Raw genomic sequence first — 55,690 nt, 5'->3', positions numbered from 1 at the left:
GGGCGTCGAGCAGGGCGCCCACGCGGCGCAGCGGGTTGTCGAGCGCGGTGTAGAGCCGCCCGCCGATCGTGGCCCTGCCGGCGGTGGGCCGGTCGAGGCCGAGAACGAGTCGCATGGTGGTGGACTTGCCCGCGCCGTTGGGGCCGAGGAAACCGGTGACGCGTCCGGGCTCCACGCTGAACGTGAGGCCGTCCACGGCGCGGTTCGCACCGTATTCCTTGGTGAGTTGCTGGACGTCGATGTTGGTCATGCCCTCAGCCTCGCGTTCGTGCCCCGGGCCCCGCCTCCCCCGCGAGTGGGGATGATCTCCCTCGCTCGGGGGAGCCGCCCGGCTGCGCGGGCTGACACGATGGCGGCATGTTCCGTCTTCTCCGCCCGCTCGCCTCGTCCGTGACCTACACCCGATGGCTCCACATCGTCATCCCGGGTGCGGTCTGCAGCGTGTGGATGTTCATCTCACCGGACACGCCGTGGGCGCCCATGCTCTTCGCCGTTCCGGTCGGGCTGCTGCCCGGGATGCGGCTCGCCGAGGGGGTCCAGGCACAGCTCTTGCTCACCCCCGGCGAGCGGGGCAAGCCCGATGCCTCGATATCGGCGAGCCCCGCGACCACATGGGCGGATCGCTGGAGAACCGTGGCATGGCTGGAAATACGGCTGGTGTTCGCCGCTGCCGTGGGGATGGCCAGCGTGTGGCTGCCGGCGACCGCGGTCGATCTCGCCATGGCCGCGTCCGGATCCCGCCTGAGCGGTGACTGGCTGGTCCGCGGGGTGGAGCCGCACTGGTGGTACGCCCTGATCGTTCCTGTTCCCCTGCTGGTTCTGCTCGCCCTCGTCGTGGTGAGCGGCCGGTTGATCACCGCAGCCGCCCGGTGGTCCTTCGGCCTCTCGCCGGTGCAGCGGCTGACCGCGCTGGAGGAGCGCACGGAACAGTTGTTGGAACGCAATCGCATCGCCCGTGAGCTGCACGACTCGATCGGGCACGCGTTGACGGTCGCGGTCGTGCAGGCGGGCGCGGCCCGGGCGGCGCAGAACCCGGAGTTCACCGAACGGGCGCTGACCGCGATCGAGGAGACCGGCCGCGACGCGCTCGACGATCTGGAGCGGGTCCTGCGGGTGCTGCGTGAATCGGGAGGACCGGTGGGACAACAGCCGACGTTGGTGGAAGCGGACAGGCTGCTGGACTCCGCGCGCAGTTCGGGCGCGGAAGTCGACGCGGATGTGTCCGGCCCGCTGGGGCAGTTGCCGGGGGCCGTCTCCCGCGAGGGGTACCGCATCCTTCAGGAGTCCCTCACCAACGTGCTGCGTCACTCGGGTGCGGTTCCCATCCGGGTGCGGATCAGCATCACGAACGGGCGGCTGGAGCTGGAGGTCACCAATCCGCTCACGGACACGGCACACAAACCGGGCGGGGGGAGCGGATTGCGGGGAATCCGAGAACGGGCCGCGTTGCTGGGCGGAAAGGCGAAGACGGGTCCGCACGGCGACGAGTGGCGGGTGCGGGCGAGCCTTCCGTTGAACGGGCTGAGGTGATCCGATGCCGATCCGTGTCCTTCTGGTGGACGACGAACCCCTTGTCCGGGCGGGGTTGCGCGCGGTTCTCGATGCCCAGCCCGACATCGAGGTGGTGGGCGAGGCGGGCGACGGTGCCGCCGTGATCCCGCTGCTGCGCCGGCTGAATCCCGACGTGGTGGCCATGGACGTCAGGATGCCGCTGATGGACGGCATCGAAGCCACCCGGGTGGTGCTGCGCACGGTGCCGGAACCGCCGAAGATCCTGGTGGTCACCACCTTCGAGAACGACGAGTACGTCTATGAGGCACTGCGTGCCGGCGCGGACGGTTTCCTCCTCAAGCGTTCCCGTCCCGCCGAGATAGTGCACGCGGTGCGGCTGGTCGCCGAGGGCGAGTCGTTGCTGTTCCCGGCGGCGGTCCGGCAGCTCGCCGCCGAGTACGGCACCAGCAAGGCGCGAGCGGTCATGGACCGGGCAGCGCTCACCGACCGGGAGTCCGCCGTCCTGCGTCTGATGGCCCGCGGCCTGTCGAACGCGGAGATCGCCGCCAAACTCGTGGTCGGGGTCGAGACGGTGAAGACCCATGTGAGTGCCGTGCTCACCAAGTTGGGGGCGCGGGACCGCACCCAGGCGGTGATCGCGGCCTACGAGTCCGGGTTCGTCGCTCCGGGGTGACGGCCCCGTCCCGGAAATCCATCGCGACCCGCGGTCGCCCCGCACCCGGCCAGCGAGTACCATCCGCCTGACATGCGCTCGAGCAGGGAGGACACCTCGTGGGCCGGCTGACCGGTGGAGATCCGTCACTGTTGCGGCGCATCAATTCCGCAGTGGTGCTGCACGCTCTCCGGGGTGCCGACTCCCCCACGCTCACGGATCTCACCCGTATCACGGGCCTGTCCCGGCCGACGGTCGAGGGCGTGATGGAGGGACTCTTCGAGGCCGGGCTGGTCGTCGAATCGGTGCCCGACGGGGCCGGGGCCCGGCGGCAGGGCCGGCCGGCCCGCCGGTTCAGGTTCCGGGCCGAGGCCGGGCATCTGCTCGGCATCGAGATCGGCCCGCACCGGGTGTCCGCCCTGCTGTCCGGGCTGGACGGCCGGATCATCGGCTCCGGCTCGCGCGAGGTGTCGGAGACCGCGAGTGCCGACGACCGGCTCGACAAGGTCAGGGCCGTGGTGGCCGACATCCTGCGGCGGACCGGGGTGGCCCGGAGCAGTCTGCGGGCGGTGGGGATCGGCAGTCCCGGCATCGTGGAGGCCGACGGGACGGTACGGCTCGGCACCGCGCTGCCGGGGTGGACGGGGCTGGCTCTGGGCGAGCGGCTGAGACGGTCCTTCCGCTGTCCCGTCCTCGTGGAGAACGACGCCAACGCGGCGGCGGTCGCGGAGCACTGGAAGGGCGCCGCCGTCGAGTCCGACGACATCGTCTTCGTCCTGGCGGGGCTGAGCCCCGGTGCCGGGTCCTTGATCGGCGGGCGTCTGCACCGCGGCTTCGGCGGTGCGGCGGGCGAGATCGGCGCACTGCATCTGCTGGGCCGCGAAGCCACTCCGGAGCGACTGCTGTCCACGACGGGCACGCCGCTGGACCCGTTGGACGAGCCCGCCGTGGCCGAGGTGTTCTCGAAGGCCCGCCAGGGCGACCTCCGGGCCCAGGCGGCGGTCGAGCGGTTCATCCAGCGCCTGGTGCACGATGTCGCGGCGCTGGTGCTGGCGCTGGATCCGGAGCTGGTGGTGGTGGGCGGCTGGGCCACCGGGCTGGACGACGTGCTGGAGCCGCTCCGTAGTGAGCTGGCCCGCTACTGCCTCCGGCCGCCCCGGGTCACACTGTCGCTGCTCGGTGAGGCGGCGGTGGCCACCGGTGCGCTGCGGCTGGCTCTCGACCATGTGGAGGAGCAGCTCTTCGCGGTGGAGGGAACGGTGACGGCCCGCCGCTGAGTGCGACGGGCCGCGCGTGTCGGCGTACCGGGCAGGCCGGCGTACCGGTGAGAGGCCCCGGGGTGYCCGGGGCCCGCAGTCGCCTCGGGGCGCCCGGGGTGGGCTGTCGTTTCCGGGACGGGGCCGTGGGACGTCCGGTGTTCCTGGGCGGGGGCCCGGATCGTCCGAAGCTCCCGGGCCCGGGAGTTCCCGGGCCCGAGCGGGGCCTCAGGACGCCTGGCGCGGCTGGGCGTGGTGGCTGATCTCCAGGTCTCCCGAGTCGCCGAAGGTGAGCCGGCAGGTGTCCGCCCGGTACGTGGCGACGGAGAGCGCGACGGTGCCGCCCGCAGCGAGGTAGCGGGTGGTGACGACGAGCACGGGGGCGCCGGGAAGCCGGTCGAGTTCCTTGGCGTCGTCCACCCGTGCGGATCCGAGCTCCACCGACCGGTCCTGGCCTTCGAGGCGGAGGCGGTGCAGTTCGCGCAGGACGCCGCGGGCCCGGACGGCGCCGGAGGGGGTGTCGATCGCGGAGAGTTCGGGCACGGACGACACCGGGACATAGAGGAGTTCCGCCGCGACCGCCTGGCCGTGGGTCACCCGGATCCGGCGCACGATGTGGACCGGCTCGTCGGCGTCCACGTCGAGCGCGGCCGACACCGATGCCGGTGCGACGGCCGTCGTGCAGTCCACCGGCTGCCACGCCTCGGCCGTACCGCCGCCGGACCAGTCCCGCTGCGCGGTGGAGACGGCGACCCCGACGCGCGGCGGGGCGACGGTGGTCCCGACACCGCGGCGGCGCTGGAGCCTTCCTTCGAGTTCGAGCTGTTCCAGAGCCTGCCGGAGCGTGGCTCGGGCGACTCCGAACCGGGCGGCGAGCTCACGCTCGTTGGGCAGGATCTCGCCCACCGCAAAGTCCGAGTCGAGTGCCTCACTGAGCACGGTCTTGAGGTGCCAGTACTTCGGCTCCTGCACCGATTCCAGCTGCGTGGTCCCCACCCTGTCCTCCGCAATCGCCCAGCGGCTTTTCCGCGACGTTATTTATTAAAGGTTCCTGTCTTAACGGTGAGACGATAGGACGGGATACCCCCTTGGTCAAGACCAATCCTCGGTCGGTCACACAGCGGAACGGGACTCTGCCGCAGAGCGTTCACAGGATGTTCGTGACCCCGTGCGCCGGGCACAGCACGAAGCCCCACGCCGGCCGGGGCATGGGGCTTCGTACAAAAGCGCCGGCGGGACAGCCCGTACCGGCCGGACGGGGCCGGAGAGGGCCGGGCCCGTTACTGCGTCGCGGCGTCGGAGAGGTGGGCGACCTTGTCGGGGTTGCGCACGATGTACACGCACTGGATGAGCCCGTCCCTGATGTCCACCTGGAGGACCGCGTCGGCCTTTCCGTCCAGGAGCACCAGCAGGCCCGGCCCGCCGTTGAGTTCCAGGAGCCTGGTGTCGAAGTCCGACACCGGGTCGTGGGCGATGCCGACGAGGAACCGGCCCACCTTGCCGGCGCTCTCGATGACCCGCAGCGGGGCCCTGGACTTCCCGCCGCTGTCGCCGACGAGCCGCACATCGGGTGCGAGCAGGGCCAGCAGCCCCTCGATGTCACCGCCCGCCGCCGCGGCGAGGAACCGTTCCGTGAGGTCGCGGCGGTGTGCCGGGTCGACGTCGTAGCGGGGTTTGCGCTCCTCCACGTGGTGCCGTGCGCGCCCCGCGAGCTGGCGCACCGCGGCCTCGCTCCGGTCCAGGGCGGCGGCGATCTCCGCGTACGGGAAGCCGAACGCCTCGCGGAGCACGAAGACGGCCCGTTCCAGCGGGGAGAGAGATTCCAGGACGACGAGCACGGCGATCGACACGGAGTCGGCCAGAACGGCCTGTTCCGCCGTGTCGGGCACGGCCGGTCCGAAGTCGGTGACCACGGGCTCCGGCAGCCACGGGCCGACGTACGCCTCGCGGCGCGACTGCACCTGCCGCAGTCGGTCGATGGCCAGGCGGGTGACGATCCTGACGAGGAAGGCACGTGGTTCGCGCACGTCCGCGCGGGACGCGGACGACCAGCGCAGCCACGCCTCCTGGACCACGTCCTCGGCGTCGGCGATCCTTCCCAGCATGCGGTAGGCGACCCCGGTGAGCACGGGGCGGTGGTCCTCGAAGACGTCGGTCGCGGTGTCGGCTGTCACCTCTCCATCCCAGCCGACCCGTCGCACCCTGTCCAGCACGAATCGCCCACCCCCCTTGAACCCCTGGCTACCGAACGGTAATTGTTGTTGACAAGACGTCTAAGTCGCCTTCAGGCATGGCCCCTTCATGCCGGATCACCCGGGGAGCACCGCATGGCCACCACGGTCTCGTTCAGCGTCGAATCACCACAAGGGCCCCGGACCGTGTCCGTGGCGTACGAACGGACCGGTACCGGCGAGCCGTTGCTCCTGCTCCACGGGATCGGTCACCATCATCAGGCCTGGGACCCGGTGCTGCCCGTCCTGGCCGTGGAACGGGACGTGATAGCCGTGGACCTGCCCGGCTTCGGCGTCTCCCCCGCGCTGCCCGACGGTCTGCCGTACGACCTTCCGACCGTGGTCGCGGTGCTCGGCGCGTTCTGCGCGGCGATCGGCGTGGACCGGCCGCACGTGGCGGGCAACTCGCTCGGGGGTCTGCTGGCGCTGGGGCTCGGCCGGGAGAAGCTCGTCCGGTCGGTGACCGCGCTGTCGCCCGCGGGTTTCTGGGCGCCGGGAGAGCGGCGCTACGCGTTCACGACGCTGCGGGCCATGCGGCGGGCAGCCCTGTCGATGCCGATGCCGCTGATCGAGCGGCTGTCGCGCAGCGCGGCCGGGCGCACGACGCTGACCAGCACCATCTACGCCCGGCCCGGCCGTCGTTCACCCGACGCCGTCGTCGCCGAGACCGTCGCCCTGCGCGAGGCGACCGGTTTTCACCAGACGCTCGCCGCCGGCCGGGACGCGCTGTTCACCGACGACGTGCCGGGGCTGCCCGTGACCGTCGCCTGGGGCGGCCGGGACCGGATCCTGCTGCGCCGGCAGGGCGTCAGGGCCAAGCACGTCATCCCCGACGCCCGGCTGGTCCGGCTTCCGGGATGCGGACACGTGCCGATGAACGACGATCCCGCGCTCGTGTCCCGGGTGATCCTCGACACCGGCCGCTGAGCCCGCCCCGGTGGCCCCGCCCGTCGCTCCCCGGGTCAGGACACCCGACCCGAGGGCGACCCCGAGCCCGACCAGGAGGCTGCCACCGGCCTGCGCGACGCCGTACGAACCGGCGCCGACCAGCGGTGCGGTGAGCGCGGCGGAGACCGGGATCAGGCCGGAGAAGAGGGTGGCGCGCTCGGCGCCGATGCGCTGCATGCCCATGTACCAGCAGACGAAGCCGACAACGGTGACCACCGCCGCCTGCCACACCAGCGCGACGGCCTCCGCCGCCGTGGGCATCCGCAGCACGCCGCCGCCGTCCAGGACGACGCCCAGCAGCACCGACTCGACGGCGGCGACGGCGCAGACCGTGGCGGACAGCAGCCGCGGCCCGAGCGGTCGCAGCACGGGGACGGCGAGGACCGCGAAGCCGACCTCGCCCGCCAGGGCCCCGGCCGAGCAGAGGACGCCCGCCAGGTCCGTGCGGCCCCAGCCCTGCACCGTGAAGGCCCCGGCGGCGACGAGCGCGGACGCGTACAGCACCGGGCGCGTCGGCCGGCGGCCGCCCAGCAGCGGCACGAGGACGGCGACCAGGATCGGGGCGCAGCCGACGAACACCCCCGGAACAGCGGGTTCCGCAGATCGTTCCGCGGCGAGGACGGCCAGGTTGAAGCCGACCATGCCGACGGCCGCCAGCAGGGCGAGCCTTCCCCACTGCCGCGGGGTGAGGGCGCGCAGCACGGTGGTCGTCCGGGCCCTTCCGTCGCGGGCCAGTACGGGTACGAGCAGCAGCGCCGCGAGGCCGTAGCGCAGCGCCTGGCCGCCCGCGTACGGATAGTCCCCCAGAACACTGTTGGCGGTGAAGGAGGCGCCCACCAGGACGCAGGCGAAGGCCGCGAGAAGCGAGCCGCGCAGAGAAGTGACGTTCATGGGACCGACGCTAGGCAGCCGGGCGGTCCCGTTTAAGGTCCACTTCCATGACGTCTTCGAGGACCAATCCGCCGTCGGACCGTGCGGCCGGTACGGATGTCGGCTCCCCCGCCTGGGAGTTGCTGCTCCCGGCCGTCGAGGAGCCCGCCCGTCGGCGCGGGCGCGCGCTGCAGTCGGCGTTGCGCGAGGCCGTGCGCTCGGGCCGGCTCGTCCCGGGGACGCGGCTGCCGTCCAGCCGCGCGCTCGCGGCCGATCTGCGGGTGTCGCGCGGTCTGGTCACCGAGGCGTACGAACAGCTCACCGCCGAGGGGTACCTGCGCAGCGGGCGCGGGGCGGGCACCTGGGTGGGCGAAGCGGTCCGGGCCGCCGCGCCGGAGGTCCGCGATCTCGCGGAGCGCGCCCCCGGCGTACGCGTGGACTTCCGGCCGGGCACGCCGGACCTGTCGCTGTTCCCGCGTGCCGCCTGGGCCGCCGCGCACCGCTCGGTGCTCGGCCGGCTGCCGCACGACGCGCTCGGCTATCCCGACCCTCGGGGGCTGCCCGTGCTGCGGGAGGCCCTGGCCGCCCTGCTGGCGCGCCGCCGCGGGGTGGTCGCCGATCCCGAGCGCCTGGTGGTGTGCTCCGGCGTGGCACAGGCGACGACGCTGCTGGGGTTCGTCCTGCACGGGCGCGGGCTGCGGACCGTCGGTGTCGAGGATCCCGGGAGCCACGAGCACTCCGCGCTGTTCACCTCCGCGGGGCTCGCCACCACCGATCTGCCGCTCGACGACGAGGGGCTGGCGATCGAGCCCCTCGTGCGCTCGGGCGTGCGCGCGGTCGTGACCACTCCCGCGCACCAGTTCCCCACCGGAATCGCCTACTCCGCCGCTCGGCGCAGCCGGCTGCTGGACTGGGCGCGCACCGTGGACGGGCTGATCGTGGAGGACGACTACGACGGCGACTTCCGTTACGACCGCGCGCCCGTCGGCGCGCTGCAGGGGCTCGACCCGCGGCGCGTCGCGTACACCGGTTCGGTGAGCAAGTCGCTGGCTCCCGGGCTGCGGCTGGGCTGGCTCCTGGCGCCGGCGGACATGACGGACGAGATCGTCGCCCGCAAGCGGACCATGGATCTGGGCAATCCCTCCGTCGACCAGGCGGTCCTGGCCGACTTCATCACCCGGGGCGGTTACGACCGGCAGTTGCGCCGCTGCCAGCGCGCCTACCGCGAGCGCCGTGACACGCTCACGTCGATGCTGGCGGAGTGCTTCCCCGGCACCGCGGTGAGCGGGATCGCCGCGGGGCTCCACATCATCGCCGGGCTGCCCGGACGCTACGGCCCCGAGCCGGTGCTCCTGGCGCGTGCGGCCCGCGCCGGAGTGGCCCTGCGGCCGCTCGCCGCCAAAACCGCCGCGTCCGGGGACCGCGCGGTGAACCTGGTCCTCGGTTACGCGCATCTGGCTCCTTCGGAGATCGAACGGGGGGTGCGGCTGCTCGCGGAGGCCCTGCGGGACCCGGCCGGGCCGGACCCCGGGGAGGGCCGGGGCCGGGTGTTCACCTGAGGTTGGTGTGCGCGCCGCCGGCGGGCACGAGGGTGGCACCGGCCGACCAGCCGCCCTCGGGGCCTCCTGTCCGGATCGTGCCGGTCGTGTGCCCGGCACCCGGTCCGGACCGGGTCCCGAGTCCCACCGACCAGTGCCCCGGAGGCGCCTCGATGTCGTACCGTCCCCGTGTTCCGTCCCCCGACCGCCGCAGTGTGCTGCGCGGTTCGCTCGCCGCGTCCGCCGCGCTCACGCTCCCCGTGGTGGGCGCGTCGGCCCCCGCGTTCGCGCTCTCCGGCCGGCCGAGCGCGGCGTGGGGTGTGCAGGTGGGCGACGTCACCTCGTCCTCCGCGCTGGTCTGGGTCCGCTCGGACCGCCCGGCGCGGATGGTCGTGGAGACCTCCGCGACCGAGTCCTTCCGGCGGGCGCGCACCTGGCACGGGCCGCTTCTCGGCCCCGGCAGCGACTTCACGGGGACGACCCCGCTGTACGGGCTGCCGCCGGGCGAGCAGGTGCACTACCGGGTGACGCTCCTCGATCCCCAGGACCCCCGCCGGAGCGGGAAGCCGGTGCACGGGACCTTCCGGACGGCGCCCGCCCGGCGCCGGGACGGGGTGCGCTTCCTGTGGTCGGGGGACATCGCGGGACAGGGCTGGGGCATCAATCCGGACATCGGCGGCTACGTGGTGTACGACGAGATGCGCCGCCTGGACCCGGACTTCTTCCTCTGCAGCGGCGACAACATCTACGCGGACGGCGTCATCGAGCCGAGCGTGACGCTGCCCGACGGACGGGTCTGGCGCAATGTCACCACCGAGGAGAAGTCGAAGGTCGCCGAGACCCTCGCCGAGTACCGCGGGAACTTCCGCTACAACCTGCTCGACCGCAACCTCCGCGAGTTCAACGCGCAGGTGCCCTCCATCGTCCAGTGGGACGACCACGAGGTGCGCAACAACTGGTATCCCGGGCAGATCCTCGACGACGCCCGGTACGCCGAGAAGGACGTGGACGTGCTGGCGGCCCGTTCGGTGCGGGCGTTCCGCGAGTACTTCCCCGTGTCCACGCCGCACGGCCCGTCCGGGGACGGCCGGATGCACCGGGTGGTGCGGCACGGTCCGCTGCTCGACGTGTTCGTCCTCGACATGCGGTCCTTCCGCAACGCCAACTCGCCCGGCCGGCAGGCCGACGACACGACGGGCATCCTCGGTGCCGAGCAGCTGAGGTGGCTCAAGCACGAGCTCTCCCGGTCCCGCGCGGTGTGGAAGGTGATCGCGGCGGACATGCCGCTGGGGCTGGTGGTCACCGACGGCGCGACGGACTTCGAGGCGGTCGCCCAGGGCGATCCGGGGGCTCCGCTCGGGCGTGAGCTGCAGATCGCGGAGCTGCTGCGGTTCGTCAAGCACCGGCGGATCACCGGCACGGTCTGGCTGACCGCCGACGTGCACTACACCTCGGCGCAGCACTACGCGCCCGAGCGGGCGGCGTTCAAGGACTTCGCGCCGTTCTGGGAATTCGTGTCGGGGCCGCTGGCCGCCGGTCAGTTCCCGGCCAACGCCCTCGACGCGACGTTCGGCCCCGACCGGGTCTTCGTGCAGGCTCCCGACCGGGCGAACGTGTCGCCGATGGAGTCGCCGCAGTACTTCGGGCAGGTCGACATCGACGGCGACAGCGGCGAACTGACCGTGCGGCTGCGGGCGCAGGGCGGGGCGGTGCTGTTCAGCAAGGTGCTGAGCCCGGGGCGCGTCGGGCAGTGAACCCGTCGGCGATCGGCTCCCGGTGACGGCCGGGGGCCGATTGTCAGTGGTGGGTCCTACGGTTTTTTCCATGACCCGATCCGTTCAGGCATTGGCCTACGCACGCCCGTCCGCCCTGGAGTCCTCGCAGACGGGGCAGCTCCTCGGGCTGGAGACCTCCGGTGGTCTCACCCCGCGGGGTACCGAGCTCCATCCCCGGTTCTTCTCCGGTTTCCTCACCTCGCCGAGGATCGCGGCCCAGGGTCTGCTGGCCGTGGCGGACGTGGCGTCCACGCGCTACTACCAGCGCACGCTGGCCTCGTCGCTCGACCCGGTGGTGACGGGCAACGGCGACCGGTTGCGCTTCGAGTCGTTCTCCGGCTGCTGCGGCGTGTACGCGCGCCTCGACGTGCTGCAAGAGGGCCTGGACGGTCAGCGGACGGATCACGGCACCACGAATGTGGACGTCAACAACCCGCTGCGGGAGGCGCTTTCGCGGATGGCCGGGGACGATCCGCTGCATCTGCGGGTGGGTCCGGACGAGATGGCCGTCACCACGCTGGACGGCCCGGTCGTGGAGAAGAAGGTGCCGCTGCCCGACCGGTGGCTGCGCGGCTTCGCCGAGGCGCAGGTGCTGTCCGCCGGTTTCGATCTGCGGGCCGAGCTGCCGGCCGCCGAGGCCGTCCGGTTCCTGCGGTCGCTGCCGCGTTCGTCGGGCAGCGCCTCGCGGGGCGCCCGCTGGGTGATACCCGCCGGGAAGACGCTCCGGCCGACGACCCGGCCGGTGGCGGGGGCGGTGTGCCTGCCGGGCCCCGAGCGGCTCTCCGCGCTGCAGCGGGTGCTGCGTCATGCCACGTCGCTGCGGGTGTACGGGCCGGTCACCGACGGGGCGGCGACCGCGAGCGCCTGGGAGGTCGTGCTGCCGGGCATGCGTCTCACCCTGACGCTCTCGCCCGATGCCGCGCGCGGTTTCTCGGGCGAGGGCGGGGTGCTCGACGCGCTGGCCACCGACGACGCGGCGGCCGACGCCGAGCTGGTGTCGGTGCTGCTGGCCTGGGAGCCCCGGATCGACACCGCCGATCTGGCTGAGCAGTCCGGCCTCACGGTGGAACGGGTACGGGCCGCGCTCACCCGGCTGGGCACGGCGGGCCGGGTCGGCTACGACCTCGCCGACGCGGCCTACTTCCACCGCGAGCTGCCGTACGACGCCGACCGGGCCGAGCGCCACAATCCGCGTCTGGTGGCGGCGCGGGAACTGGCCGGTTCGGGCGCGGTGGTGCTCGACGGCGATGTGGCTGCCGTGACCTCGGGAGAACGCCGTTACCAAGTGAGGGAGAAGGACGGAATGCTGAGCTGTACCTGCCAGTGGTGGGCCGATTACCGCGGGCGGCGGGGACCGTGCAAGCACGCCCTGGCCGTCCGGATGGTCCGCCGCGGTGCGCCGGTCGCCGGGGGTGTGCGATGAAGGAGCTCCTCACCGCCGTACGGGAATCGCCCGCGCACCACGTGCCGTCCCTGCTGGCCGGGATGGACCGGGCGGAGCGCAGGGCGGCGCTGGCCGAGCTGAAGGCGCTCCGGAAGGAGGTCCGGGGCTGGTCCTGGGAGAAGCAGGGCAAGGTCCGCAGGGCCCTGCTGGTGGCCGGTGCGGGCTGCCACGCCGGCGCCGCCGGATGTGCCACTTGGCTCGGCGGCCGGGACCTGATCGGCTGGGACCGCCCGCCCGTCCCCCTGATCCTCGCGGTCCTGGCGGACCGTGATCCGGAGTGGCTCGGTGACGTCGCACACCGGTTGGCGGCCCGGACCGCGACGGCGGAGGTCTCGTACGAGCTGATCGCCGCCCTGGTGAAGAAGGCGCAGTGCCCCCTGCCCACGACGGAGGGTTTCGTGCGGGGCTGGGTCAGCACGGTGTCGAGGGCGCAATGGCAGCGGCGGCGGAGAACGCCTCTCATCGAGGTGCTCCGGGCCGATCCGTACACGGTCGATCTCCTGCCGCGGATCTTCGACATGACGGAGCTGCCCGCGGAGATGCCCTGGAGCGACGACCCGGAGAGCCCGTGCCGGTGGGGCGCCACGCTGGCCGCGCTCGCCGAGGAGGGCCTGCTGGAGCGGTCGGTGGTCGTCGACGGCTGTGTGGCCCGGCTGCTGCGCGGGGGCAACTCCAGCGAGATGCGCTTCTTCCTGACCGTTCTGCGCGAGCTCGGCCTGACCGAACAGGAGGAGGCGGAGCGGATCCCGGACTGGGCCGGGATGGCCGCGGACGGCATCTCCACCGTGGCCGGTCACGCCCAGGGGGTGCTCGCCCGGCTGGACGGTCGCGGTGAGCTCTCCGTGCGGGCCCTGGCGGAGGTCTCGGAGTCGGTGCTGTTCCGCACCGAGAAGAAACTGGTCCGGTCCCAGCTCGTGCTGCTCGGCAAGGTGCTGCGCCGCGATCCGTCGGCGGTCGACGAGCTGCTGCCCGCCGTCGGGGGTGCCTTCGAGCACGAGGACATCGACATCCAGGAGCGGGCGTTGAAGCTGCTGGCCCGGTACCTGCCCGCCGCCGGGGCCCCGGTGCGGGAGGGGCTCGCCGCGTCGGCCGCGTTGCTGGGGCCTGCGCACCGGACGATGGTGGCCGAGGTGTTCGGCGGTCCGGTGGCCGAGCAGGTCAGCACGGCGAAGTACGAGGAGCTGCTGCCTCCGGTGCCGTCCCCGCAGCCTCTCGGCCCGGCGCCCGCGACGCTGCCCGAGCTGGTCGAGGAGGTGGTGACCCTGGTCAGATCGACGACGCCGGACGTCACCGCCTTCGAGCGGGCGCTGGACGGGCTGGTGCGCCACGCCCACTCCGACCGGGCGGCGTTGACCGACGCGTTGCGTGACGCGCTGGCGGGCGAGTGGTGGCTCGGCGGCGGGCCGCAGGCGCAGACCGAGCGGCAGCTCCGCTCGGAGGTGAGCCTCAGGGCCGTCCTGGCCGCACTGTTCGGACAGGTGTCGGTACGGGCCGTGCAGGAGGAGCGTGCCTCCTGGACCGCCGCCGGGACCTGCCCCCACGCCGCGCTGAACGGGGTCATGAAGGCACGGCTGTGGGAAGCGGCCCACGCGATGCTGACCGGTGGTCTCCCGTTCCTGCTGGCCGTCCCCACCTGGCACACCGGTTCGCTCGAACCGGCCGTGCTGGTCGAGCGGCTGCGCGCGTATCAGCGACTCGGCGTCCGGCCCGGCGAGGCCGACTTCGCCCAGGCCCTGCTGCGGGTGCGACGCGGCGATCAGCACGAGGCCGCCGGGGCGGCCGCCCTGCTCGGCACCCCCGAGGGCGACCGGCTGGCGACATGGCTGCGGGCCGACGAGCCGTTCACCCAGGTGTACCGGTTCGATCTGGAGAGCAGGACCCGGGTGGGACAGTCGGTCGTCCGGTCGCACCGCGCCCTGATGGCCGGCCGGGAACGCCCGCTCGTCCTGGAGGAGTTCCCCCGTTCCTTCCACGGCCTGGGCCGGGAACGGACCCCGACGCATCAGCTCTGTTACCACTGGGGGGAGCACCCGGAGCACTGGGTCGCCACCCTGCCCGAGGACGCCGAGACGATGGCCGCCTGGCTGCTGCCGAACATCGTGTTGGGTGTGACCGACGAGATACGGGACACGATCCGGCCGCTCCTGCTGCTCGCCGAACTCGACTCGCCCGCGGGCGAGGCCGTTCATCTGACGGCGGCGTACGGGCTGGGTTCACGGTTCCCGGAGGACCGGCTGACGGCGGTGGACGCCCTGCTGATGCTCGCCGCCCGGCAGCAGCTCGACGCGGCGCTGCTCGGCGAACAGCTGGCGACGCTCCTCGGACACGGGCTGATCAAGCCCAACCGCCTCGCGGATTCCGCCCGTATCGCCGCCACCACCGGCGCGTACCGGACGGTGCTGTCCATTCTGACCGGTGTTCTGCCCGTGCTGCTGGCGCAGGAGAAGGCGTCTCGCGGACTGAGCGACCTGCTCTCCGTGGCCGCCGAGTGCGTCGAGCACTGCGGCGCGACGGGGGCCGAGCCGATACCCGGGCTCGCCGAGACGGCCGCGCGCGGCGGGACGTCGCAGCTGGTGCGCCAGGCGGCACGTCTGAAGGACGCCTGGGAACGGAGTGCGGAACGGGTGTGACGGTGCGGGGCGGGACACCGTGGCGGGCGGCGGTCCGGATCCGCCGGGCCCGCCGCGGTGGACGGTCCCGAGCGGGGCGGCGGGTCCGACGCGGTGGACGGCCGGGAGGCGCGACGGGGCCGACGCGGACGGGTTCCCCGCCAGGACAGCAGTGGCCGAAAACGACAGGAAAGGGATCAGATTCGCACTTAACCCATCGGTCACAGGCTGTTCGTGATCAGGCAACAACGCTCAGTCAGAGTGAATGCATGACTGATGCGACCTCCACGAAGACCGCCCGCCGCCCCCACCACTGGCGGCGGGACGTGACCGAGCTGGCCGCGCTGTTCACCGCGGTCGCGGTGGCCGACGCCCTCGCCAATCTGATCGGGCACCAACCGGACGGGCCGTTCCTGCTGGTCGCCTCGGCCGTGGTGCTGGCGGTGACGGCCGGCTTCCACACCTGGTGGGCACGGCGGCACAGCCACGCACCGCCTCCGGCCGATGCCGGTCGCCCCGACGGAGATGACGCGGAAGCCTCCCTCCACGCCGTCGGCGGCATCGGTACGGGCACGGGCACCGGCACCGGCACCGGCACCGGCACCGGCACCGAAGGGAGCGTGCCCGCGGGCACGTCCGTCGCCGAAGGGACCGCATCGGCTCCGGCCCCGTCCGCCGAGGACACGGTGCTGTGGCGGATGCGCACCACCGTGCGGGATGCCCCCGGCAGTCTGGCGGCACTGTGCGGCGCGCTCGCCCGGCACCGGGTCGACATCCTCACCCTGCAGACGCACCCGCTCTCGCGGGGCACGGTCGACGAGTTCCTGCTGCGCGCACCCGCGCGGCTCCCGGCCCGGCAGCTGAGCCGGGCGGTCTCCGCGGCCGGTGGCAGCTCGACCTGGATCGAGCGGGCCGACGCGCACGATCTGGTGGACGCCCCGACGCGCGTCCTGGGCCTCGCCACCCGCACGGCCCTGGACGCGGCCGAACTCCCCCTGGCCCTGCGCCAGTTGCTCGGCCGTTGCACCATCCACTCGCTGCCCGCCGTCTCGGTCACCGGTCGCGCGACCGGTGAGAGCGCACCGGTCGAGGGGGTGCTGGAGGAGACGGTGATGCGACTGCGCGACCCGTCCGGCGGCGTCCTCACCATCGAGCGCCCCCATCTCCCGTTCACCCCGACCGAGTTCGCCCGGGCCCGCGCCCTGGTCGAGCTCGATGCCCGGCTCGGCCCCCGCGTCCCGCGCGGCAAGGACGTCCTCACCCTCCCCGAGGGCAACGAGATCACCGTCCGCCGCGCGGACCGCGACGACCTGCCGGCGGCCCGCGCGATGCACGGCCGCTGCTCCGAGCAGACGCTGCGGCTGCGCTACCACGGCCCGGTACGCGACGCCGACCGGTACCTCGGCCACCTGCTGAGTCCACGGTTCGGCCGCACGCTGGCCGCGCAGACGGCGTCCGGCCGGCTGGTCGCCCTCGGCCACCTGCTCTGGGACGGCGACGAGACCGAGGTGGCACTCCTCGTCGAGGACGACTGGCAGCGCCGGGGCATCGGTTCCGAGCTGCTCGGCCGCCTGGTGGCGCTCGCCGCCGAGGCCGGATGCGAGAGCGTCTACGCCGTCACCCGGGCGTCCAACACCGGCATGGTCGCCGCGATGCGCGCGCTGTCCCTGCCGCTGGACTACCAGATCGAGGAGGGCACCCTGGTCGTCACCGCCCGGCTGGACGCCGCCGCGGTCCGCTCGCTGCCCCCGTACGAGCAGGCCGGGCGCTGACACCGCCCGGCCACGGGACGCCCTGCCCGGCGATCTGTGCGCGAGACGCCCCGCCCGCCGGTCCGCACGGGAGGCCCCGCCCGGTGGTCCGTGCGGGGCGTCCTTTCCCGCGGTCCGTGCGGGATGCCCTACCCGGCGACCGGTTCGGGCAGGGTGTCCGGGTGGACGTCCCCGCGGTCGTGGACCTCCTGCGGGACGCCGTCCGCCGATGAGTCCAGTGCCTGGCACAGGTCGGCCCACAGGTCCTCGACGTCCTCCAGCCCGACCGACATGCGCAGCAACCGGTTCCCGACGCCGGCCGCCCGCCGGTCCCCCTCGTCCACGATGCGGTGGCTGATGGAGGCCGGGTGCTGGATCAGGGTGTCCACGCTGCCGAGGCTGACCGCGGGCGTGATGAGCCGTACGGCCGAGATCACCCGGTGCGGGTCCCCGTGGACCTCGAACGAGACCATCGCGCCGCCCACCTTCGGGTAGTGGACCCTGGCGATGCGCGGATCGTCGGTCAGCCTGCGGGCCAGTTCGGCGGCGCTCGCGGAGGCCGCCCGCACCCGTACCGGAAGCGTGGCGAGGCCGCGCAGCAGCAGGTATCCGGCCATCGGGTGCAGCACCCCGCCGGTGGCGAAGCGGATCTGCCGCAGCCCGGCGGCGAACTCCTCGTCGCAGGCGACGACCCCGCCCATCACGTCGCCGTGTCCGCCCAGGTACTTGGTGGCGCTGTGCAGCACGATCCGCGCGCCGTCCTCGACGGGCCGCTGGAGCACGGGGGTGGCGAAGGTGTTGTCGACGAGCAGCGGCACGGAGCCGCAGGAGTGCGCGATCGCGCGGATGTCGACCTCGGCGAGCGTCGGGTTGGCGGGTGTCTCCACCATCACCAGGCCGGTGTCCGGGCGGATCGCGTCGGCGATTCCCGCCGGGTCGGTCCAGGTCACCTCCGTGCCCAGCAGACCGGCGCCGAGCAGGTGGTCGCTGCATCCGTAGAGCGGGCGGACTGCGACCACGTGGCGCAGTCCCGCGCTCGCCCGGACCAGTAGCACGGCGGTGAGCGCCGCCATTCCGCTGGCGAACGCCACGGCGCTCTCGGCCCCTTCGAGGCGGGCGAGGGCGGTCTCGAACCGGGCCGTCGTCGGGTTGTCCAGCCGTGCGTAGACCGGCGGCCCTTCGAGCTTGGCGCCGGTGGCGGCGAAGGTGTCGATCCGCTCGGCCTCGCCCCTGGCGTCGTACGAGGGGTAGGTGGTGGACAGGTCGATCGGCGGGGCGTGCAGTCCGAGGGCCGCGAGATCGTCGCGGCCGGCGTGCACGGCTTCGGTGGCCAGCGCCCTGGACCGGGTTGCCGTCGGGGGCGCCATCGAGGTTTCGGTGTCCATGCCATCACTCTGAACATTCGCCGGGTCCAGGTGGGAATGTCCCGTGCTACGTTCGGCCAATGGCTGATTCGGTCGTTCTCGATCCGGTGGATCTGCATATTCTGCGGCTGTTGCAGAACGATGCCCGGACCACTTACCGCGAGCTGGCCGCCGAGGTCGGCGTGGCGCCGTCGACCTGCCTGGACCGGGTGGCCAGGCTGCGGCGCACCGGCGTGATCCTCGGCCACCAGTTGCGCCTGGACCCCGCGCGGCTCGGCCGCGGTCTGGAGGCGCTGCTCTCCGTGCAGGTCCGCCCGCACCGCAGGGAGCTCATCGGCCCGTTCGTCGAACGCATCAGGACGCTGCCGGAGTCCCGTGCGCTCTTCCATCTGACCGGTCCGGACGACTATCTGGTCCATGTGGCGGTCACGGGCACGGCCGATCTGCAACGCCTCGTGCTCGACGAGTTCACCTCGCGCCGCGAAGTGGCCCGGGTCGAGACCCGGTTGATCTTCCAGCAGTGGGAATGCGGGCCGCTGCTGCCGCCGGCCGCGGAACCGGCGGAGTCCGGCCGCTGAAGCCGAATGGCGATGGCGCGAAAGCCCTCTGCCGTACGAGGATGTCCACATGCCAGACACTTCCAGCAGCGCGCTGCCCCGCCAGGTCGCCGACGCCTACGTCGACGCCTACGTCGCACTCGACCCGATCGCCGGTACGTACCTGGGTATCGCGGAGAGTTCGCGCCGCCTTCCCGACTTCTCCCCCGCAGGCCAGGAGGCTCTCGCCGAGCTGGCCCGCACCACCCTGGCGAAGCTCGACGCCGCGGAGCGGCTGCCCGGCGCGGACGACGACGCCGAGCGCCGCTGCGGCCGTCTGCTGCGCGAGCGCCTCATGGCGGAACTCGCCGTCCACGACGCCGAAGAGGGGCTGCGCACGGTCTCCAACCTGTCCTCCCCCGCGCACAGCCTCCGTGAGGTGTTCACGGTGACGCCGACCGGGACCGACGAGGAGTGGGCCGCGGTCGTGGACCGGCTGCGGGCGGTTCCCGCCGCGCTGGAGGGCTACCGCGAGTCGCTCGCGCTCGGCCTGGAGCGCAAGCTGTACGGCGGGCCGCGCGCCACCGCCACCTTCATCGGCCAGCTCGACGAGTGGGTCGGCGAGAACGGCACGGGCTTCTTCCAGGACTTCGTGGCCGCCGGTCCGGCGGGGCTCCGTACCGATCTGGACGACGGCGCCCGGCTGGCGGGCGAGTCGGTCGCCGCGCTCCGCGACTGGATGCGCGACGTGTACGCCCCCGCGGTGGAGGGCGCGCCGGACACGGTGGGCCGCGAGCGGTACGCCCGCTGGTCGCGCTACTACAACGGCACCGACCTGGATCTCGACGAGGCGTACGCGTACGGCTGGTCCGAGTACCACCGGCTGCTCGCCGAGATGCGGACCGAGGCCGAGAAGGTGCTGCCCGGCGCCGGTCCCTGGGAGGCGCTCGCCCACCTCGACGTGCACGGGACGCACATCGAGGGGGTCGAGGAGGTCCGGGAGTGGCTCCAGGGCCTGATGGACGAGGCGATCGAGGCGCTCGACGGCACGCACTTCGAACTCGCCGAGCGGGTGCGGAAGGTGGAGTCCCGCATCGCCCCGCCCGGCGGTGCCGCCGCGCCGTACTACACCGGCCCGTCCGAGGACTTCTCGCGCCCCGGCCGCACCTGGCTGCCCACGATGGGCGAGACCCGCTTCCCGGTGTACGACCTGGTGTCCACCTGGTACCACGAGGGCGTGCCCGGCCACCACCTGCAGATCGCCCAGTGGGTGCACGTGGCCGACAGCCTGTCCCGCTACCAGGCGTCGATCGGCGGGGTCAGCGCCAACTGCGAGGGCTGGGCGCTCTACGCGGAGCGGCTCATGGACGAGCTGGGCTTCCTGCCCGACCCGGAGCGCCGTCTCGGCTATCTGGACGCGCAGATGATGCGGGCCTGCCGGGTGATCGTGGACATCGGCATGCACGCGGAGATGGAGATCCCGGCGGACTCCCCGTTCCACCCGGGTGAGCGGTGGACCCCCGATCTGGCTCAGGAGTTCTTCGGCAACCACAGCGGCCGTCCCGCCGACTTCGTGGAGAGCGAGCTGACCCGCTATCTGTCGATGCCGGGGCAGGCCATCGGCTACAAGCTGGGCGAACGGGCCTGGCTGCTCGGCCGGGAGAACGCCCGCAAGGCGCACGGCGACGCATTCGACGCCAAGTCCTGGCACATGGCCGCCCTGTCCCAGGGGCCGCTGGGACTCGACGACCTCGTGGACGAGCTGTCCAGGCTCTGACCGGCCGTCCGGCGAGAGGGCCGGAGAGTGCCGGACCCGGCCGCCGCGGCGTTCCGCGCGGTGGCCGGACCCGGCGGTCGCGGAGATGGTGTCAGCAGCCGCAGGCCGCGGAGCCGACCGGCGCGGTGAGCGGGTCGGCCGCCCGCCGCTCGCGCCCCTGCCCGGTCTCGGACTCGAAGCCCTCGCGCACCCAGTACTCGAAGCCGCCGAGCATCTCCTTGACCCGGTAGCCGAGTCCGGCGAGGGCGAGCGCGGCCCGTGCCGCACCGTTGCAGCCGGGCCCCCAGCAGTACGTGACCACGGGGACGGCCGGGTCGAGAAGGGTCCGGGCCCGCTCGGGAACGAGGGCGGTCGGCAGGTGGACCGCGCCGGGCACGTGCCCCTGGTCCCAGGCTTCGGCGGAGCGCGAGTCCAGCAGCACGAAGCCCGGGTCCCCGTCCGCCGCGAGCGCCGCGGCCACGTCGGAGACGTCGGTGTGGAGGGCGAGCGAGGCGCCGAAGTGGGCGACGGCCGCCGCCGGGGAGGCCGGCGGGACACGGAGGACGGGGTTGGCCGCTGCTGCGGTGGGCTGCGATGTCATGACCGAAAACCTACGGTCGACACCCCACTCCCTGAAGAGGAGATCCCCGGCACATCACTTGATCCGCCGAGGATTTCCCTGTTGGCTCCGGGCATGACCGACTATTCCCCGGATGCCACCGACTGGCGCATCCTCGATGTCCTGCAACGTGACGGCCGCGCGACCTTCGCCGAGCTGGCGCGGGCGGTGGCGATGTCACCGAGCGCCGTGACCGAACGGGTGCGCAGGCTGGAGGAGGCCGGGGTGATCAGCGGCTACGCCGCCGTGGTAGACCCGGAACGGCTCGGGCTGCCGATCCTCGCCCTCGTGCGGCTGCGCTACCCGAACGGTCATTACAAGCCGTTCCACGATCTGCTCGACACGACTCCGGAGATCGTGGAGGCCCATCACGTCACCGGCGACGACTGCTTCGTGCTGAAGGTCACCGCCCGCTCGATGCGGCACCTGGAGGAGGTCTCGGGCAGGATCGGCGCCCTCGGCTCCGTGACCACCAGCGTCGTCTACTCCTCGCCGCTCCCCCGGCGCCCCGTCAGCCGCTGAGCACGTCGGCGGTACGGTGCCGGACCGCCGATCCGTGCCGCTCCTTCACCACCTCGAGCTGTGCGGGGATGCGGCGGCGCAGGTCGGCGACATGGCTGACGATGCCGACGCTGCGGTCCCGCTCGCGCAACGAGTCCAGTACGTCGAGCACTTCGTCGAGGGTCTGGTCGTCCAGGCTGCCGAAGCCCTCGTCGATGAAGAGGGTGTCCAGCCGGACGCCGCCCGCCTCGTCGGTGACGACGTCGGCGAGGCCGAGCGCGAGGGCGAGCGAGGCGAAGAACGTCTCGCCGCCCGAGAGCGTGGCCGTGTCGCGCTCCCGGCCGGTCCAGGCGTCGACGACGTGCAGGCCCAGGCCCGCCCTGCGGCCCCCGGTACGGGCGTCGGAGTGGACCAGTGTGTACCGACCGGACGACATGCGCTGCAACCGGGCGGTGGCCGCGGCGGCGACCTGTTCGAGCCGGGCGGCGAGCACGTACGACTCCAGCCGCATCTTGCGTTCGTTGTCGGCGGAGGTTCCGGCGGTGAGCCCGGCCAGCCGGGCCACCCGGTCGTACTCCTCGCGCAGCGGGCCGAGCCCGCGCACCTCCCGCTCGGCGTCCCGGGAGAGCCGGCCGAGTTCGGCGCGGCGCTCGCGCGCGGCGGCCAGCACGGCGGAGGCGTCCCGCAGCAGCCGTTCGGCCGTGTCGTACGCGGCCTGCGCGGCGGCCACCTCGGCCGGCGGGCGTTGCGCGGCGGCCCTGGTCCCCGCCTCGGCGAGCCGGTCGGCCACGGCGGCCGCCTCGGACTGCCAGTCGTCGACGAGGCGCTGGAGTTCGCGCTGCGCGGTCTCGTCGAGCAGGTTCAGCGCCGCGGCCCGCGGGGTGTCGAAACCGGCCCGGAACGCGGCGTCCGCGAGCCGGTCGTCGGCCTCCTTGCGGCGCTGTGCGGCCTCCTCCTCCGCGCGCACCGCCGCGGCGGCCCCGGCGAGCAGGCCGACCCGGCGCTCCAGCAGTGCGGCGTGCTCGGCCACGCTGCCGGACTCGCCGCGGGCGGCCGTCAACCCGGCCTCCAGCGCCGCCTGTTCACGGTCCAGGCCCTCCCGCAGCGAGGTGCGGGCGGCGGCCCGGCGCTCGGCCCGCTGCCGGTCGTCGAGCCGTTCGGCCTGCTCCCGCTCGGCGGCCGCGAGGGCCTCTCGCGCCGCGTGCGTACCGGCCGCGGTGCGGTGCGCCTCGGTGTGGGCGCTCGCCAACCGGTCGACGAGCGCGCCGAGTTCGGAGACGGCGGGATCGGGGGCGGCGGGCTCCGGCCCGGTTCCGGGCCTTTGCTGTCCGGCCGGACCGGTGGCCTCCGCCCCGTCCCCCGGCCGGGGCTCCGCCGTGCGGGCGGCCGTGCGCGCGGCCGCGTGCTGTTCGCGTACGACGCCCAGTTCCCGGTCCGCCGCGGTGCGCGCCTCCTCGGCGCGCCGGTACGCGTCGAGGGCCCGTTCCTCGGTGGCCCGGTCGACGTGTCCGTCGGCGGCGCGGGCCGGTCTGGGGTGGTCGGCCGAGCCGCAGACCTTGCAGTCCTCGCCGTCCACCAGTTCCGCCGCGAGTTCCGCCGCGATGTCGCGCAGCCGTCGCTCGCGCAGCTCCAGCCAGGACTCGTGGGCGTCGGCGGCGTGTTCGCGGGCCCCGGCCAGCCGCTCGGTCGCGGCCGACACCCGGAGGGCGAGCGCGTCGCGGCGGCGGGCCGCCTCCAGTCGCACACGGGCGGGATCCAGTCGGCCGGCGAGCTGTTCGGCCAGGGTGGCGGCCTCCTGGGCCTCCTCGATGCGGGCCCGCAGGCCGTCCCGGGTGTCCTCCCAGCCGGCCAGCCAGCCGTCCGCCTCCCGGATCAGCTCGTCGTCGTCCCTGGCCTGGCGGTCCAGTGCGGCGCGCTCGACGTCGATCTCGGCGCGGCGCCGCTCGGCGCCGCGCGCGGCGTCGAGGCCGCCGAGCTCCTGCCTCAGCCGCCCCTCCAGCTCCGCCAGTTGTTCGGCACCGGCGTCGGCCAGGGTGTCCGGCAGCGGCGCGCGGGCACGGTCGCGGGCCGCCAGGGCCGCGTGGTACGCGCGCTCGGCCTCGTCGCGCAGGTCCAGGGCGGGGGCGACGAGGTCCGCCTTGCGGGCGCGGGCGAGCCGGTCGCGGTTCTCCTCGTGGCCGGGGCGGCGGGCCTCCAGCGCGGAGGAGCGGCGCAGCGTCTCCTCGTGGCGCTGCTGGAGCGCCGCGAGTTCGCGTGCCCGGTCGAGGTCCTCCAGGGCGGCCGCCCGTCGGGTTTCGGCCATGGTCAGTGCGGACGTGGCGATGTCGAGCCGTTCGCGGGCGCCGCTGCGCGCCGTCGCGGCCCATTCCAGGACGCCGTCGGCGAGGCCGGGTTCTCCGGGCCGGGTGTCGGGGAGCGGTGTCCCGGCGACCGGTCCGGCGGCCTGGGCGATCCGCTGGGCCGTCCCGACGATGCGTTCGTCCCCGGCCCTGACCCGGGCCTCGGCGGTACGGCGCAGTTCCGCCAGGCGCTCCTCCACGGCGGCGAAGCGACGGGTGTCGAAGAGCCTGCCGAGCAGTTTGCCGCGGGCCTCGGCGTCGGCGCGCAGGAAGCGCGCGAAGTCGCCCTGCGGCAGGAGCACCACCTGGCAGAACTGTTCCCGGCTCATCCCGATGAGCTGGGTGATCTCCTCACCGATCTCCTGGTGGGAGCGGCTGAGCGGCTGCCAGCCCTTGTCCGGGCGGTGTTCCCGCAGCCCGCTCTGCGCCTTCTCCGTCGTGAAGCCGCTGCCCTTCCGCTTGGGGCGGGGCTGGGCCGGGCGGCGGGTGATCTCCAGGCGTCTGCCGCCGACGGTCAGCTCCAGCCGGACCTCGGTGGCGACGTCCACCGGGGCGTGGTCGCTGCGCAGGGAGGTACCGGGGCTCTGTCGCGCTCCGGGCACCGCCCCGTACAGGGCGTAGCAGACGGCGTCGAGGACCGAGGTCTTCCCGGCGCCGGTCGGCCCGTGCAGCAGGAAGAGCCCGGCCGAGGAGAGCGCGTCGAAGTCGATGTCCTGGGTGGTGCCGAACGGGCCGAAGGCGGTGATGGCGAGCCGGTGGAGCCTCAACGGTTCACCTCGCGCACCGCGTCGTCCACCCGTACGTGGTCGAAGGCGCCGCGCAGCACCGTCCGTTCCTGTTCGTCGGCCGCCGATCCGCCCCGCACGTGTGCCACGAAGTCCTCCGCGATCTGCTGGTCGTCGCGCCCCTTGAGGCGCTGTGCGTACGAGGCGAGCGGGTCCTCGGGGGCCCGGTCGGGTTCGAACACGAGGCTGAGCGTGTGCGGGAACCTCTCGGCGAGCCGGGCCATCGGTTCGGCCGGGCGCGCCGGGTCGGTGAGGGTGGCCTCGATCCAGGACTCCCGGTGCCGCTCCAGCGCGGGGTCCTCGACGAGATCGTCGAGACGGCCCCGGAGCCGGGCGAGCGGACGGGGCACGGGGAGGTCGACCCGTTCGGCGGCGAACGCGCCCGGGGCGCCGAGGTCGATCAGCCACATGGTCTTGCGGTGGTCGGCCTCGGAGAAGGAGTACGCGAGCGGCGAACCCGAGTAGCGGACCCGTTCGGTGACGGTCTGGCAGCCGTGCAGATGGCCGAGTGCCACGTAGTCGACGCCGTCGAAGACGCCGGCGGGGACGGCGGCCACTCCGCCGACGGTGATGTCGCGTTCGCTGTCGCTGGGTTCGCCGCCCGCGACGAAGGCATGGGCGAGCACCACGGAGCGGGTGCCGTCGGGGCGGTTCGCGAGATCGGCGCGCACCTGTTCCATGGCCGCGCCGAGCACCGCCTCGTGCCCGGCGCGCCCGGCCCCGAGGACGTCCTTGACCAGGGCGGGTTCCAGATAGGGCAGTCCGTAGAAGGCCACGTCGCCGTACCGGTCGGACAGGACGAGGGGGGTGGCGCAGTCGGCGGGGTCGGTGCGCAGGTGGATTCCGGCCCGCTCGATCAGTCCCGCGCCGACGCCCAGCCTGCGGGCCGAGTCGTGGTTCCCGGAGATCATCACGGTGGGCACTTCGGCGGCGGCGAGGCGGTGCAGCGCGTCATCGAAGAGCTCCACGGCGGACAGGGGCGGAACGGCTCTGTCATACACGTCACCCGCGACGAGCACGACGTCCACCTCGTGCTCGCGCACCGTCGCCACCAGGTGGTCCAGAAAGGCGGCCTGGGCCTCGATCAGGGGAACCCGGTGGAACGACCGCCCCAGGTGCCAGTCCGACGTGTGCAGGATTCTCAAGAGCCGGCTCCGACCTTCATCGTTCCCTTCCTCGCCCCCGGGCCCGCGCCGTGCCTGCCGGCGACCCCGTCGGCGGGGGCTCCTCGCTTCGCCCCCGACAGTCTTCCATCACCACCGGCACCGTCGGGCGGGAAGATCGATCCACCCTTCGACAGGGAGCCGTTCCGCGCCATTTCGACTCATATGACCGGATTTTTTCTGCGCCGGTTCAGGCGTCGCCGTACGCCTCGCCGCCCAGTTCGAGTTCCGCCTCGCCCGCCGTCACGTCGGCCAGCCAGCCGCGGAACGCCTCGACGTCCGCGTCCGGCAACCCGATCTCGATGACGACGGCGTCCGTGTAGCGGACCTCGCGCACGCTGCGGCCGGTGGCGCGCAGGTCGTTCTCCAGCTTGCCCGCGCGCTGGTGGCCGACGGTGACCGTGGCGAGACGGAACCGGCGGCGGGTGATGGTGCCGAGCGCGTCGAGGGCCTCGCCGACCACTCCCCCGTAGGCCCTGATCAGTCCGCCCGCGCCGAGCTTGACGCCGCCGTAGTAGCGGGTGACGACGGCGACGACGTACCGCATCTCGCGGCGCGTCAGCATCTGGAGCATGGGCACGCCGGCGGTGCCGCCGGGTTCCCCGTCGTCGCTCGCCTTCTGCACCGAGGCGTCGGCGCCGATCACGTAGGCGAAGCAGTTGTGGGTGGCGGTGGGGTGTTCCCTGCGGATTCGCGCGACGAAGTCCTGCGCCTCCTGCTCGGTGGCGGCGGGGGCGAGCGCGCAGATGAAGCGCGATCGGTTGATCTCGGTCTCGTGCACGCCCGCTCGGGCGACTGTCCGGTACTGCTCCTGCATCCCGCCAGCCTATGCCCCGGACGGGAATGGTCCGGGGCCACCACCCGTTGTCCGGGTCATGTACGCAGACGATGAGACGATCCGCAGGATTCTCCGCGACGGCGGCGACACCTGGGCGGTGGTGGGCCTGTCCGGCAACCGGTCCCGCGCGGCCTATCGCGTGGCCGAGGTGCTGCAGCGCTTCGGCAAGCGGGTGGTTCCGGTGCACCCGAAGGCGGAGCCGGTGCACGGCGAGGAGGGGTACGCCTCGCTGGCCGACATCCCGTTCCCGGTCGACGTGGTGGACGTCTTCGTCAACAGCGACCTGGCCGGCGCGGTGGCCGACGAGGCGGTGGCGGCGGGCGCCGGGGCCGTCTGGTTCCAGCTCGGCGTGATCGACACGGAGGCGTACGACCGGACGCGCGCCGCCGGGCTCGACATGGTGATGGACCGGTGCCCCGCCATCGAGATCCCCGCCCTGCCGTCCTGAAACCGACGGCCGGAATCCGGCCGCGGCGCCTCACCCGGCCGGATGTGCCCGGTATCACGTCCGGTCCGGGGCTGGGAGAATGGCCCGCTGTGAGTACTACGACCGCGCCGCCCCTCCCCCACGCCCGAAGCGGGCTGGCGGGCCAGTTGTCCGAACTCGGCGTGAAGCGCAACGGTGTCCTCCTGGTGCATGCCTCGATGCGCGCGGTCGGCCCGGTGAGCGGCGGGGTCCGCGCGGTGGTCGGCGCCCTACGGGAGGCGGTCGGGAGCCACGGCACACTCGTCGTGCCCGCCTTCACACCGGAGAACTCCGACACCTCCCCGCACTACCTCGCCCGGGTGCGCGGTCTCACCGACCGGGCCCGGGAGGCGGTGCGGGCGAGCATGCCGCCCTTCGACCCGGCGACGTCGCCGGCCCCGTCGGTGGGGGCCCTGCCGGAGGCCGTGCGGCTCTCCGACGGGGCGGTGCGCAGCCTCCATCCGCAGACGTCCTTCGCCGCGCTCGGCCCCCTGGCCCGGTACCTGATGGCCCGTCACTCCCCCGACTGCCACCTCGGCGAGGCCTCGCCGCTGGCCCGTCTCTACGACCGGCGCGCCCATGTGCTCATGCTGGGCACCGGTTTCGACACCTGCACCGCCTTCCACCTCGGCGAGTACCGGGTACCGGCCCCGCCCCGGCGCGACTACCGCTGCGTGGTGACGGCCGGGGGCCGGCGCCGGTGGTGGGAGTACGAGGACGTCGCCCTGGACGACAGCGACTTCGCGGCCCTGGGCGCCGACTTCGTGCGATCGGACCTGGCAACGTCCGTCCGTACCGGGACGGTGGGTTCGGCGACGAGCAGGCTCTTCCGCCTCGACCACGCCGTGGACTTCGCGGCCCGCTGGCTGTCCTCGCACCGCACCGGAGCACAGTCCCAGGCCCTCTGTCACTCGCCCGGCTGAACCTCTACATTCTTCCCCTCACACCGAGCGGGGGGCGTCGTGGAGACTGCACAGCGGGTGATCCGGAAAAGCGGACTGTTCTCACGGCTGATGTCGGCCATGGCCGGATTATGTTTTCTGCTCCTGTGCTACAGCGTGCTCAGGGAGAACATGCCGTCCCGGCTGACCAGTACGTGGCCGTGGAAACTGCGGCTGCTCGACATCCAGAGCGCGACGACTGCGACGATCGGCACCGTGGGCGCCCTGCTGGCCCGCGCCCAGTACGCCCGCGTCGTACGACCGGTACTCGGCTACTTCGGCAGAACCATGGCGGACCTCGCGCCCGACGGGCAGCTCGCATGGACGTGCCACCTCATCAATGGCGCACAGGACGTAGCGGTCGTCGAAGAGATCGACTACCAGGTCCGGTTCACCCGGTCCGCCCTGAGCGACGGTGCGGTGGACATCGCCCACTGGGAAAGCGGCCGGGCCGCGATCGCGGCCCTGGCGTCGAGGGGGCTCGAACAGCACAAGGACTTCACCCTGCACGCCATCGGCCCGGGGCGGCCCATTCCCGGTCAGGGGCTGATGCTTCTGGGTTGGTTCACGGAGAGAGCGATGCGCGAGGCCGAATGCGTCGTCGTCAGAGTACGCGTCGTCGACCGGGTCGGTGACACGCACGAGCGGTGCGTCAATCTGCTGAAGGAGGCGAACCGTCACCCCCGCCGCCCCGATGCGCAGTTGTTCTGACGGTCCGCGGCCGACCGGTTCAGCCCCGGATGCCGAGCCCGTCGACAATCGTCGCGCCTGGCAGCGCGGCCAGGGCCTTTCCGGGGACGATGAGCTTGCCCCGGCGGCTGCCGCTGCCGATCAGCACCCACTCCTCGTCGACGACGGCGGGGTCGATCAGCAGCGGCCACGCGGCCGGGAGTCCGACCGGGGTGATGCCGCCGTACTCCATGCCGGTCTCGCCGATCGCCGTGTCCATGGCGGCGAAGGACGCCTTGCGGGCGCCCAGGTGCCTGCGGACCGCTCCGTTCACGTCGACACGGGAGTGGGAGAGGACGAGGCAGGCCGCGAGCGTCGTCCCGCTGCCGCGCTTGCCCGCCACCACGACGCAGTTGGCCGAGGTGTCGAGCAGTTCCGCCCCGTGGTGCTCGACGAAGACGGCCGTGTCGGCGACGGCCGGGTCCGTGTCCACGTGGATGATCCGCTCGGCGGGGAATCCGCCCCAGCCCTCGGCCACGGCGGCGGCGACGGGCCCGGGGAGCAGGTCGAGGCGGTCGGCGGCCGGAGCGGCGGTGTCGAAGGATCCGATGGGGGCGCGCATGCGCATCACGCTAACAACACCTCGGCCGCCCCGGCGGTCCGTCCCGCCATGCGGGCAGGAGCGGGATCGCCGTGGCGGTCGTGCGCGGTCCGTCAGGCGTCGGGCGGGTCCGGTGTCTCGCCCGGCTCCGCCAGGGCCAGCAGCTGTTCGGGCGTGACCCCCGTCGGTATCGGCACCGGGGCCGGGGTGCGCAGCGGCGGCTGCCAGCCCTTCTCCGGGTCCCAGCTGCGCACGACGCGGGCGGGGGCACCGGCCACCACCGCGTGGTCGGGCACCTCGCCCCGCACCACCGCTCCCGCGGCGACCACCACGTTGCGTCCGAGTCTGGCACCGGGGAGGATCACCGCTCCGGTGCCGATCCAGCAGCCGGGTCCGATGGAAACGGGTTCCATGCGGGGCCACTGCCGGCCGACCGGCTCGTGCGGGTCGTCGTAGCTGTGGTTCGTGGACGTGATGTAGACGTACGGCCCGCAGTACGTGTCCGGGCCGATGGTCACCGTGGTGTCGGCGACCACGTGGCTGCCCCGGCCGAGCACCACCCCGTCCCCCAGGGTCAGGATGGGGTCGGGGCCGAGGTCCAGGTCGGGCATGAGGCCGGCCGTCAGCGTGACCTGCTCGCCGATGATGCAGTGCGCGCCGAGCTCGATCCACGGTTCACCGAAGACCGTGCCCTGCGGGAAGGCCAGCCGGGTTCCGGCGCCGATCCGGCCGAAGCGCAGCCTGCCGGGACGGTCCGCGGTGACCGCGCCCGCCTCCTGCACCCAGCGCCAGCCGCGGTGGACGGCCCCGGACAGGGCGCGCCGACGCCAGGCGGCCAGGGATGAGAACGCGTTCCTGTTCTTCGGCACCCGCACACGGTAGTCGTCCCCGCCGGACCCGATCGCCGCGACGACCTGTGATGTTCGCCCCACCGGGCGGCGGACGACCGGCCGTCGCATACCGTTCCTCCGGAGCGGTCGAACGACCGCGGTCGGCCGACCGGACCGGACGGGCCCGGCCGCACGGCACCTGAGCACGGAGGAACGGGCGATGGCAGAGCGGGCGTTGGTCACGGGAATGGGCGGCAAGGAGCCGGACATCGACGCGGACGCCTTCACGGCGCCGACGTCGGTCGTCATCGGCGAGGTCACGATGGCCGCGGGCTCCAGCGTCTGGTACCAGGCCGTGCTGCGGGCCGACTGCGGCCCCATCGTCATCGGCGCCGACAGCAACATCCAGGACAACTGCAGCGTCCACGTCGACCCGGGGTTCCCGGTCACGGTCGGCGAGCGCGTCTCGGTCGGGCACAACGCCGTACTGCACGGCTGCACCGTCGAGGACGACGTCCTGGTCGGCATGGGCGCCACCGTCCTCAACGGCGCCCACATCGGGGCCGGTTCGCTGATCGCGGCGCAGGCGCTGGTCCCGCAGGGGATGCGGGTGCCCCCGGGCTCGCTCGTCGCGGGCGTCCCCGCCAAGGTCAAGCGGGAGCTGACCGGGGAGGAGCTCGAGGGCATCAAGTTCAACGCGGCGGGCTACGTGGAGCTGGCCAGGGCCCACCGCCGGGCGCACGAGGACTGAGCGCGGAAGGGACGGCACCGGGCGCCGGTCCCGCGGGCCGCGCCCCCGACCCGTGCGGTCCCGGTCAGTCCGCGGCCGGAACGATCCCCGCGTCGGGCAGGGGAGCGGACGAGGTCCGCGCCGCCATCTTCCTGGCCCGGCTCTTCAGGATCAGCATCGAGGTCACGCCGATCAGCACCGCGGCCACGAGGCCGAGGTAGGAGAACCGCTTGAGCCACGCCTCGGCGACGATCCCCACCGAGTAGATGACGGCAGTGGTGCCACCGGCCCAGACGATGCCGCCGAAGACGTTGGCGATCAGGAACTTCCAGTACGGCATGTGGAGCACGCCCGCCAGGGGGCCCGCGAAGATCCGCAGCAGCGCGACGAAGCGGCCGAAGAAGACCGCCCACATCCCCCACTTGTGGAACGACCGCTCCGCCAGCGCGATCTGGCTCTCGCCGAAGTGCTTGGGGAACTTCCCGCCGAGCCGGGCCAGCAGCGGCCGTCCGCCCTTGCGGCCGATGGCGTAGCCGATGGAGTCGCCGATGATCGCGCCGGCCGAGGCGCAGGCGCCGAGGATCCAGGGGTTGATCCCGTCGTGTCCGGCGGCCAGCAGCGCCGCGCTGACCAGGATGATCTCGCCAGGCAGCGGAATCCCGAGGCTCTCCAGCCCGATGACGACGCCCACCAGGGCGTACACGCTGATCGCGGGTACGGTCTCCAGCCATTCCTGGATGTGCAACGCCGGTTCCTTCCGTACGGATGTCCCGTTGCCCGCCGGGCAACTCCTCGACGCGCGGCGGGAAGCCTACCCGTAGCGGCCTTCGTCCGGACAGCGCGAAGGGCCGCCACGCGCCCCCTTCCGGGAGGTGTGGCGGCCCCGTGCGGAACCGGCCGGGATCAGGCGTTGGGCCGCAGCGTCCAGACGACCGTCATCTCGCCGGTCACGGCACCGTCCTCGCGCCGGATCTCGATGACCACGGGGAACTCCGGGCGCTTGCCCCCGTCGAGTTCGGCGACGACCTCGGCCACCGGGCGGCCGAGGGTCGCCGTCGCGGTGACGACGCCCTTGGCCAGCTTCTTGTAGCCGATCTCCGCCTTCACCGCGAGCGGCACGGCGCGCGACAGCTGGTCGCCGAAGGCCGCTATGACGATCGCGCCGCTCGCCGACTCCGCCAGCGTGAACATCGCCCCGGCGTGCGGTCCGCCGATGTGGTTGTGGTAGTCGGCCTGATCCGGAAGCCGGACGACCGCACGCTCCGCGGTCGTCTCCAGGAATTCGAGATTGAGGGTCCGGGCCATCGGAACCGTCGCGACGAGCATCTCGCCGACGGACATCTGTTCAGCGCTCATGGCCGGATGTTACTTGCGAGTAGAATCTTTGGCCACCCCGGGCCCCGCCCCACCGGACCGCGTCCTTCACCATCCGCACACGGGGGCGGGCTTAGCAGACCGGCCACCGCCCCTCTATCGTTACTCGCCATGTGGCCAGGACAGCAGCCGCCCGGGGGCGAGCAAAACCCGCAGGACCAGAATCAGAACCCGTACCAGCAGCCGGGGTACCAGCAGCCGAATCCCTATCAGCAGCCGGGATACCAGCAGCAGGGCCAGCCCGGTCAGCAGCAGGGCCAGCCGGGGTACCAGCAGCCCGGCTACCAGCAGCCGAACCCGTACCAGCAGCCGACCGTGCCGCAGTACTCGGTGCCCGGCCCGCCCGGCGCCCCGCAGCCCGGCGACAACGGCCGGAAGAAGACCACCGCGATCGCGATCGTCGCGGCCACCGCGGTCGTCGTGGCCGCCGTGGTGACCGGTGTCGTCGTGCTCAACAAGGACGACGACAAGAACGACGACATCGCCGGCGGCGGCAAGTCCTCGGCACCGGCCAAGCCGTCCGGGTCCGCCTCCCCCGAGACGAACCCGCGCGGCGAGGACGAGGACGCCAAGCCCCTCATCCCCGGCTGGAAGGTCGTCACCAACCCCAAGTGGGGCACCCGGTTCGACGTGCCCGGCGACTGGGAGGTCGGGAAGCCCGGCGCAGGCTCATACTTCGAGGACGAGAAGAAAGGTGACGGCTCGCCCCTCATCCTTTTCTCCGCGCCGACGTTCTACCAGAAGAAGTGGTGCGTGGACGACACCGACAAGGACGGCGTCGAAGAGAGCATGAGCCTCGCGAGCGCCGGTACCAGGGGCGCCCAGGGTGCCACCGACGCCGCCAAGAACGCACACAGCGAGGCCGGTACCTGGGTGTGGGCCGCCTACGCGCAGCACATGCCGCAGAGCACCATCAAGTTCACCCCGGCCAAGCAGTACACCACCAAGTCGGGCCTCACCGGCCAGGTCGTCACGGCCACCGCTCCGAACGTCACGAAGAAGGAGAAGTGCGACAGCGACGGCAAGGCCATCGCCTTCACCTTCAAGAACAAGAAGGGTGAATTCGCGTCCTGGGTCCTCTACGGGGCCGACTCCGTCAAGGACGAGCTCCCGGACGAGACGATCCAGAAGATCCTCAGCACCGTGCGGCTGGTGGAGGTCGCACCGGAGTCCTGACCCTCCGGTCCTCCCCGGGAAACCAGTTGGCACGGCGGGGGCGGAGCGGCGATAGTCCCTGGGTGACCGCCGCCTCCTCCGCCTCCGCCGCTCCATCGAGCCGTTCCGCCCGCAACTACCGTCTTCTGACCGCCGCCGCGGTCATCACGGGCCTGGGTACCCATGGCGCGCTGATCGCGGCGGCGTTCGCCGTGCTGCAGGCGGGAGGCGACGGGGGCGACGTCGGCCTGGTGGCCGCGGCCAGGGGCGTGCCGCTGGTGCTCTTCCTGCTGGTCGGAGGGGCGATCGCGGACCGGCTGCCGAGGCACCGGGTGATGGTCGCTTCGAACACCCTCAACTGTCTCTCGCAGGCGGTCTTCGCCTGGCTGGTGCTGGCCGGCGACCCGAAGCTGTGGCAGATGATGCTGCTCACCGCGCTGTGCGGGACCGGGCAGGCGTTCTTCAATCCGGCGGCCGAGGGCATGCTGCTGTCCACCGTCAGCCGCGAGCAGGCGAGCCGCGCCTTCGCGCTGTTCCGGATGGCCACGCAGGGTGCGACGATCGGCGGGGCGGCGCTCGGCGGCGCCATGATCGCGGCGATGGACCCGGGCTGGGTGCTGGCCGTCGACGCCGCGGCCTTCGCCGTGGCGGGCGTGCTGCGCGCGTTCCTGGACGTCAGCCATATTCCCTCGCGCGCGCCGGGCGGCGGGCTGCTCGCCGACCTGCGGGACGGCTGGCAGGAGTTCACCGGCCGCCCCTGGCTGTGGAGCATCGTGGCGCAGTTCTCGGTGGTGGTCGCCGCGGTGGGTGCCGCCGAATCGGTGTACGGGCCGCTGGTCGCCCGGGACGAGCTCGGCGGCGCCCGCCCGTGGGGCTTCGCGCTCGCCGCGTTCGGGGTCGGCACGCTGGGCGGGGCGCTCCTGATGACGCGCTGGAAACCGCAGCGGATGCTGTTGGTCGGGACGCTCTGCGTCTTCCCGCTGGCCCTGCCGTCGGCGGGCCTCGCGGTGCCGCTGCCGGTGGTCTGGCTCTGTCTGGTGATGTTCGTCAGCGGCGTCGCCATCGAGGTGTTCGGGGTCGCCTGGATGACGGCCATGCATCAGGAGATCCCCGAGGAGAAGCTGTCGCGCGTCTCGGCGTACGACTGGTTCGGCTCGGTGGCGATGATGCCGTTGGCGACGGCGCTCGCGGGCCCGGTGGAGTCACTGGTGGGGCGCAGCCAGGCCCTGTGGGGCTGTGCGGGGCTGATCGTGCTGGTCACCGGTGCCGTGCTGTTCGTCCCCGAGGTGCGCAACCTGACCCGGAAACCCGACCCCGCCGAGGTGGCGGCCAAGGCCCCGGGCCCGGTTCCCGGCACGGCCCCGGGCCCGGCCGGGACCCCGGCCCCGGCCTCAGCCGATGCCGAAGGCCCCGTCGGGCGGCTCGGGTGAGGCGACCGCCTCGCCGTCCCCGACCGGCCGGGCGGCCCCGATGAACCGGTCCAGCGCGGGGCCGTGCTCGACCCTGGCGGGGAAGGCGTCGGCGGCGCAGCTGCGGGTCAGGGCCGCGATGTCGACGGGGTGCCGGGACGCGACGAGGACGGCGTTGCCGAAGCGCCTGCCGCGCAGCACCGCCGGTTCGGCGATCAGCGCGAGTTCCTCGAAGACCGCCGCGAAGGTGGCCAGTTGGGAGCGGAGGAAGTCGAAGGGCGCCCCGTCCGCGAGGTTGGCGGCGTAGATCCCGCCGTCGCGCAGCGCCCTGCGGGCGGCTCGCGCGTACTCGACGGAGGTGAGGTGGGCGGGCACCCGCGAGCCGCCGAAGACGTCCCCGATCAGCACGTCCAGGGAGCCTTCCGCGGTCCGTTCCAGCAGGCCGCGGGCGTCCGTGCCGTGCACGGTGATCCCGCTGTCCTCGGGCAGCGGGAGCCGTTCGGCGACCAGTTCGAGCAGCCCGAGGTCGGCCTCGGCGACGTCCTGGCGGGAGCCCGGCCTGGCCCCGGCGACGTAGCGGGGCAGGGTGAGCGCGCCGCCGCCGAGGTGGAGGACGTCCAGCGGCGCGCCCGGTGGTCCGGCGCGGTCGACGACATGGGCGAGCCGTCGCACGTACTCGAACTCCAGATGGTCCGGAGCGTCGAGGTCCACGTACGACTGGGGCGCGCCGTCGACGGTGAGCAGCCAGGCCCTGTCCCGGTCCACGTCGGGGAGGAGTCTGGCGGTGCCCTGGTCCACGTCCCGGATGACGGGTATCGACTCGTTCACCCCTCCATTGTGGGGTGCCGGATCAGCTGCCGAGGACCGCGGCGACGGCCTCGGCGTGCGCGGCCGCCTGGGCCAGACCCGCCCGGGCCGCCGCGGCCCGGTGGCCAGGGTCGAGGGGGTTGCGGCCGAACGCCCCCTTCGACGCCGCGTCGGGGGTGATGACCTCGACGCGGGCGCCGTTCGCGACGAGCCCGGCCGCCTGTGCGGCCGGTGCGGCGATGGCCTTGCTGCCGCTCGCCGACGGGGCGATGACGACGACGCGCCGGTGACCGGCGGCGAGGTGGGCGTTGGCCGTGGAGTACACCCCGCCGTCGATCCAGTCCCGGCCCCCGGCCCGGGCGACGGGCCACACCCCGGGGACCGCCGAGCTCGCGGTGACGGCGTCCACGAGGGGGACGCCGTCCTCCTTGCCGAACGTGTGGAGTTCGCCGGTGAGGGCGTCGACGGCGGTGACGCGCAGGGGGCGGTCGGGCCACTCCGGCGAGGGAAGGCGGCTCCCGATCGCCGCGCGCCGCTCCTCCGCGTCGATGTCGAGCCGGGCGCCCCGCGCCAGCCGGCCCAGCCTCCGGCCGTACTCCTCGGGGGTGCGGGAGAGCAGCACGGCCCCCGCGTAGCGCAGCAGGGTGAGCGCGCCGAGCCGGCCGCCCCTCATGTCCCGCGGGTCGGCGAGCTGGAGTTCGTACAGTTCGGGGAGGCCGAGCAGTCCGGAGGCCAGCTGCGCGCCGACCGAGGCTCCGGCCGAGCTGCCGATGATCAGATCGACAGCGGAGAGGTCCGCGCCCGCTTCCGCGAGTCCGCGCAGGATCCCGATCTCCCAGGCCCCGCCGGTGACACCGCCGGAACCGAGCACCAGTGCTGTTTCTGTCATGCCGTCAGTCTCGCGCACGGTGCGGGGCCCGCCTCCCGTGGGGTACGGGAGGCGGGCCCCGGGCCTCAGAGCAGCCCGGTGACGGTGCCGGCGCCGACCGTGCGGCCGCCCTCGCGGATCGCGAAGCCGAGTCCGGTCTCCAGCGGGACGTCACGGCCCAGTTCGACGGTCAGGTCGACCGTGTCGCCGGGGCGCGCCACCGCCACCTCGCCGAGGTCCACGTCCCCGACGACGTCCGCCGTGCGGATGTAGAACTGTGGTCGGTAGCCGGTGGTGAGCGGCGTGCTGCGGCCGCCCTCCCGCGCCGACAGCACGTACACCTGCGCCGTGAAGCGCCGGCTCGGCGTCACGCTGCCCGGCGCCGCGACCACGTGTCCGCGCCGGACCCGGTCGCGCTCCACACCGCGCAGCAGCAGGGCCACGTTGTCGCCGGCCTCGGCGGACTCCATCGGCTTCCCGAAGGTCTCCAGGCCGATGACGACCGTCTCGATGTCCGGCCCGAGCACCGCCACCCGGTCGCCGACGCGGACGGTGCCGCGCTCGACGGCCCCGGTGACGACGGTGCCCCGGCCGGTGATGGTCAGGACGTTCTCCACCGACAGCAGGAACGGCGCGTCGGTGTAGCGGACCGGCATCGGTACGTACGTGTCGACGGCGTCCAGCAGCGCCTCGACGGCCGCGGTCCAGCGCGGGTCGCCCTCCAGCGCCCTCAGCCCCGAGACCCGTACGACGGGCACGGAGTCGCCGCCGTAGCCGTGCGCGGACAGCAGCTCGCGGACCTCCAGCTCGACCAGGTCGGTCAGCTCGGGGTCCCCCGCGTCCGCCTTGTTGAGGGCGACGACGATGTGGTCGACCCCCACCTGGCGGGCGAGCAGGACGTGCTCGGCGGTCTGCGGCATGATCCCGTCGATCGCCGAGACGACGAGGATCGCCCCGTCGAGCTGGGCGGCGCCGGTGACCATGTTCTTGATGTAGTCGGCGTGTCCGGGCATGTCGACGTGCGCGTAGTGCCGGGTGTCGGTCTCGTACTCGACGTGCGCGATGTTGATGGTGATGCCGCGCCGCGACTCCTCCGGGGCCCGGTCGATCCGGTCGAACGGGACGAACGCGCCGGTGCCCCGGTCGCTGAGGACCTTGGTGATGGCGGCGGTCAGGGTGGTCTTGCCGTGGTCGACGTGGCCCATGGTGCCGATGTTGAGGTGCGGCTTGGTGCGCACGTATGCCGTCTTGGGCATGGTTCATTCCTTGGGATTCGAAGCTGTGTGAGGACCCCGGGGCCCGGCCGACCCTCCCCTTGCGGGGTCCGCCGGACTGTCGGGGGAGGGTCAGCTTCGGGCGCCGCCGAGGGGCGCTGCGGCGGCGGTGCACGCCGCCGTGACGACTGCTGCGGTCGCGGGGCTCACGGCAGCCTTCGGCGCGTCCGCGACTGCGGACGGCGCTGCGGGGAAGGCGTACCGGAACATGGCTCCGATGATGTCCGACCCGTACCTCCCCGTCGAATGGTTTTCCGGCGGACTCCCCCGGGCCGGTACGGGAGTTGGACACGCCCCCGTCGGCACCGCCCGCGCAGCAGCGTGCGCAGCGCGTCCTGCCCGAGCACCCTGCCCAGCCCGAACGAGATGCCCGCGCCCACCGCCACGGCCCGGCAGCCGGTACGGCGGACGACCCGGCGCGGCGGTCCGACAGACGGTCCGGCGCGGCGCGAGCGAGGGACAGGAGGCGCGCGGCCGTGCGGTGCGGGCGGCCCGTCGTACGGCGTGTGCGCGGCCGCCTCCGTGCCGCGCATGGTGCGGCGTTCGTTCACCGCTGTCGGCTACTCTCCCGGCATGTTCGACCCCGCCCCCGCCGCCCGGCCCGCCACCGGCCTCGCCGTGCGCTGCACCAGGGTGCTGCTCTCGCCCTGGTCCCGGTTCTCGCTGCTCGTGGTGGTGCTGCTGGCCGCGACGGTCGCGATGCTGCTCCTCGAACCCCAGCGGCTGCTCGCCACCGGCTGGCCCGCCCGGCTCGACGGCGGCGTCGTCGCGGTCCTCCTGTTCGGGGTCGCGTACGGCGTGTGCACCGTCGCCTTCGTACCGCGCCCCCTGCTCAACCTCGCCGCGGGCGCGCTCTTCGGCACGCAGTCGGGACTGGCCGCCGCGCTGGCGGGGACGGTGCTGGGCGCGGGCATCTCGTTCGGGCTGGGCAGGGTGCTCGGGCAGGACGCGCTGCGCACGCTGCTGCGCGGGCGGTGGCTCAGGGCGGCGGACGGCCAGCTGAGCCGGCACGGATTCCGTTCGATGCTGGCGCTGCGGCTGTTCCCGGGCGTGCCGTTCGCGGCGGCCAACTACTGCGCGGCGGTGTCGCGCATGGGGTATCCGCCGTTCCTGGTCGCCACCGGGCTCGGTTCGATCCCGAACACCGCGGCGTACGTGGTGGCGGGCAGCGAGGCGACGTCGCCGACCTCGCCCGCGTTCCTGGCCGCCATGGGCTTCATCGTGCTGACGGGGATCGGCGCGGCCTTCGTCGCCTGGCGCAAGCGCCACCGGCTGGCCTCCGAGTGACCTTCCTCTCCGTCCCGCACCGGCGCCGGTCCCGGTCCCCGTGGCGGGACGGCCGACGGCCCGGGGCACGGGCGGCGCTGTTCACCCGGGGGAGATACCCTGCCCGCGACCGACCGAAGGGCCGCGGATCCTGCGCGGCCCCGTTCTCCATTGACCGACATACGCACGTCGCCGACGGCTCCGCCGTCGGCCGATGCATGATCACCTCCGGGATGGCCAAAGCCCCATGAGCTGGTTCGAATCGTTCGTCCTGGGCCTCGTTCAGGGACTGACCGAGTTCCTGCCGATCTCCTCCAGCGCGCATCTGCGGCTCACCGCGGCGTTCGCCGGCTGGCACGACCCGGGTGCGGCGTTCACCGCCATCACCCAGATCGGCACGGAGGCGGCAGTCCTCATCTACTTCCGCAAGGACATCGTCCGGATCGTCTCGGCGTGGTTCCGTTCACTGGTGGACCGGTCGATGCGCGGCGACCACGACGCCCAGATGGGCTGGCTGGTGATCGTGGGCTCCATCCCCATCGGCGTGCTCGGCGTGACGCTCAAGGACCAGATCGAGGGCCCCTTCCGCGATCTTCGACTGATCGCCACCACCCTGATCGTCATGGGCATCGTCCTCGGCATCGCCGACCGTCTCGCCGCGCGCGACGAGGCGGGCGGCAGGCACCGGGCCAGCAAGGAGCGCAAGACGCTCAAGGAACTCGGCGTGAAGGACGGCCTGATCTTCGGCTTCTGCCAGGCGATGGCCCTGATCCCGGGCGTCTCCCGCTCCGGGGCCACCATCAGTGGTGGTCTGCTCATGGGGTACACCCGTGAGGCGGCGGCCCGGTACTCCTTCCTGCTCGCGATCCCCGCGGTACTGGCCTCGGGCGTCTTCGAGCTGAAGGACGCGGGCGAGGGGCACGTGTCGTGGGGGCCGACGATCTTCGCGACCTTCATCGCGTTCGGCGTGGGCTACGCCGTCATCGCCTGGTTCATGAAGTTCATCACGACCAAGAGCTTCATGCCGTTCGTGATCTACCGGATCATCCTGGGCATCGTGCTGTTCATCCTGGTCGGCGCGGGGGTGCTGAGCCCGCACGCGGGCGAGTCCGCGGGCTGACCGGGCGGCACCGTCCGGCACGGGGCGGGCGGCGATCCGCCCGCCCCGTGCCGGATCCGGGTCAGCGCTTCGCGCGGCGGCGGGCCAGGAGGACGCCCATGAGGAGCCCGACCACCAGGGTCACGGTCAGCACCGCCCAGAGCGGCAGGGTGACCGTGCCGACCCACAGCCGTATGCCGACGGACGCGGTGTTCACGGCGATGAACCAGATCGCGAGCGCCGCCAGCACCACGAGCCCGATCGTGCGCAGCCGGATGTCCCGGCCCTTGACGGTCAGGGTCGGCGGAGCATCCGATCGAGAGGTCTTCTGCACCATTCATCCAGTATCGGATGGTTCGGGCGATCGGTCCTGACGGGCCGCATGCGACCCGTCAGGTGCCGGGTCCGGCGGCGTTCCCGTACATCGCACGGGGTGCCGGGCGGCTCAGGGGATGTCGCCCCGCCAGTCCCACCGGTCGGGATCGCCGTCCCGGGGGCCGTACTCCGCCCGGCCGCCCGGTCCGAACCGTCCGATCTCCGTGTTCAGCGCCGCTCCCTCGCACAGCGCCGCGTCCGTCCAGCCGGTCACGTCGAGGAGCAGCCCGTCGAGGGGGCCGCCCACCAGCTCCCGGTAGGAATGGCCCGGCCGGGGTCCCGGATCGGGATCGTCGTGGTCGGCGCCGTACACACGCCGCTGCCGCATCAGCTCGTCCATGGGGGCAGGATCGCACCCGGCACTGACAGCGGCGCCCCGGCCGTCCGCCGGGCCCCGCGGGCACGCCGGCCGCCCGGCGCGGCGGGACGATCCCGGTTTCCGGACGGGCACCGGGCCCCGGCGGGCCGTAGCGTACGAAACGGCCCCGGCGGACGTCCGCGACGCCCCACCGCCGCGCGCGGATGGTGGTCCCGCAGGATGTCCCGGAACGGAGGGGCCGAAGGTCCCTGCCGTACGACGGCCGTACGTACCAACCTGGGACGGGATATCGCCGGATTCTGGAGGGAATCATGACCGCCACCGACCGTCCCGTGATCGCCGCGGTGGACGGCTCCCCGCACAGCCGGGAAGCCCTCGACTGGGCCGCCCACGAAGCCGTGCGACGAGGACTCGCACTGGTCGTCGTGCACGCCCGGACGCCCGATCGGCGCAGCGCGCAGGACACACTGCGGCGCGAGTCCGAAGAACTCCTCGAACGGTCCGTGCAGCGGGTGTCCGGGATCGAGCCGACCCTGCACCCGACGACGCTCTCGCCGCTGGACTTCCCCTCGGCCGCCCTCACCTCGCTCAGCCGTGACGCGTCGCTGATGGTCGTCGGCTCGCGCGGGCTCGGCGGGTTCCGGTCCCTGATGCTCGGGTCCAACAGCCTCGCGACCGCCTCGATGGCCAAGTGTCCCGTCGTCGTCATCCACGGCGGGGCGGCGGACGAGGACGAGGGGGCGACGGCGGAGGAGTTCACCGACATCGTCGCGGGCGTGGCCGCGGACGAGAGCAGCGAGGCGGTGCTGGAGTTCGCCTTCGGGACCGCCGCCTCCCGGCCGGGCGCACGGCTGCGGATCGTGCACGGCTGGACGATGTTCTCCTCGATCCTGTCCGGCGGACCCGTCTTCGACCGGGCGGCGGTGGCGGACTCGGCCGACCGGACCCTCGCCGAGCTCACCGCCGGGTGGCAGGAGAAGTACCCCCAGGTCGAGGTCGTCCGGGAACCGGTCAGCGGCTCCGCCTCCCGCACCCTGGTCACGGCCTCGGCGACCGCGGCACTGACCGTGGTCGGTCGGCGCAAGGGTGGGGAGTCGCTCGGGCTCGGCCTCTCCCCCGTCGCCCAGACCACGCTCTCGCACGCGCTCGGCCCGGTCGCGGTGGTGCCCTGCTGACGGTGGCGGTGCCGTCCCGCCGTCCGCGTACTCCTCCCGGTCCCGCGCCCCGGTGCCCGCACCGGGGCCCCGCCGCCGCGCCGGTACGCGGTGAGGCTTCCGGTTCTCCGCGCCGGGGAAGAACTGCGGAGCGGGGTACCAGGGTGGAGACTGCTGATCAGGTGGGACGAGGAGGCGGAACATGCTGGTTCCGGCCGGTCGGGGCGAGTGGTGGGCGCGGAGACTGCGGTCCGGCCGATGGCGCGGCGGCCTCGCGGTCCTCGCGGGCGCGCTGCCCGCGCTCGCCTTTCCCGCCCCTTCCCTGTGGTGGCTCGCCGGCGTCGGCCTGGTGCCGTGGCTGCTCCTCATCCGGACCGCCGGTACGGGGCGCAGGGCCGCGCTGGACGGCTGGCTCGGCGGCATCGGCTACATGATCGCGGTGCATCACTGGCTGGTGCCGAGCCTCCATGTGTTCATCGTGCTCCTGGCCGCCCTGCTCGGTCTGCTGTGGGCCCCGTGGGGACTGCTGGTCCTGCGGACGCTGCGCGGGCCGGTGTCGGCGGCGGGTGCCGCGCGGGCGGTGGTCGTGGTGCCCTGCGGCTGGCTGATGATCGAACTGGTCCGGTCCTGGGAGGCGCTCGGCGGCCCCTGGGGGCTGCTCGGCGCGAGCCAGTGGCAGGTGGCTCCCGCGCTCCGTGTCGCGTCCGTGGGCGGAGTGTGGCTGGTGAGTCTCCTGGTGGTGGCGGTGAACACCGCCGTCGCCCTGCTGTTCGTGACCTCGGCCGCCCGCACCGCGGCCGTCGTGAGCCTGGTGGTGTGCGCGCTGGCCGTGGGGGCGATGGCGGGCTGGGCGCCGCGGCCCGAGCGGTCGGGAACGGTCCGGATCGCCGTCGTGCAGCCGGGGGTGGTCGCGGGGCCCCACAGCGTCGAGCGCCGTCTCGCGGTGGGCGAGCGGCTGACCGCTTCGCTGGCCGGGCGCGATCTCGACCTGGTGGTGTGGGGCGAGAGCAGTGTGGGGGCGGATCTCACCCGGCGTCCGGACATCGCCGCCCGGATCGCGGCCCTCGCGCGCCGGGTCGGCGCGGACGTGCTGGTCAACACGGACGCCCGGCAGACCGACGGATCGGGCCGGAAGGGCATCTTCAAGTCGGCGGTGCTGGTGGGCCCGGACGGGCCGACCGGGGACCGCTACGACAAGATGCGGCTGGTGCCGTTCGGCGAGTACGTCCCGGCCCGTCCGGTGCTCGGCTGGGTCACCTCCATGGGCCGGGCCGCGGGCGAGGACCGGTTGCGGGGCACCGCCCCGGTCACGATGTCGCTGCCCGGGGCGGACGGCGGGCGCGGGCTGCGCTTCGGGCCGCTGGTCTGCTTCGAGTCCGCGTTCCCCGACATGAGCCGCCGACTGACCCTGGACGGCGCGCAGGTGCTGGTCGCGCAGTCGTCCACCTCCTCGTTCCAGCACAGCTGGGCGCCCGAGCAGCACGCGTCGCTCGGGGCGCTGCGGGCCGCCGAGAACGGCCGCCCGATGGTGCACGCCACGCTGACCGGCGTCAGCGCGGTGTACGGCCCGCAGGGCGCACCGGTCGGTGCTCCGCTCGGTACGGACACCAGCGGCGCCGCCGTGTTCGACGTGCCGCTGGCGACGGGCACCACGCTCTACGTGCGGCTGGGCGACTGGCCGCTGTGGGGTGCGGCGGCGGTGCTGGTGGCGTACGGCGCCCTCGAAGCCGCGCGGTCGGCGGGGCGGCGCGGCCGGGTCGGGCCGGCCGGTGCCCGGGGCGGGCCCGTCGCGGCGGGCGCCGATTCCGGTGGTCCCGGCGGACGGTGACCCCGCGGGCTCATCCGCACAGTCTCCGGTGGGGTCCGTTCACGGAGACGATGTGGCCCTGGGCGTCGACGGTGAGCGCGACCCGTTCGACCTTGTTGGTCACCGCCAGCACCAGCCACACGACGCCCCAGAGGAAGCAGCTGAACACCGTCAGCAGGGCGTGCAGCACGTGGTTGAGCGGCTTGCCCCGGACCATGACGACCTGCGTCTCGGCCCGTGACTCCACCCGCCAGCCGCTCGCGATCCGCTGGTTGACCGCCCAGTCGAGGATCAGCCCGCGCTGCGTCGCGTCGGGCGGCCGTCCGTCGGCGGAGTAGTAGCCGGGCGGCGGCTGAAGAGCTCCCCAGCCCTTCGGCTCGTCGTGGGGCCTCACGAGGTCACCTCCACGGGCCGGTGGTCCATCCCCCCAGCCTGCATCGGTGCCCGGCCCCACGCATCCGGAAGGCCGTGCCCGGGGCCGGGCGGCCCTCCGCGGTCCGGGGTCCGGCCCTCAGGCGCAGCCCAGGTCGCGCAGGATGCGTTCGCACAGCTCGTGCGTCTGCAGGGCGTCCCGGGCGCTCAGCACCGTACCGGCGCGCACCGCGTCCAGGAAGGACAGCACGCACTGCTCGATACCGCGCTGGCGGGCCACCGGTACCCAGTCGCCGCGCCGCCGCAGGCTCGGCTGTCCCTTGTGGTCGATCACCTCGGCGAGGTTGACGACCTCGCGCTTGGAGTCCTGGCCGGAGACCTCCAGCCGTTCCTCGGCCGATCCGCTGAGCCGGTTCATCGTGCCGATGGCGGTGAACCCGTCGCCGGACAGCTGCAGCACGACGTGGTGCATCAGCCCCTCCCGGATCCGGGCCCGCACGACGGTCTGGTCGACCGGCCCCGGTACCAGGAAGCGCAGGGTGTCGACGACGTGGATGAAGTCGTCGAGCACCATGTTGCGCGGTTCCTCGGGCAGGCCCACCCGGTTCTTCTGCATGAGGATCAGCTCGCGCGGATGCTCGGCGCACTGCGCGTAACCGGGTGCGGCCCTGCGGTTGAAGCCGACGGCCAGGCTCGTCCCGCGTTCCTCGGCGAGCTCCACCAGCCGCCGGGAGTCGGCGAGTTCGTAGGCCAGCGGCTTGTCGACGTACGTGGCGACGCCCGCCTCCAGCAGCCTGCCCACGATCTCGGGGTGCGCGGCGGTCGGGGCGTGGACGAAGGCGGCGTCCAGGTCCTGGGCGAGCAGCGATCCGAGGTCGGTGTGGCACTGTCGCGGCGGGATGCGGTGGGTCCCGGCGACCGCCTCCAGCGTGGCGGGGGTGCGGGTCTGCAGGTGCAGTTCGATCCCGGGCACGGTGGTCAGGACGGGCAGGTACGCCTTCCGCGCGATGTCGCCGAGTCCGATGCAGCCGACCTTCACGGGATCTCCCTCTCAGTCCGGCGCCCGCCCGGTGCGGTGGCCACCGGGCGGGAGCGCCCCGCGGGCTCCCCGGAGCCGATGTCCTACCGCAGCGTCCCGTGCGCGTCGTTCGTCCGGGCAGCATACGTGGACCGCGGCGGCCGCCAGTCCATGATCCCGTCGAAGGTGCGCAGGACGAGGGCGGGCCCGAAGCGCGAGACGGTGGACATCAGCGCGTCGCGCACCGCGACGGCGGGGGTGCTGCTCAGCCGCATCAGGCGGGCGGTCCGGGCGGCCCTGCGGACGACGGCCGACGTACGGGGCAGGCGGTCGGCGGTGTACGCGGCCAGTCCCGTGCCGAGGTCCGGACTCGTCGTCAGCCGGTGGACGAGCACGATCGCGTCCTCGACGCTCTGGTTGCCGCCCTGGCCGAGGCTGGGGGCCATCGCGTGGGCGGAGTCGCCGACGAGGACGGTGCGGCCCCGGTGGAAGGCGGGCAGGGGGTCGATCAGCTGGTACACGTCGTTGCGGAGCACCTGGTCCGGCTCGGCGGCGGCGATGACCGCGGGGATCGGGTCGTGCCAGTCGCCGAAGCGGCGCGCCATCTCCGCCTTCTCGTCGTCGGCCGCGCGGGCCCCGGCGGGGGCGACGGCGGCCCCGTAGGCGTAGATCCGGCCGTCCTTGAGCGGCTGGGTGCCCCAGAGCGCGCCGCGCCCCCAGGTCTCGTGCGGGGAGAAGGACCGCTCGGGAGCGGGGACGACGATGCGCCAGGTGGTGAATCCGGCGTACGAGGGGCCGGGGTGGGCCGGGAAGAGCACGCCGCGCACGGCCGATCCGATGCCGTCGGCGCCGACGACGAGGTCGGCCTCCATGCTCCCGGCCTCCGTCCCGACCACCGCGGGCGCGCCGCCCACGGTGCCCGGGTCCAGCAGTCGCGCGGCCGCGCCGGTGCGGATGGCGCCCTCGGGCAGCCGGGCCGCGAGGCGGTCGACGAAGGTGGCGCGGTGCAGCAGGACCAGCGGGCCGCCGAACCGCTCGACCGCGGCGGCGCTGTCCGTGCGCGAGAGCCAGCGGCCGTTCGGGGCGCGCATGCCGCCCTCGCCCTGCCAGGCGGCGAGGGACCTCACCTCTTCGCCGAGGCCGATGACGTCAAGGGCGCGCTGGGCATTGGGGGCCAGGGAGATCCCGGCCCCGACGGGTTCCAGGGAGGTCGCGCGTTCCAGGACGGTGACGTGCCAGCCACGGCCGTGCAGGGCCACCGCCGTGGTGAGACCTCCGATTCCGCCTCCGATGACGACGGCACGGGGTTTGTCCATGACTCCTCCTCGGAACTACGTCGTCACTACATCCGTAGTGACACGCTCACCGTACTACGGCTGTAGTTGGAGGGGTAGGTTGACCCCATGGCCACACGCACCATCGGTACCTCCCGGGCCGATCTCATCGCCGACGCCGCCCTCGCCCTGCTCGCCGAGCGCGGGATGCGCGGGCTGACCCACCGCGCGGTGGACGAGCGCGCCGGGCTTCCCCAGGGCTCGACGTCCAACTGCGCGCGGACCCGGCAGTCGCTGCTGGAGACGGCGGTGCGGCGGCTCGCGGAGCGCGAGGCCCGGGTGCTGGCCCCCGACGGGCCGCTTCCCGCCCCGGCCGCCGGGGCGGGAAGCGGCCCGGACCCCGAGGGGCGCGGACCCGGCGCGGACGGCGACCCGGCCGCCGGGGCGGCGGAACTGGTCGCCGGTCTGGCCCGGGTGCTGCACCGCTACCTCACCGACCACCCCGAACTGCTCGTCTGCCGTTACGAACTCGCCCTGGAGGCGACCCGGCGCCCGGAACTGCGGGAGTTCTTCGACGCCACGGGCCGGCAGTTCCGCGAGCCGCTGCTGGCGCTGATGACCGCGGCCGGATCGGCGGAGCCCGAACGGCACGCCCTGTCCCTGGTGGCCTGGTGCGAGGGGCTGATGTTCTCGTGCGCGGCGGGGTCGTACAACCGCTCCGTGCCGAGCGAGGAGGAGCTGCGCGCGGGCTTCGCCGAACTGCTGGGCGGAATGCTCGGACCGCGGTGGGCGCCGCGCTGACCGGTGTCACCCGTGCGGACCAATCCCCGTCGTGTGCCCCGCCCGGAGCCGGGTCCGCACCGCAGAGTTGACCGGGTGCAACGAACCGGAATCACCGTCAGGATCACCATGGGCCTCGTGGCGGGCCTGGCCGCCACCGCACTGACCGGCTGCGTGTCCGTGCAGCCCCGGCCGGACGCCCCGGCCCGGCCCGGGACCGGCGGACCCGCCCAGGACCTGACCCCGCAGACCGCCCAGCCGCCCGTCCACGACTCCCTGGAGGCCGTACCCGCCTCCGAGCCGCCCGCCTCCCCGCCCCTGCCGGCCCCCGTCGCCGGGACGGACGTCTGCGCGCTGGGGCGGGGCTACGGGCACTGGCCCGCGGGCAGCCCGCAGTCCCGGATCTGCGAGAACACCTACGGCCGCTGACCCCGGGGAACGACGCGAGGGCGGCCCGTCCACCGCGGACGGGCCGCCCTCACAGTTCGCGCAGCCTCAGCTCCAGCCGCGCGATCGCCGCGCGCACCCCTCCCCCGTACCCGTCGTCCGCGCCGTCGTCGGCGAGCACGACGGAGGCGGCGCGGGCCCGGTCCAGGTGGATCCGGGCCGCCCCGGGGTACTGGAGCCGCACGTAGTCCGCCGCGAGGTTGAGGTGGAGCGAGGGGTAGAGCGCCCGCACCGCCGGCGCGTCGGGATGTTGTGCCGCGCGCTCGTCGGACAGCCCGTCGGCCGCGGTCAGCGCCCGCAGGTCCCAGGCCAGCTCGTCGCCGGGATCGTCCTGGGCATCGGCCATGTAGTGGGCGAGGGTGCACCGGTGCAGGGCACCGCCGTCCTCGCCGATCTCCGACCAGAGCGCGCCGAAGCGGTTGCGGGCCTCTTCCCGGTCGCCGCCGTGCAGCAGCATGACCGCCTGGCCGATCCTGGTCATGACGGCGTCCTTCGACGCCTCCTGCTGCTCCGTCACCACGGCCTCCCTGCACGACCCGTCCGCCCGTTTCCCCCGACGCTAACCGCAGTCGCCGTCGATCCCGCTGAGGCTCGGGCGGACGCCCCGGGGCCGTCCACCGGGTGCCGCCGTCGGCCGGGCCCGGCCCGGCCGACGGACCGGGCGGGTCAGCCCAGGTCGGGGATGCGCCAGTCGATCGCGTCGTGGCCCTGCGCCGCCACCGCTTCGTTGATCTGCGTGAACGGACGCGAGCCGAAGAACTTCTTGGCCGAGAGCGGCGAGGGGTGCGCCCCCTTCACCACCACATGGCGCTCCTCGTCGATCAGCGGGAGCTTCTTCTGCGCGTAGTTGCCCCAGAGGACGAAGACCGCCGGGTCGGGCCTCGACGCGACGGCGCGGATCACCGCGTCGGTGAACTTCTCCCAGCCCTTGCCCTTGTGCGAGTTGGCCTCGCCCGCGCGGACCGTGAGCACGGCGTTGAGCAGGAGCACGCCCTGCTCGGCCCACGGCATCAGGTACCCGTTGTCCGGGACCGGCAGGCCGAGCTCCTCCTTCATCTCCTTGTAGATGTTCCGCAGGGACGGCGGCGTCTTCACGCCGGGCCGCACGGAGAAGCACAGCCCGTGCCCCTGCCCCTCCCCGTGGTACGGGTCCTGGCCGAGGACAAGGACCTTCACCTTGTCGTAGGGCGTGGCCTCCAGGGCGGCGAACACCTGGTCGCGCGGGGGGTAGACCGGCCCCTTGGCCCGCTCCTCCTCGACGAACTCGGTGAGCTCCTTGAAGTAGGGCTTCTGCAGCTCTTCGCCGAGGACGCCGCGCCAGGACTCGGGCAGCAGGTCGGTGTCGGTCACGTGAACAACCTCCGGTGAGCAATCGGCTTTTCATCCGAGAACCTACCGGGGCCCACTGACAACGCCCCCCGCCGGTCCGGTTCCGCCCCTTTCGCCCTACCAGCTGGCCTTGCGGTAGAACTCCCACATCTGCATGACCGTCTGCGGGTCCAGGGCGCGCTCGCCGCCGCCGATGTCCTCGCCCGAGGCGACGTACAGCTTGCCCTGCCACAACGGCAGCATCCGCACGTCGTCGACCAGGATCTTCTGGGCCCGCTCGAACTGCTTGACGACCGCGCCCCGGTCGCTCTCCTTGCGGGTCTGCGGCAGCAGCTCCTGGGTGATCTCGTTCTTCATGTACGGCATGCCCGTGACGCTGTCCTTGCCGATGAACGGGGCGATGAAGTTGTCCGGGTCCGGGAAGTCCGGGAACCAACCCCGGCCGAACACGGGGTACTCGCCCTTGGTGAAGCCCTCCTGGAACGTCTTCCAGGGCTTGCTCTTCAGCGTGATCCGGAACAGCCCGGAACCCTCCAGCTGGCGCTTCAGCTCCTCGAACTCCAGGGCCGTGGAGGAGCCGTACCGGTCGGTCGTGTACCAGAGCGTCAGCTTGACGGGCTTGGTGATGCCGGCCTTGCTCAGGATCTGCTTGGCCTTGGCCCGGTCCGGGTCCCCGTAGGCGTCGAAGAAGCTGGTGGTGTGCGCCGTGATGCCCTTGGGGACCATGGAGTACAGCGGCTCGGCCGTGCCCTGGTAGACCTTGGCCACCAGCGCGTCACGGTCCACGAGCTGGGCGATGGCCCGCCGCACGGCCACGTTCCCCGCGGCCGGGTCCTCGGGGTTGAAGACCAGGAAACGGATGTCCGCGCCGACCGTCTCGACGATCTGCGGGCTGCCGTCCTTGTTCTGGCCGCTCTCCAGGGCGATGACCTCCTCGGCGGTGAGGCCCCGGTAGATCGCGTCGATCCGGTTCTTCCGGAGGGCCTCGACGACGGGGGCGGACTCCTTGAAGTAACGGATCGTCACGGAATCGTTCTTGCGGTTGGCGAACCCCTTGTAGTCCGGGTTCTTCACCAGTTCGGTGCGCTTTCCCGGCTTGTACGAATCGAGGAGGTACGGACCCGATCCGGTGATCTTCCCGTCACTGCGCAGCTTGTGCTTCGAATAGGCGCTGGGGGCCACCAACGACATGGCGGGCGTGGTGAGGACGAACGGGAAGGTGGCGTCCGGCTTGGTGAGGTGGAAGATGACGATGTCCTCCCCCTTGGTCTCGATCCGGTCGAGCGAACCGAGCATGCCGACCGGGCCGCCCTTGAAATTGATCTCCCTGATCCGGTCGATGGAGTACTTCACGGCCTCGGCATCGAGCACGTCCCCGTTGGAGAATTTCAGACCCTTGCGAAGTTTGCACCGGTAGGAGGTGCTGGTGGTATCGGTGAACTTGCACCATTCCGCGGCATCGGGCTGGGGACTCGTACTTCCGGTGGGAAAACTCACCAGGGTCTGGAAGACATTGCGCATCAGCTCCCAGGAGTTGTCCCATGCGGCCGCCGGATCGAGAGTGGAAGGCTCACTGGTCGTACCGACGACTATTTTCTGCTCGACCTCCGATCCGCTGTCGGAGAAAAGTCCGCAGCCCGACAGCAGAGAAAGGGAAGCAAGAGCTGCAACGGCCTGACGACCGGCCCGGTAGAACACGTGAACGCTCCTCGATCAGCCATGGGTCGGCAGACCATACCGCAGCGCCCCGCCAGGTCAATCCGCAGGTCCGGCGGGGCACTTGAGTCAATCAGGGCCAAACCCTCTCAGGCCGTTCTCAGCCCACGCCCGCATTCAGGAAGATTCCCCCGTCGACCACCAGGGTCTGACCGGTGATCCAGTCGGCCTGACTCGACGTGAGAAACGCCGCGGCACCGCCGATGTCCTCGGGGACCCCGAGCCGTCCGAGCGGATAGGCCGCCGCGGCCTCCGCCTCACGGCCCTCGTACAGCGCCTGGGCGAATTTCGTCTTCACGACCGCGGGAGCAATTGCGTTGACCCGGACGACCGGCGCGAATTCGTGCGCCAGTTGGAGGGTCAGATTGACCATGGCCGCCTTGCTCATGCCGTAGGCGCCGATGAAGGGCGAGGCGGACACACCGGCGATCGAGGCGATGTTGACGATCGCCCCGCCGTTGTCCTTCTGCCACGCCTTCCAGGTCTGCTGCGCGAAACCGAGCGCCGAGACCACATTCGTCTCGAAGACCTTCCGGGCCACATCGAGGTCGAGTTCGGCGATCGGCCCGAAGACCGGGTTCGTACCGGCGTTGTTGACCAGGAAGTCGACCCGGCCGAAGGCCTCCATGGTGCGCGCGACGGCCACCTCGCGGTGCTCCGCGTCGTGCGCCTTGCCCGCCACCCCGATCACCCGGTCGGAGCCCAGCCGCTCGACGGCCTCCTTGAGCGCCTCCTCGCCGCGCCCGGTGATGCACACCCGGTCACCCCGGGCCACCAGCGCCTCGGCGATGCCGTAGCCGATGCCCCGGCTCGCGCCCGTGACGAGCGCGACCTTCCCACTGTCCTGCACAGTCATGGTTCCGCAGCCCTTCGGGTCAGTTGAGCGGTCCGCCGGCGACGTACATGACCTGGCCGGACACGAAGCCCGCCGCGTCCCCCGTGAAGAAGGCGATGGCGTTGGCGATGTCCTCGGGGTGTCCGACGCGCTGCACCGGGATCTGGGTGGCGGCCGCGGCCTGGAACTCCTCGAAGCCCATGCCGATCCGGGCCGCGGTCTGCGCGGTCATCTCGGTGACGATGAAGCCGGGGGCGACGGCGTTGGCGGTGATGCCGAACTTGCCGAGCTCCTTGGCGAGGGTCTTGGTGAAGCCCTGCAGACCGGCCTTGACGGCGGCGTAGTTGGCCTGGCCGCGGTTGCCGAGCGCCGAGGAGGAGGAGAGCGAGACGATCCGGCCGAACCCGGCGTCCACCATGTGCTTCTGGACCGCCTTGGCCATCAGGAACGCGCCCTTGAGGTGCACGTTCATCACGATGTCCCAGTCGGACTCGCTCATCTTGAAGAGCAGGTTGTCGCGGAGCACGCCCGCGTTGTTGACGAGGATCGTCGGGGCGCCGAGCTCGGCGGCCACCCGCGCGACCGCGGCCTCCACCTGGGCGCTGTCCGACACATCGCAGCCGACGGCGAGGGCGGTGCCCCCCGCGGCGGTGATCTTCTCGACGGTGTCCTTGCAGGCCGCCTCGTCGAGGTCGAGTACGGCGACGGCGCGGCCCTCGGCCGCCAGGCGTACCGCGGTGGCGGCGCCAATGCCCCGCGCCGCTCCGGTCACGATGGCGACGCGCTGCTCGGTGGTGGACATGCTTGGTTCTCCTCGCCCTTGGATCGCCGCCCAGCGGACGTCGGGGCGCCCCGGCACGGGACCTCGTGTGCGCGGAACCTTCCCGATGGCTGAGCGACCGCTTAGTACCTTCAGCAGACGAGACGCTAGAAGCCCTGGCACCCGGTGTCAACGGCGCGCGACGGCCGGGGCGCATGTCACACCCGGTGGCGCCGCCGCCGCGGTGGTCGCGGACGGCGGCACGGCGCGGAGGGGTCAGCGCACCAGCAGGTCGAGCAGCCGTTCCACCTCGGCCTCCGGGTCGGCGGTGAGACCACTGTGGACGGGGCCCGGCTGGACGACGGTGGAGCGCGGCGCGATCAGCCAGCGGAAGCGCCGTCCGGCGTCGTCACGGGCGGCCTGGCCCGCGTCCGTTCCGCCCAGGCACACTCCCTCGACGGCGCGCAGGGCGGCCCGTACACCGACCACGTCGGCGGCCGGGTCCAGGACCTTCAGCTTGGTCTCGTCGAGATGGGTGCGGGCGGCGACGAAGCTCCGGGCGCGGCAGTAGACGATCACGCCCGCGTTGAAGCACTCGCCGCGCTGCACCCGCGGCACCACGCGCAGCAGCGCGTACTCGAAGACATCGCGCTCGCTCACGGCCGGTCGTCCTTCTTCTTGGTGGGGTGCGGCCAGGGGGTGAGGTGTTCGGTGAGCCAGCCGGGGGCCTGGGACGGCTTGGGCTCGGTGGGGGCGTCCATGGTGATCCGCTCGTGGATGGTCGCGGCACGCGGCAGCAGCGCCTCCACGTAGGCGCGGCGCAGGTCGTCGGGGGACGCGAAGCCGGGTTCGTCCACCAGCCACTCGTCGGGGACGTCGGACGCGACCTCGGCGAGCAGTTCCTCGGTGACCAGCGGGGCGAGTTCGGCGGCGGCCGACGCGATGTCGGGGGCGAACGGGGCGAGGGCGTGGTCCGACGCGTTGTACGGCTTGGCGGCGGACGCCTGGGCCCCGGGCCAGTTGTGGTGCCAGATCATGGTGGCGCCGTGGTCGATGAGCCACAGGTCGCCGTGCCAGACCAGCATGTTCGGGTTGCGCCAGGACCGGTCGACGTTGTTGATCAGCGCGTCGAACCAGACGACCCGTCCGGCCTCCCGCGCGTCCACCCGGTAGGCGAGCGGGTCGAAGCCGATCGAGCCGGGCAGGAAGTCCATCCCCAGGTTGAGGCCGCCGCTGGCCTTCAGGAGTTCCTGCACCTCCTGATCGGGTTCGGCCAGGCCGATGACCGGATCGAGCTGGATCTGCACGAGGTCGGGGACGCGCAGGCCGAGCCTGCGGCCGAGCTGTCCGCAGATGACCTCCGCGACCAGTGTCTTGCGCCCCTGTCCGGCACCGGTGAACTTCATGACGTAGGTGCCGGAGTCGTCGGCCTCGACGATCCCGGGGAGCGAGCCGCCCTCGCGCAGGGGCGTGACGTAGCGGGTCGCTGTCACTTCTGTAAGCATTTCCCCAGGCTATCCATTGACCCGTGCCCGCCGTCCGGGCGAGGTTCCCCCGCGGACCCGCCGGGCGCCGGCCCTTCGGGCAACTCGTGCGGGCGCACCGGCGAACGGGGTCAGGGAGGCGTACTCCAGGGGCGCGGACGGGTCGATCGACACGTCCAGCGGTGCGGGTTCGGCCCCGGATCGTACGAGGAGGTCGCCGACGGCCGCGATCATGGCGCCGTTGTCGGTGCAGAGCGTCATCGGCGGCACGCGCAGCTCCACCCCGGCGGCGGCGCACCGCTGCTCGGCCAGCCCGCGGACCCGCGAGTTCGCCGCGACGCCGCCGACCACGATCAGCGTCTTCACGTCGTACGCCGTGCAGGCCGCGAGCGCCTTACGGGTCAGCACGTCGGCAACGGCCTCCTGGAGGGCGGCGGCCCCGTCCGCGACGGGCAGGTCGAGGCCCTGGGCCCGGTGCAGCTCGACCCAGCGGGCGGCGGCGGTCTTGAGGCCGGAGAAGGAGAAGGCGTACGGGTCGTCGCCGGGGCGGGTGAGCGGGCGCGGGAAGCGCACCGCGCGCGGGTCGCCGTCGCGCGCCGCCCGGTCGATGGCCGGGCCGCCCGGGTACGGCAGGCCCATGATCCGGGCCACCTTGTCGAAGCACTCCCCCGCCGCGTCGTCCAGCGTGTCGCCCAGGTGCAGGATCGGTTCGCGCACCAGGTCCCGCACGAGCAGGAGGGACGTGTGGCCGCCGGAGACGATCAGCACCACGCACGGGGCGGGCAGCGGGCCGTGTTCGAGGGTGTCGGCGGCGACGTGTCCGGCCAGGTGGTGGACCCCGTACAGCGGTACCCCCGCCGCGTAGGCGAGGGCCTTGGCACCGGCCAGGCCCACCTGCAGCGCGCCCGAAAGCCCCGGTCCGGTGGTGACGGCGACCGCGTCGATCCCGCCCAGCCGCAGCCCGGCCCGTTCCAGCGCCTGCCGTACGACCGGGTCGAAGGCCTGCAGGTGGGCGCGGGAGGCGATCTCGGGCACCACGCCGCCGAACCGCGCGTGCTCGTCCATGCTCGACGCCACCACATGCGCCAGCAGTCTCCCGTCGCGCACGATGCCCACGCCGGTCTCGTCGCACGACGACTCGATTCCCAGCACCACGGGTCCACCCACCGGATCTCCTTTCACGCACAGGCTGAGCAACTGCAATATATGTGCAATAAGGAGCGGGGCCGAGCCCGGTCGGCAGACGTTCACGCCCGGGTCGGGGATCATGGGACCAGGACATCGCCTGCACTCACCGGTTGCTTATTGGTCGAGCACTCAATAGCATCGCCGGTATGTCGTCAAGCATGCAGCGGAAGCGGATCCGGAAGTCTCCCTCCGACCGGCGCGCGGAGATCGTCGACGCGGCGGCGACCATCGCCCTGACCGAAGGGCTGGAGTCCATCACCCTGCGCCGGATCGGTGACCGGCTCGATGTCCGGCCGGGGCTCATCAGCCACTACTTCCCCGCCGTCGAGGATCTCGTGGCCGAGGCGTTCGGCGCCGCGGCCAGTGCCGAACTGGACACGCTCCTGCCCGCGGACCCGGCGGCGGGCCCGCCCATGGAGCGGCTGGCCCGCTTCTTCGCGCTCGCCACGGGCCCCGCGTACGACGACATCAGCCGCCTGTGGATCAACGCCCGGCACCTCAGCCGCTACCGCCCCGTCCTCCGCGACCGGGTCAACCACCAGGAGTCCCTGTGGCGCGGCAGGCTGGAGGACCTCGTCCGTGACGGAGTCCTCCTCGGCGAGTTCCGGACCGACGACGCCCATGTGGCGACCATCCAGATCCTGGTCGTCATCGACGGTCTCGGCGCCCACGCCAACACCGCCACCGCCGACCGCCCCGAGGCGGTGACCCGCATGGCCGTCAGCACGGCCGAACGCGAACTCGGCCTGGCGAGCGKSMCGCTCGCCGAACTCGCCGAAGGGCTCGACACGGGCCGCCCCGCGGCACCGGCGACGTCCGACGCCGAGGACGCCCCCGCCGGTTCCGGGGCCTGAGC

53 protein-coding genes and 1 pseudogene (1 of these 54 only partly in view) are annotated in these 55,690 nt (G+C 73.0%); 25 read left to right on the top strand and 29 right to left on the bottom strand.

Translation table 11 applies throughout. The annotated features are described in order from the left end of the window. Positions 1–250: the start of an ABC transporter ATP-binding protein gene (locus tag EAO76_RS22900; RefSeq protein ID WP_148837823.1), read on the bottom strand. The gene continues 689 nt to the left of window position 1, outside the view; the window shows 250 of its 939 coding nt (coding positions 1–250); it begins with the start codon at positions 248–250; the stop codon falls past the left edge of the window. Positions 251–357: 107 nt separating this feature from the next. On the opposite strand from EAO76_RS22900, the gene EAO76_RS22895 reads away from it, so the two are divergent. The 3 genes from EAO76_RS22895 (at position 358) to EAO76_RS22885 (ending at position 3,441) form a co-directional block, all read left to right on the top strand. Beyond that, a complete protein-coding gene (locus tag EAO76_RS22895; protein WP_148837822.1) occupies positions 358–1,530 on the top strand; it encodes a sensor histidine kinase in 1,173 nt (390 codons plus the stop codon). Positions 1,531–1,534: 4 nt separating this feature from the next. Beyond that, the gene (locus EAO76_RS22890; RefSeq protein ID WP_148837821.1) at positions 1,535–2,185 is read left to right on the top strand and encodes a response regulator transcription factor; all 651 of its coding nucleotides are present in this window, start codon (positions 1,535–1,537) and stop codon (positions 2,183–2,185) included. A gap of 98 nt (positions 2,186–2,283) precedes the next feature. Further along, positions 2,284–3,441, top strand: coding sequence for an ROK family transcriptional regulator (locus EAO76_RS22885; RefSeq protein WP_148837820.1), 1,158 nt, complete (start codon positions 2,284–2,286; stop codon positions 3,439–3,441). 207 nt (positions 3,442–3,648) lie between these two features. Here the strand turns inward: EAO76_RS22885 and EAO76_RS22880 are convergent, their stop codons facing one another. Together EAO76_RS22880 and sigJ are read right to left on the bottom strand one after the other, a co-directional pair. Next, positions 3,649–4,416 carry a GntR family transcriptional regulator gene (locus EAO76_RS22880; RefSeq protein WP_148837819.1) on the bottom strand — a complete coding sequence of 256 codons (768 nt, stop codon included), beginning with the start codon at positions 4,414–4,416 and terminating at the stop codon, positions 3,649–3,651. A gap of 284 nt (positions 4,417–4,700) precedes the next feature. After that, positions 4,701–5,594: an RNA polymerase sigma factor SigJ gene (gene sigJ / locus EAO76_RS22875; RefSeq protein WP_148837818.1), complete on the bottom strand. Its 894-nt coding sequence runs from the start codon at positions 5,592–5,594 to the stop codon at positions 4,701–4,703. A 153-nt stretch (positions 5,595–5,747) separates the two neighbouring features. On the opposite strand from sigJ, the gene EAO76_RS22870 reads away from it, so the two are divergent. Further along, complete coding sequence (locus EAO76_RS22870; protein ID WP_148837817.1) at positions 5,748–6,578, top strand: alpha/beta fold hydrolase; 831 nt, start codon at positions 5,748–5,750, stop codon at positions 6,576–6,578. A 63-nt stretch (positions 6,579–6,641) separates the two neighbouring features. Here the strand turns inward: EAO76_RS22870 and EAO76_RS47690 are convergent. Beyond that, positions 6,642–7,490 (bottom strand): annotated as a pseudogene (locus tag EAO76_RS47690) (DMT family transporter); the annotation flags it as partial. Between the two features lie 47 nt (positions 7,491–7,537). On the opposite strand from EAO76_RS47690, the gene EAO76_RS22860 reads away from it, so the two are divergent. The 5 genes from EAO76_RS22860 (at position 7,538) to EAO76_RS22840 (ending at position 16,607) form a co-directional block, all read left to right on the top strand. Continuing rightward, positions 7,538–9,028 (top strand): PLP-dependent aminotransferase family protein, encoded by a 1,491-nt coding sequence (locus tag EAO76_RS22860; RefSeq protein ID WP_148837816.1) that lies wholly within the window; start codon positions 7,538–7,540, stop codon positions 9,026–9,028. Positions 9,029–9,180: 152 nt separating this feature from the next. Next, positions 9,181–10,761 (top strand): alkaline phosphatase, encoded by a 1,581-nt coding sequence (locus EAO76_RS22855; RefSeq protein WP_148837815.1) that lies wholly within the window; start codon positions 9,181–9,183, stop codon positions 10,759–10,761. Between the two features lie 70 nt (positions 10,762–10,831). Then, positions 10,832–12,205, top strand: a complete 1,374-nt coding sequence (locus EAO76_RS22850; RefSeq protein ID WP_148837814.1) for an SWIM zinc finger family protein — start codon at positions 10,832–10,834, stop codon at positions 12,203–12,205. Next, positions 12,202–14,856, top strand: coding sequence for a DUF6493 family protein (locus EAO76_RS22845; RefSeq protein WP_148837813.1), 2,655 nt, complete (start codon positions 12,202–12,204; stop codon positions 14,854–14,856). Before EAO76_RS22850 ends, EAO76_RS22845 begins: the two co-directional genes overlap by 4 nt. Positions 14,857–15,104: 248 nt before the next feature. After that, positions 15,105–16,607 (top strand): GNAT family N-acetyltransferase, encoded by a 1,503-nt coding sequence (locus tag EAO76_RS22840; protein WP_148837812.1) that lies wholly within the window; start codon positions 15,105–15,107, stop codon positions 16,605–16,607. Between the two features lie 128 nt (positions 16,608–16,735). On the opposite strand, the gene EAO76_RS22835 is transcribed toward EAO76_RS22840, so the two are convergent. After that, on the bottom strand, positions 16,736–17,971 hold the full coding sequence (locus EAO76_RS22835) for a PLP-dependent aspartate aminotransferase family protein (protein ID WP_148837811.1): 1,236 nt from the start codon (positions 17,969–17,971) through the stop codon (positions 16,736–16,738). A 59-nt stretch (positions 17,972–18,030) separates the two neighbouring features. On the opposite strand from EAO76_RS22835, the gene EAO76_RS22830 reads away from it, so the two are divergent. Together EAO76_RS22830 and EAO76_RS22825 are read left to right on the top strand one after the other, a co-directional pair. Next, positions 18,031–18,528: an Lrp/AsnC family transcriptional regulator gene (locus EAO76_RS22830; RefSeq protein ID WP_148837810.1), complete on the top strand. Its 498-nt coding sequence runs from the start codon at positions 18,031–18,033 to the stop codon at positions 18,526–18,528. Positions 18,529–18,577: 49 nt separating this feature from the next. Further along, positions 18,578–20,263 (top strand): DUF885 domain-containing protein, encoded by a 1,686-nt coding sequence (locus tag EAO76_RS22825; RefSeq protein ID WP_148837809.1) that lies wholly within the window; start codon positions 18,578–18,580, stop codon positions 20,261–20,263. Positions 20,264–20,354: 91 nt separating this feature from the next. On the opposite strand, the gene EAO76_RS22820 is transcribed toward EAO76_RS22825, so the two are convergent. Next, complete coding sequence (locus tag EAO76_RS22820; RefSeq protein ID WP_148837808.1) at positions 20,355–20,843, bottom strand: rhodanese-like domain-containing protein; 489 nt, start codon at positions 20,841–20,843, stop codon at positions 20,355–20,357. Positions 20,844–20,936: 93 nt separating this feature from the next. On the opposite strand from EAO76_RS22820, the gene EAO76_RS22815 reads away from it, so the two are divergent. Continuing rightward, positions 20,937–21,383, top strand: coding sequence for an Lrp/AsnC family transcriptional regulator (locus EAO76_RS22815; RefSeq protein WP_148837807.1), 447 nt, complete (start codon positions 20,937–20,939; stop codon positions 21,381–21,383). Here the strand turns inward: EAO76_RS22815 and EAO76_RS22810 are convergent. The 3 genes from EAO76_RS22810 to EAO76_RS22800 form a co-directional block, all read right to left on the bottom strand. Further along, positions 21,373–24,468 carry an AAA family ATPase gene (locus EAO76_RS22810; protein WP_148837806.1) on the bottom strand — a complete coding sequence of 1,032 codons (3,096 nt, stop codon included), beginning with the start codon at positions 24,466–24,468 and terminating at the stop codon, positions 21,373–21,375. The genes EAO76_RS22815 and EAO76_RS22810 overlap by 11 nt on opposite strands. After that, on the bottom strand, positions 24,465–25,631 hold the full coding sequence (locus tag EAO76_RS22805; protein ID WP_148837805.1) for an exonuclease SbcCD subunit D: 1,167 nt from the start codon (positions 25,629–25,631) through the stop codon (positions 24,465–24,467). The genes EAO76_RS22810 and EAO76_RS22805 overlap by 4 nt, the downstream gene beginning before the upstream one ends. A 208-nt stretch (positions 25,632–25,839) precedes the next feature. Next, entirely contained in the window at positions 25,840–26,466 is a 627-nt protein-coding gene (locus EAO76_RS22800; protein ID WP_148837804.1) for a YigZ family protein, read from the bottom strand. Between the two features lie 58 nt (positions 26,467–26,524). On the opposite strand from EAO76_RS22800, the gene EAO76_RS22795 reads away from it, so the two are divergent. The 3 genes from EAO76_RS22795 (at position 26,525) to EAO76_RS22785 (ending at position 28,605) form a co-directional block, all read left to right on the top strand. Then, complete coding sequence (locus tag EAO76_RS22795; RefSeq protein WP_148837803.1) at positions 26,525–26,935, top strand: CoA-binding protein; 411 nt, start codon at positions 26,525–26,527, stop codon at positions 26,933–26,935. 89 nt (positions 26,936–27,024) lie between these two features. Continuing rightward, positions 27,025–27,876 carry an AAC(3) family N-acetyltransferase gene (locus EAO76_RS22790; protein ID WP_262375671.1) on the top strand — a complete coding sequence of 284 codons (852 nt, stop codon included), beginning with the start codon at positions 27,025–27,027 and terminating at the stop codon, positions 27,874–27,876. Between the two features lie 39 nt (positions 27,877–27,915). Beyond that, positions 27,916–28,605, top strand: coding sequence for a hypothetical protein (locus tag EAO76_RS22785; RefSeq protein WP_148837802.1), 690 nt, complete (start codon positions 27,916–27,918; stop codon positions 28,603–28,605). 19 nt (positions 28,606–28,624) lie between these two features. On the opposite strand, the gene EAO76_RS22780 is transcribed toward EAO76_RS22785, so the two are convergent. Then, entirely contained in the window at positions 28,625–29,185 is a 561-nt protein-coding gene (locus EAO76_RS22780; protein WP_148837801.1) for a YbaK/EbsC family protein, read from the bottom strand. 92 nt (positions 29,186–29,277) lie between these two features. Next, positions 29,278–30,033, bottom strand: coding sequence for a DapH/DapD/GlmU-related protein (locus EAO76_RS22775; RefSeq protein WP_148837800.1), 756 nt, complete (start codon positions 30,031–30,033; stop codon positions 29,278–29,280). Positions 30,034–30,214: 181 nt separating this feature from the next. On the opposite strand from EAO76_RS22775, the gene EAO76_RS22770 reads away from it, so the two are divergent. Then, positions 30,215–30,745, top strand: a complete 531-nt coding sequence (locus EAO76_RS22770; protein WP_148837799.1) for a gamma carbonic anhydrase family protein — start codon at positions 30,215–30,217, stop codon at positions 30,743–30,745. A gap of 64 nt (positions 30,746–30,809) precedes the next feature. Here EAO76_RS22770 and EAO76_RS22765 read toward each other — a convergent pair whose 3' ends face one another. Both EAO76_RS22765 and EAO76_RS22760 read right to left on the bottom strand, forming a co-directional pair. Further along, on the bottom strand, positions 30,810–31,469 hold the full coding sequence (locus EAO76_RS22765; protein WP_148837798.1) for a DedA family protein: 660 nt from the start codon (positions 31,467–31,469) through the stop codon (positions 30,810–30,812). 158 nt (positions 31,470–31,627) lie between these two features. After that, entirely contained in the window at positions 31,628–32,065 is a 438-nt protein-coding gene (locus EAO76_RS22760) for a DUF4442 domain-containing protein (protein WP_148837967.1), read from the bottom strand. Between the two features lie 144 nt (positions 32,066–32,209). On the opposite strand from EAO76_RS22760, the gene EAO76_RS22755 reads away from it, so the two are divergent. After that, positions 32,210–33,274 carry a hypothetical protein gene (locus tag EAO76_RS22755; protein WP_148837797.1) on the top strand — a complete coding sequence of 355 codons (1,065 nt, stop codon included), beginning with the start codon at positions 32,210–32,212 and terminating at the stop codon, positions 33,272–33,274. Positions 33,275–33,336: 62 nt separating this feature from the next. Further along, positions 33,337–34,683 carry an MFS transporter gene (locus EAO76_RS22750; protein ID WP_148837796.1) on the top strand — a complete coding sequence of 449 codons (1,347 nt, stop codon included), beginning with the start codon at positions 33,337–33,339 and terminating at the stop codon, positions 34,681–34,683. Here the strand turns inward: EAO76_RS22750 and EAO76_RS22745 are convergent. The 3 genes from EAO76_RS22745 to tuf form a co-directional block, all read right to left on the bottom strand. Further along, positions 34,645–35,490: a spermidine synthase gene (locus EAO76_RS22745; protein WP_148837795.1), complete on the bottom strand. Its 846-nt coding sequence runs from the start codon at positions 35,488–35,490 to the stop codon at positions 34,645–34,647. The two genes, EAO76_RS22750 and EAO76_RS22745, sit on opposite strands and share 39 nt — an antisense overlap. A gap of 22 nt (positions 35,491–35,512) precedes the next feature. Then, on the bottom strand, positions 35,513–36,358 hold the full coding sequence (locus EAO76_RS22740; protein WP_148837794.1) for a patatin-like phospholipase family protein: 846 nt from the start codon (positions 36,356–36,358) through the stop codon (positions 35,513–35,515). A 65-nt stretch (positions 36,359–36,423) separates the two neighbouring features. Next, positions 36,424–37,593 carry an elongation factor Tu gene (gene tuf / locus EAO76_RS22735; RefSeq protein ID WP_148837793.1) on the bottom strand — a complete coding sequence of 390 codons (1,170 nt, stop codon included), beginning with the start codon at positions 37,591–37,593 and terminating at the stop codon, positions 36,424–36,426. A gap of 591 nt (positions 37,594–38,184) precedes the next feature. Between tuf and EAO76_RS22725 the strand changes: the two genes are divergently transcribed. After that, positions 38,185–38,898, top strand: a complete 714-nt coding sequence (locus EAO76_RS22725; protein ID WP_148837791.1) for a TVP38/TMEM64 family protein — start codon at positions 38,185–38,187, stop codon at positions 38,896–38,898. A gap of 226 nt (positions 38,899–39,124) precedes the next feature. Next, entirely contained in the window at positions 39,125–39,997 is an 873-nt protein-coding gene (locus EAO76_RS22720; RefSeq protein ID WP_148837790.1) for an undecaprenyl-diphosphate phosphatase, read from the top strand. A gap of 61 nt (positions 39,998–40,058) precedes the next feature. On the opposite strand, the gene EAO76_RS22715 is transcribed toward EAO76_RS22720, so the two are convergent. Together EAO76_RS22715 and EAO76_RS22710 are read right to left on the bottom strand one after the other, a co-directional pair. Then, positions 40,059–40,313 (bottom strand): LapA family protein, encoded by a 255-nt coding sequence (locus EAO76_RS22715; protein WP_148837789.1) that lies wholly within the window; start codon positions 40,311–40,313, stop codon positions 40,059–40,061. Between the two features lie 108 nt (positions 40,314–40,421). Beyond that, positions 40,422–40,691, bottom strand: a complete 270-nt coding sequence (locus EAO76_RS22710; protein WP_148837788.1) for a hypothetical protein — start codon at positions 40,689–40,691, stop codon at positions 40,422–40,424. A gap of 290 nt (positions 40,692–40,981) precedes the next feature. Here EAO76_RS22710 and EAO76_RS22705 point away from each other — a divergent pair, with 290 nt between their 5' ends. Both EAO76_RS22705 and lnt read left to right on the top strand, forming a co-directional pair. After that, positions 40,982–41,845, top strand: a complete 864-nt coding sequence (locus EAO76_RS22705; RefSeq protein ID WP_148837787.1) for a universal stress protein — start codon at positions 40,982–40,984, stop codon at positions 41,843–41,845. A gap of 181 nt (positions 41,846–42,026) precedes the next feature. Next, entirely contained in the window at positions 42,027–43,652 is a 1,626-nt protein-coding gene (gene lnt / locus EAO76_RS22700) for an apolipoprotein N-acyltransferase (RefSeq protein WP_148837786.1), read from the top strand. A 10-nt stretch (positions 43,653–43,662) separates the two neighbouring features. Here the strand turns inward: lnt and EAO76_RS22695 are convergent, their stop codons facing one another. The 3 genes from EAO76_RS22695 to EAO76_RS22685 all read right to left on the bottom strand — a co-directional run bounded on the left by EAO76_RS22695 (position 43,663) and on the right by EAO76_RS22685 (position 46,337). Next, positions 43,663–44,025, bottom strand: a complete 363-nt coding sequence (locus EAO76_RS22695; RefSeq protein ID WP_148837785.1) for a hypothetical protein — start codon at positions 44,023–44,025, stop codon at positions 43,663–43,665. A gap of 117 nt (positions 44,026–44,142) precedes the next feature. Further along, complete coding sequence (locus tag EAO76_RS22690; RefSeq protein WP_148837784.1) at positions 44,143–45,042, bottom strand: Gfo/Idh/MocA family protein; 900 nt, start codon at positions 45,040–45,042, stop codon at positions 44,143–44,145. Between the two features lie 83 nt (positions 45,043–45,125). Further along, a complete protein-coding gene (locus EAO76_RS22685; protein ID WP_148837783.1) occupies positions 45,126–46,337 on the bottom strand; it encodes an FAD-dependent monooxygenase in 1,212 nt (403 codons plus the stop codon). A gap of 87 nt (positions 46,338–46,424) precedes the next feature. Here EAO76_RS22685 and EAO76_RS22680 point away from each other — a divergent pair, with 87 nt between their 5' ends. Together EAO76_RS22680 and EAO76_RS22675 are read left to right on the top strand one after the other, a co-directional pair. Further along, a complete protein-coding gene (locus EAO76_RS22680) occupies positions 46,425–47,096 on the top strand; it encodes a TetR/AcrR family transcriptional regulator (RefSeq protein WP_148837782.1) in 672 nt (223 codons plus the stop codon). Between the two features lie 108 nt (positions 47,097–47,204). Continuing rightward, positions 47,205–47,504, top strand: a complete 300-nt coding sequence (locus EAO76_RS22675) for a hypothetical protein (protein ID WP_148837966.1) — start codon at positions 47,205–47,207, stop codon at positions 47,502–47,504. Positions 47,505–47,553: 49 nt separating this feature from the next. Here EAO76_RS22675 and EAO76_RS22670 read toward each other — a convergent pair whose 3' ends face one another. The 8 genes from EAO76_RS22670 to tsaD all read right to left on the bottom strand — a co-directional run bounded on the left by EAO76_RS22670 (position 47,554) and on the right by tsaD (position 54,813). After that, a complete protein-coding gene (locus EAO76_RS22670) occupies positions 47,554–48,039 on the bottom strand; it encodes a hypothetical protein (RefSeq protein WP_148837781.1) in 486 nt (161 codons plus the stop codon). A gap of 149 nt (positions 48,040–48,188) precedes the next feature. Further along, entirely contained in the window at positions 48,189–48,872 is a 684-nt protein-coding gene (gene ung / locus EAO76_RS22665) for a uracil-DNA glycosylase (protein ID WP_148837780.1), read from the bottom strand. Positions 48,873–48,968: 96 nt separating this feature from the next. Then, positions 48,969–50,549, bottom strand: coding sequence for an ABC transporter substrate-binding protein (locus tag EAO76_RS22660; protein ID WP_148837779.1), 1,581 nt, complete (start codon positions 50,547–50,549; stop codon positions 48,969–48,971). Positions 50,550–50,667: 118 nt separating this feature from the next. Further along, the gene (locus EAO76_RS22655) at positions 50,668–51,423 is read right to left on the bottom strand and encodes an SDR family oxidoreductase (protein WP_148837778.1); all 756 of its coding nucleotides are present in this window, start codon (positions 51,421–51,423) and stop codon (positions 50,668–50,670) included. A 19-nt stretch (positions 51,424–51,442) separates the two neighbouring features. After that, the gene (fabG, locus tag EAO76_RS22650; RefSeq protein ID WP_148837777.1) at positions 51,443–52,204 is read right to left on the bottom strand and encodes a 3-oxoacyl-ACP reductase FabG; all 762 of its coding nucleotides are present in this window, start codon (positions 52,202–52,204) and stop codon (positions 51,443–51,445) included. Positions 52,205–52,438: 234 nt separating this feature from the next. After that, complete coding sequence (locus EAO76_RS22645; RefSeq protein ID WP_148837776.1) at positions 52,439–52,822, bottom strand: DUF3037 domain-containing protein; 384 nt, start codon at positions 52,820–52,822, stop codon at positions 52,439–52,441. Beyond that, the gene (locus EAO76_RS22640; protein WP_187438749.1) at positions 52,819–53,667 is read right to left on the bottom strand and encodes a HipA family kinase; all 849 of its coding nucleotides are present in this window, start codon (positions 53,665–53,667) and stop codon (positions 52,819–52,821) included. Before EAO76_RS22640 ends, EAO76_RS22645 begins: the two co-directional genes overlap by 4 nt. Before the next feature lie 9 nt (positions 53,668–53,676). Continuing rightward, positions 53,677–54,813, bottom strand: coding sequence for a tRNA (adenosine(37)-N6)-threonylcarbamoyltransferase complex transferase subunit TsaD (gene tsaD, locus EAO76_RS22635; protein WP_148837775.1), 1,137 nt, complete (start codon positions 54,811–54,813; stop codon positions 53,677–53,679). A gap of 167 nt (positions 54,814–54,980) precedes the next feature. Here tsaD and EAO76_RS22630 point away from each other — a divergent pair, with 167 nt between their 5' ends. Continuing rightward, positions 54,981–55,688 carry a TetR/AcrR family transcriptional regulator gene (locus tag EAO76_RS22630; RefSeq protein WP_148837774.1) on the top strand — a complete coding sequence of 236 codons (708 nt, stop codon included), beginning with the start codon at positions 54,981–54,983 and terminating at the stop codon, positions 55,686–55,688. The last annotated feature ends 2 nt before the right edge of the window (positions 55,689–55,690 follow it).

This window comes from Streptomyces sp. sk2.1, assembly GCF_008120935.1.
Lineage (GTDB): Bacteria > Actinomycetota > Actinomycetes > Streptomycetales > Streptomycetaceae > Streptomyces.
Note: the sequence above shows the minus strand (reverse complement) of the source record. Positions and strands in the feature narration are given on the sequence as shown.

What these genes read in the sequence shown, in the direction of transcription:
- EAO76_RS22835 (WP_148837811.1), bottom strand. Translation starts at nt 17,971, where the DNA reads ATGGACACCGAAACCTCGATGGCGCCCCCGACGGCAACCCGGTCCAGG.
- EAO76_RS22715 (WP_148837789.1), bottom strand. Translation starts at nt 40,313, where the DNA reads ATGGTGCAGAAGACCTCTCGATCGGATGCTCCGCCGACCCTGACCGTC.
- EAO76_RS22820 (WP_148837808.1), bottom strand. Translation starts at nt 20,843, where the DNA reads ATGACATCGCAGCCCACCGCAGCAGCGGCCAACCCCGTCCTCCGTGTC.
- EAO76_RS22890 (WP_148837821.1), top strand. Translation starts at nt 1,535, where the DNA reads ATGCCGATCCGTGTCCTTCTGGTGGACGACGAACCCCTTGTCCGGGCG.
- EAO76_RS22705 (WP_148837787.1), top strand. Translation starts at nt 40,982, where the DNA reads ATGACCGCCACCGACCGTCCCGTGATCGCCGCGGTGGACGGCTCCCCG.
- fabG (WP_148837777.1), bottom strand. Translation starts at nt 52,204, where the DNA reads ATGTCCACCACCGAGCAGCGCGTCGCCATCGTGACCGGAGCGGCGCGG.
- EAO76_RS22870 (WP_148837817.1), top strand. Translation starts at nt 5,748, where the DNA reads ATGGCCACCACGGTCTCGTTCAGCGTCGAATCACCACAAGGGCCCCGG.
- EAO76_RS22655 (WP_148837778.1), bottom strand. Translation starts at nt 51,423, where the DNA reads ATGACTGTGCAGGACAGTGGGAAGGTCGCGCTCGTCACGGGCGCGAGC.
- EAO76_RS22895 (WP_148837822.1), top strand. Translation starts at nt 358, where the DNA reads ATGTTCCGTCTTCTCCGCCCGCTCGCCTCGTCCGTGACCTACACCCGA.
- EAO76_RS22800 (WP_148837804.1), bottom strand. Translation starts at nt 26,466, where the DNA reads ATGCAGGAGCAGTACCGGACAGTCGCCCGAGCGGGCGTGCACGAGACC.
- EAO76_RS22685 (WP_148837783.1), bottom strand. Translation starts at nt 46,337, where the DNA reads ATGGACAAACCCCGTGCCGTCGTCATCGGAGGCGGAATCGGAGGTCTC.
- EAO76_RS22760 (WP_148837967.1), bottom strand. Translation starts at nt 32,065, where the DNA reads ATGTCCGTCGGCGAGATGCTCGTCGCGACGGTTCCGATGGCCCGGACC.
- EAO76_RS22825 (WP_148837809.1), top strand. Translation starts at nt 18,578, where the DNA reads ATGCCAGACACTTCCAGCAGCGCGCTGCCCCGCCAGGTCGCCGACGCC.
- EAO76_RS22830 (WP_148837810.1), top strand. Translation starts at nt 18,031, where the DNA reads ATGGCTGATTCGGTCGTTCTCGATCCGGTGGATCTGCATATTCTGCGG.
- EAO76_RS22640 (WP_187438749.1), bottom strand. Translation starts at nt 53,667, where the DNA reads ATGCTTACAGAAGTGACAGCGACCCGCTACGTCACGCCCCTGCGCGAG.
- EAO76_RS22710 (WP_148837788.1), bottom strand. Translation starts at nt 40,691, where the DNA reads ATGGACGAGCTGATGCGGCAGCGGCGTGTGTACGGCGCCGACCACGAC.
- EAO76_RS22725 (WP_148837791.1), top strand. Translation starts at nt 38,185, where the DNA reads ATGTTCGACCCCGCCCCCGCCGCCCGGCCCGCCACCGGCCTCGCCGTG.
- EAO76_RS22675 (WP_148837966.1), top strand. Translation starts at nt 47,205, where the DNA reads ATGGGCCTCGTGGCGGGCCTGGCCGCCACCGCACTGACCGGCTGCGTG.
- EAO76_RS22720 (WP_148837790.1), top strand. Translation starts at nt 39,125, where the DNA reads ATGAGCTGGTTCGAATCGTTCGTCCTGGGCCTCGTTCAGGGACTGACC.
- EAO76_RS22845 (WP_148837813.1), top strand. Translation starts at nt 12,202, where the DNA reads ATGAAGGAGCTCCTCACCGCCGTACGGGAATCGCCCGCGCACCACGTG.
- EAO76_RS22815 (WP_148837807.1), top strand. Translation starts at nt 20,937, where the DNA reads ATGACCGACTATTCCCCGGATGCCACCGACTGGCGCATCCTCGATGTC.
- EAO76_RS22740 (WP_148837794.1), bottom strand. Translation starts at nt 36,358, where the DNA reads ATGACAGAAACAGCACTGGTGCTCGGTTCCGGCGGTGTCACCGGCGGG.
- EAO76_RS22770 (WP_148837799.1), top strand. Translation starts at nt 30,215, where the DNA reads ATGGCAGAGCGGGCGTTGGTCACGGGAATGGGCGGCAAGGAGCCGGAC.
- EAO76_RS22855 (WP_148837815.1), top strand. Translation starts at nt 9,181, where the DNA reads ATGTCGTACCGTCCCCGTGTTCCGTCCCCCGACCGCCGCAGTGTGCTG.
- EAO76_RS22755 (WP_148837797.1), top strand. Translation starts at nt 32,210, where the DNA reads ATGTGGCCAGGACAGCAGCCGCCCGGGGGCGAGCAAAACCCGCAGGAC.
- EAO76_RS22850 (WP_148837814.1), top strand. Translation starts at nt 10,832, where the DNA reads ATGACCCGATCCGTTCAGGCATTGGCCTACGCACGCCCGTCCGCCCTG.
- EAO76_RS22680 (WP_148837782.1), top strand. Translation starts at nt 46,425, where the DNA reads ATGGCCACACGCACCATCGGTACCTCCCGGGCCGATCTCATCGCCGAC.
- EAO76_RS22795 (WP_148837803.1), top strand. Translation starts at nt 26,525, where the DNA reads ATGTACGCAGACGATGAGACGATCCGCAGGATTCTCCGCGACGGCGGC.
- EAO76_RS22860 (WP_148837816.1), top strand. Translation starts at nt 7,538, where the DNA reads ATGACGTCTTCGAGGACCAATCCGCCGTCGGACCGTGCGGCCGGTACG.
- EAO76_RS22780 (WP_148837801.1), bottom strand. Translation starts at nt 29,185, where the DNA reads ATGCGCGCCCCCATCGGATCCTTCGACACCGCCGCTCCGGCCGCCGAC.
- tuf (WP_148837793.1), bottom strand. Translation starts at nt 37,593, where the DNA reads ATGCCCAAGACGGCATACGTGCGCACCAAGCCGCACCTCAACATCGGC.
- EAO76_RS22840 (WP_148837812.1), top strand. Translation starts at nt 15,105, where the DNA reads ATGACTGATGCGACCTCCACGAAGACCGCCCGCCGCCCCCACCACTGG.
- lnt (WP_148837786.1), top strand. Translation starts at nt 42,027, where the DNA reads ATGCTGGTTCCGGCCGGTCGGGGCGAGTGGTGGGCGCGGAGACTGCGG.